General features: G+C 62.5%; 47 protein-coding genes and 5 pseudogenes (1 of these 52 running past the window's edge). 28 read left to right on the top strand and 24 right to left on the bottom strand.

Features of this window, described 5'->3' with window-relative positions; genetic code table 11:
- The 3 genes from PMI02_RS22360 to PMI02_RS22350 form a co-directional block, all read left to right on the top strand.
- On the top strand, positions 1–172 hold the 3' portion of the coding sequence (locus tag PMI02_RS22360) for a MerR family DNA-binding protein (RefSeq protein ID WP_007687257.1). The gene continues 149 nt to the left of window position 1, outside the view; the window shows 172 of its 321 coding nt (coding positions 150–321); its start codon lies beyond the left edge, outside the window; the stop codon is at positions 170–172.
- Between the two features lie 293 nt (positions 173–465).
- Positions 466–1,665, top strand: coding sequence for an MFS transporter (locus tag PMI02_RS22355; RefSeq protein ID WP_007687256.1), 1,200 nt, complete (start codon positions 466–468; stop codon positions 1,663–1,665).
- A 765-nt stretch (positions 1,666–2,430) separates the two neighbouring features.
- Positions 2,431–3,750 (top strand): reverse transcriptase domain-containing protein, encoded by a 1,320-nt coding sequence (locus PMI02_RS22350; protein WP_007687255.1) that lies wholly within the window; start codon positions 2,431–2,433, stop codon positions 3,748–3,750.
- Between the two features lie 145 nt (positions 3,751–3,895).
- Here the strand turns inward: PMI02_RS22350 and PMI02_RS22345 are convergent, their stop codons facing one another.
- Positions 3,896–4,999: a Fic family protein gene (locus PMI02_RS22345; protein WP_007687253.1), complete on the bottom strand. Its 1,104-nt coding sequence runs from the start codon at positions 4,997–4,999 to the stop codon at positions 3,896–3,898.
- Between the two features lie 223 nt (positions 5,000–5,222).
- On the opposite strand from PMI02_RS22345, the pseudogene PMI02_RS22340 reads away from it, so the two are divergent.
- From PMI02_RS22340 to PMI02_RS22325, 4 genes and pseudogenes are all read left to right on the top strand, one after another.
- Positions 5,223–5,790 (top strand): annotated as a pseudogene (locus PMI02_RS22340) (tyrosine-type recombinase/integrase).
- A gap of 425 nt (positions 5,791–6,215) precedes the next feature.
- Positions 6,216–7,061 (top strand): annotated as a pseudogene (locus tag PMI02_RS22335) (23S rRNA (adenine(2030)-N(6))-methyltransferase RlmJ).
- 56 nt (positions 7,062–7,117) lie between these two features.
- The gene (locus tag PMI02_RS22330; RefSeq protein WP_007687250.1) at positions 7,118–7,438 is read left to right on the top strand and encodes a hypothetical protein; all 321 of its coding nucleotides are present in this window, start codon (positions 7,118–7,120) and stop codon (positions 7,436–7,438) included.
- A gap of 296 nt (positions 7,439–7,734) precedes the next feature.
- Positions 7,735–9,582, top strand: coding sequence for a DUF885 family protein (locus PMI02_RS22325; protein WP_007687247.1), 1,848 nt, complete (start codon positions 7,735–7,737; stop codon positions 9,580–9,582).
- Between the two features lie 263 nt (positions 9,583–9,845).
- Here PMI02_RS22325 and PMI02_RS22320 read toward each other — a convergent pair whose 3' ends face one another.
- The 5 genes from PMI02_RS22320 to PMI02_RS22300 all read right to left on the bottom strand — a co-directional run bounded on the left by PMI02_RS22320 (position 9,846) and on the right by PMI02_RS22300 (position 19,152).
- On the bottom strand, positions 9,846–10,508 hold the full coding sequence (locus tag PMI02_RS22320; RefSeq protein ID WP_007687245.1) for a LamG domain-containing protein: 663 nt from the start codon (positions 10,506–10,508) through the stop codon (positions 9,846–9,848).
- Positions 10,508–14,338 carry a LamG-like jellyroll fold domain-containing protein gene (locus PMI02_RS22315; protein ID WP_036505039.1) on the bottom strand — a complete coding sequence of 1,277 codons (3,831 nt, stop codon included), beginning with the start codon at positions 14,336–14,338 and terminating at the stop codon, positions 10,508–10,510. Before PMI02_RS22315 ends, PMI02_RS22320 begins: the two co-directional genes overlap by 1 nt.
- A 435-nt stretch (positions 14,339–14,773) precedes the next feature.
- Entirely contained in the window at positions 14,774–16,558 is a 1,785-nt protein-coding gene (locus tag PMI02_RS22310; protein WP_007687243.1) for an IlvD/Edd family dehydratase, read from the bottom strand.
- 21 nt (positions 16,559–16,579) lie between these two features.
- Positions 16,580–18,151, bottom strand: a complete 1,572-nt coding sequence (locus PMI02_RS22305) for an aldehyde dehydrogenase (NADP(+)) (protein ID WP_007687242.1) — start codon at positions 18,149–18,151, stop codon at positions 16,580–16,582.
- 185 nt (positions 18,152–18,336) lie between these two features.
- Entirely contained in the window at positions 18,337–19,152 is an 816-nt protein-coding gene (locus PMI02_RS22300) for a rhamnogalacturonan acetylesterase (RefSeq protein ID WP_007687241.1), read from the bottom strand.
- 315 nt (positions 19,153–19,467) lie between these two features.
- On the opposite strand from PMI02_RS22300, the gene PMI02_RS22295 reads away from it, so the two are divergent.
- The 3 genes and pseudogenes from PMI02_RS22295 (at position 19,468) to PMI02_RS22285 (ending at position 24,210) form a co-directional block, all read left to right on the top strand.
- Complete coding sequence (locus tag PMI02_RS22295; protein ID WP_238539140.1) at positions 19,468–20,706, top strand: TonB-dependent receptor plug domain-containing protein; 1,239 nt, start codon at positions 19,468–19,470, stop codon at positions 20,704–20,706.
- A gap of 675 nt (positions 20,707–21,381) precedes the next feature.
- Positions 21,382–23,268 carry a molecular chaperone HtpG gene (gene htpG / locus PMI02_RS22290; protein WP_007687239.1) on the top strand — a complete coding sequence of 629 codons (1,887 nt, stop codon included), beginning with the start codon at positions 21,382–21,384 and terminating at the stop codon, positions 23,266–23,268.
- Between the two features lie 51 nt (positions 23,269–23,319).
- A pseudogene (locus tag PMI02_RS22285) lies at positions 23,320–24,210 on the top strand (histone deacetylase).
- A gap of 321 nt (positions 24,211–24,531) precedes the next feature.
- Here PMI02_RS22285 and PMI02_RS28450 read toward each other — a convergent pair.
- Both PMI02_RS28450 and PMI02_RS28235 read right to left on the bottom strand, forming a co-directional pair.
- Positions 24,532–24,822 (bottom strand): hypothetical protein, encoded by a 291-nt coding sequence (locus tag PMI02_RS28450; protein WP_007687236.1) that lies wholly within the window; start codon positions 24,820–24,822, stop codon positions 24,532–24,534.
- Positions 24,823–24,859: 37 nt separating this feature from the next.
- Positions 24,860–25,144, bottom strand: a pseudogene (locus PMI02_RS28235) (DNA polymerase IV); the annotation flags it as partial.
- 278 nt (positions 25,145–25,422) lie between these two features.
- Between PMI02_RS28235 and PMI02_RS26085 the strand changes: the two are divergent.
- The 3 genes from PMI02_RS26085 to PMI02_RS28445 all read left to right on the top strand — a co-directional run bounded on the left by PMI02_RS26085 (position 25,423) and on the right by PMI02_RS28445 (position 27,735).
- On the top strand, positions 25,423–26,904 hold the full coding sequence (locus PMI02_RS26085; RefSeq protein WP_007687235.1) for a tetratricopeptide repeat protein: 1,482 nt from the start codon (positions 25,423–25,425) through the stop codon (positions 26,902–26,904).
- 65 nt (positions 26,905–26,969) lie between these two features.
- Positions 26,970–27,527 carry a hypothetical protein gene (locus PMI02_RS26080; RefSeq protein WP_157222653.1) on the top strand — a complete coding sequence of 186 codons (558 nt, stop codon included), beginning with the start codon at positions 26,970–26,972 and terminating at the stop codon, positions 27,525–27,527.
- Positions 27,508–27,735, top strand: coding sequence for a DUF4424 family protein (locus tag PMI02_RS28445; RefSeq protein ID WP_157222652.1), 228 nt, complete (start codon positions 27,508–27,510; stop codon positions 27,733–27,735). Before PMI02_RS26080 ends, PMI02_RS28445 begins: the two co-directional genes overlap by 20 nt.
- Here the strand turns inward: PMI02_RS28445 and PMI02_RS22265 are convergent.
- From PMI02_RS22265 to PMI02_RS22255, 3 genes are all read right to left on the bottom strand, one after another.
- Positions 27,707–28,195 carry a hypothetical protein gene (locus PMI02_RS22265; protein WP_007687228.1) on the bottom strand — a complete coding sequence of 163 codons (489 nt, stop codon included), beginning with the start codon at positions 28,193–28,195 and terminating at the stop codon, positions 27,707–27,709. The genes PMI02_RS28445 and PMI02_RS22265 overlap by 29 nt on opposite strands.
- 316 nt (positions 28,196–28,511) lie before the next feature.
- Entirely contained in the window at positions 28,512–29,120 is a 609-nt protein-coding gene (locus PMI02_RS22260; RefSeq protein ID WP_007687226.1) for a TetR/AcrR family transcriptional regulator, read from the bottom strand.
- Position 29,121: 1 nt separating this feature from the next.
- Entirely contained in the window at positions 29,122–30,261 is a 1,140-nt protein-coding gene (locus tag PMI02_RS22255) for a sterol desaturase family protein (RefSeq protein WP_007687225.1), read from the bottom strand.
- Positions 30,262–30,386: 125 nt separating this feature from the next.
- Here PMI02_RS22255 and PMI02_RS22250 point away from each other — a divergent pair, with 125 nt between their 5' ends.
- The 4 genes from PMI02_RS22250 to PMI02_RS22235 all read left to right on the top strand — a co-directional run bounded on the left by PMI02_RS22250 (position 30,387) and on the right by PMI02_RS22235 (position 34,801).
- Complete coding sequence (locus PMI02_RS22250; protein ID WP_007687223.1) at positions 30,387–33,317, top strand: DUF2339 domain-containing protein; 2,931 nt, start codon at positions 30,387–30,389, stop codon at positions 33,315–33,317.
- 110 nt (positions 33,318–33,427) lie between these two features.
- The gene (locus tag PMI02_RS22245; RefSeq protein ID WP_007687221.1) at positions 33,428–33,775 is read left to right on the top strand and encodes a hypothetical protein; all 348 of its coding nucleotides are present in this window, start codon (positions 33,428–33,430) and stop codon (positions 33,773–33,775) included.
- A 48-nt stretch (positions 33,776–33,823) separates the two neighbouring features.
- Positions 33,824–34,243, top strand: coding sequence for a lysozyme inhibitor LprI family protein (locus PMI02_RS22240; protein ID WP_036505037.1), 420 nt, complete (start codon positions 33,824–33,826; stop codon positions 34,241–34,243).
- A gap of 36 nt (positions 34,244–34,279) precedes the next feature.
- Positions 34,280–34,801 (top strand): hypothetical protein, encoded by a 522-nt coding sequence (locus PMI02_RS22235; RefSeq protein WP_157222651.1) that lies wholly within the window; start codon positions 34,280–34,282, stop codon positions 34,799–34,801.
- 23 nt (positions 34,802–34,824) lie between these two features.
- Here PMI02_RS22235 and PMI02_RS22230 read toward each other — a convergent pair whose 3' ends face one another.
- The 3 genes from PMI02_RS22230 to PMI02_RS26070 are packed head-to-tail and all read right to left on the bottom strand — an operon-like array spanning position 34,825 to position 37,980.
- Positions 34,825–36,066, bottom strand: coding sequence for a sel1 repeat family protein (locus PMI02_RS22230; RefSeq protein WP_007687218.1), 1,242 nt, complete (start codon positions 36,064–36,066; stop codon positions 34,825–34,827).
- A gap of 4 nt (positions 36,067–36,070) precedes the next feature.
- Positions 36,071–37,063, bottom strand: a complete 993-nt coding sequence (locus PMI02_RS26075) for a tetratricopeptide repeat protein (RefSeq protein WP_007687216.1) — start codon at positions 37,061–37,063, stop codon at positions 36,071–36,073.
- Complete coding sequence (locus PMI02_RS26070) at positions 37,060–37,980, bottom strand: hypothetical protein (RefSeq protein ID WP_007687213.1); 921 nt, start codon at positions 37,978–37,980, stop codon at positions 37,060–37,062. Before PMI02_RS26070 ends, PMI02_RS26075 begins: the two co-directional genes overlap by 4 nt.
- Before the next feature lie 178 nt (positions 37,981–38,158).
- Here PMI02_RS26070 and PMI02_RS26630 point away from each other — a divergent pair, with 178 nt between their 5' ends.
- Positions 38,159–38,581, top strand: a complete 423-nt coding sequence (locus PMI02_RS26630) for a response regulator (protein ID WP_007687210.1) — start codon at positions 38,159–38,161, stop codon at positions 38,579–38,581.
- A gap of 220 nt (positions 38,582–38,801) precedes the next feature.
- Positions 38,802–38,993: a hypothetical protein gene (locus tag PMI02_RS22210; protein ID WP_007687208.1), complete on the top strand. Its 192-nt coding sequence runs from the start codon at positions 38,802–38,804 to the stop codon at positions 38,991–38,993.
- Positions 38,994–39,380: 387 nt separating this feature from the next.
- Here PMI02_RS22210 and PMI02_RS26625 read toward each other — a convergent pair whose 3' ends face one another.
- The gene (locus PMI02_RS26625; RefSeq protein ID WP_007687205.1) at positions 39,381–39,590 is read right to left on the bottom strand and encodes a hypothetical protein; all 210 of its coding nucleotides are present in this window, start codon (positions 39,588–39,590) and stop codon (positions 39,381–39,383) included.
- A gap of 374 nt (positions 39,591–39,964) precedes the next feature.
- On the opposite strand from PMI02_RS26625, the gene PMI02_RS22205 reads away from it, so the two are divergent.
- On the top strand, positions 39,965–41,389 hold the full coding sequence (locus PMI02_RS22205; protein ID WP_007687204.1) for a carbohydrate porin: 1,425 nt from the start codon (positions 39,965–39,967) through the stop codon (positions 41,387–41,389).
- A 335-nt stretch (positions 41,390–41,724) separates the two neighbouring features.
- On the opposite strand, the gene PMI02_RS22200 is transcribed toward PMI02_RS22205, so the two are convergent.
- From PMI02_RS22200 to PMI02_RS22195, 3 genes are all read right to left on the bottom strand, one after another.
- Complete coding sequence (locus PMI02_RS22200; protein WP_007687203.1) at positions 41,725–42,582, bottom strand: EAL domain-containing protein; 858 nt, start codon at positions 42,580–42,582, stop codon at positions 41,725–41,727.
- A gap of 106 nt (positions 42,583–42,688) precedes the next feature.
- The gene (locus PMI02_RS27430) at positions 42,689–42,859 is read right to left on the bottom strand and encodes a hypothetical protein (RefSeq protein WP_157222650.1); all 171 of its coding nucleotides are present in this window, start codon (positions 42,857–42,859) and stop codon (positions 42,689–42,691) included.
- Between the two features lie 425 nt (positions 42,860–43,284).
- Entirely contained in the window at positions 43,285–43,806 is a 522-nt protein-coding gene (locus PMI02_RS22195; RefSeq protein WP_036505032.1) for a lipocalin family protein, read from the bottom strand.
- Positions 43,807–44,544: 738 nt separating this feature from the next.
- On the opposite strand from PMI02_RS22195, the gene PMI02_RS22190 reads away from it, so the two are divergent.
- Together PMI02_RS22190 and PMI02_RS22185 are read left to right on the top strand one after the other, a co-directional pair.
- Positions 44,545–45,150, top strand: a complete 606-nt coding sequence (locus PMI02_RS22190; protein ID WP_007687201.1) for an outer membrane protein — start codon at positions 44,545–44,547, stop codon at positions 45,148–45,150.
- Between the two features lie 297 nt (positions 45,151–45,447).
- Positions 45,448–46,008 carry a hypothetical protein gene (locus tag PMI02_RS22185; RefSeq protein ID WP_007687200.1) on the top strand — a complete coding sequence of 187 codons (561 nt, stop codon included), beginning with the start codon at positions 45,448–45,450 and terminating at the stop codon, positions 46,006–46,008.
- Between the two features lie 396 nt (positions 46,009–46,404).
- Here the strand turns inward: PMI02_RS22185 and PMI02_RS26620 are convergent, their stop codons facing one another.
- From PMI02_RS26620 to PMI02_RS22175, 3 genes are all read right to left on the bottom strand, one after another.
- Entirely contained in the window at positions 46,405–46,656 is a 252-nt protein-coding gene (locus tag PMI02_RS26620) for a hypothetical protein (RefSeq protein WP_007687199.1), read from the bottom strand.
- Between the two features lie 115 nt (positions 46,657–46,771).
- Positions 46,772–47,131: a hypothetical protein gene (locus PMI02_RS26615; RefSeq protein ID WP_007687198.1), complete on the bottom strand. Its 360-nt coding sequence runs from the start codon at positions 47,129–47,131 to the stop codon at positions 46,772–46,774.
- 306 nt (positions 47,132–47,437) lie between these two features.
- Positions 47,438–48,718, bottom strand: a complete 1,281-nt coding sequence (locus PMI02_RS22175) for a sodium:proton antiporter (RefSeq protein WP_007687196.1) — start codon at positions 48,716–48,718, stop codon at positions 47,438–47,440.
- 213 nt (positions 48,719–48,931) lie between these two features.
- Between PMI02_RS22175 and PMI02_RS22170 the strand changes: the two genes are divergently transcribed.
- Both PMI02_RS22170 and PMI02_RS22165 read left to right on the top strand, forming a co-directional pair.
- The gene (locus tag PMI02_RS22170; protein ID WP_007687194.1) at positions 48,932–49,114 is read left to right on the top strand and encodes a CsbD family protein; all 183 of its coding nucleotides are present in this window, start codon (positions 48,932–48,934) and stop codon (positions 49,112–49,114) included.
- A gap of 145 nt (positions 49,115–49,259) precedes the next feature.
- A complete protein-coding gene (locus tag PMI02_RS22165; protein ID WP_007687192.1) occupies positions 49,260–50,771 on the top strand; it encodes a sensor histidine kinase in 1,512 nt (503 codons plus the stop codon).
- Here the strand turns inward: PMI02_RS22165 and PMI02_RS26610 are convergent.
- Complete coding sequence (locus PMI02_RS26610; protein ID WP_369751250.1) at positions 50,766–51,152, bottom strand: response regulator; 387 nt, start codon at positions 51,150–51,152, stop codon at positions 50,766–50,768. The two genes, PMI02_RS22165 and PMI02_RS26610, sit on opposite strands and share 6 nt — an antisense overlap.
- 287 nt (positions 51,153–51,439) lie before the next feature.
- The gene (locus PMI02_RS22160) at positions 51,440–52,066 is read right to left on the bottom strand and encodes a carbonic anhydrase (RefSeq protein WP_007687190.1); all 627 of its coding nucleotides are present in this window, start codon (positions 52,064–52,066) and stop codon (positions 51,440–51,442) included.
- 411 nt (positions 52,067–52,477) lie between these two features.
- Between PMI02_RS22160 and PMI02_RS22155 the strand changes: the two genes are divergently transcribed.
- The 4 genes and pseudogenes from PMI02_RS22155 to PMI02_RS22140 all read left to right on the top strand — a co-directional run bounded on the left by PMI02_RS22155 (position 52,478) and on the right by PMI02_RS22140 (position 56,532).
- Entirely contained in the window at positions 52,478–53,986 is a 1,509-nt protein-coding gene (locus tag PMI02_RS22155; RefSeq protein WP_157222649.1) for a PAS domain-containing protein, read from the top strand.
- A 299-nt stretch (positions 53,987–54,285) separates the two neighbouring features.
- On the top strand, positions 54,286–55,503 hold the full coding sequence (locus tag PMI02_RS22150) for an IS110 family transposase (RefSeq protein ID WP_007687186.1): 1,218 nt from the start codon (positions 54,286–54,288) through the stop codon (positions 55,501–55,503).
- 319 nt (positions 55,504–55,822) lie between these two features.
- A pseudogene (locus tag PMI02_RS22145) lies at positions 55,823–56,184 on the top strand (IS5 family transposase); the annotation flags it as partial.
- Positions 56,185–56,262: 78 nt separating this feature from the next.
- A complete protein-coding gene (locus tag PMI02_RS22140; RefSeq protein WP_007687184.1) occupies positions 56,263–56,532 on the top strand; it encodes a DUF6429 family protein in 270 nt (89 codons plus the stop codon).
- 4 nt (positions 56,533–56,536) lie between these two features.
- On the opposite strand, the gene PMI02_RS22135 is transcribed toward PMI02_RS22140, so the two are convergent.
- The coding region (locus tag PMI02_RS22135; RefSeq protein ID WP_238539139.1) for an IS66 family transposase at positions 56,537–57,671 on the bottom strand (1,135 nt) is incomplete at its 5' end.

The raw sequence follows: 57,671 nt of genomic DNA, 5'->3' as shown, positions 1-57,671 counted from the left end.
AGCACCCTGTGCCGAGGTCGATGCGATAATTGCAGCGAATATCGTCGAAATCGACCGCAAGCTGGCCGACCTGGCCAAACTGCGCGCCGAACTGGTTCGCAAGCTCGATTGCTGTTCAGGCACCACCATTGGCGATTGCAGGATTATTGAGGCGCTGGCGCCCGAGAAATGATCTGTCTGCCTAATACAGAAACTGAAGACATCCTTAGCCTCGTCACTGCCTCCAATCACCCTCGGATTTCGCCCATAACGAGCGTTCCTGCACCAAGCGGTCTATGATCGAACCTGGTCGACTGCCTTGGGATAGCGGAACGTCCGCGCCTGGGGATCGAGATTCGGGCTTTGAGCGTCGTATAAGGGTCGGTTTCCCGCGGCTGGCGCCATCAAGAGCGTGCCGATATCCGGCTTGCGAATGTTCTTATCTTGCCGGGTGCTCATGGCGAATGACAGTGGCAGCGTTCAAGGATGGCCGAAGTTACAACCACACCATTTTCCGCTCGCTCTGAATTTGGGGGTGGATGGCTGACCGTCCTGGCCGCGGCGCTGGCGATCGGCGTAGGCATGATGGGCGTCGGCTTCTATTCACTGGGCCTGTTTGTGGCCCCGCTTCAGGCCGAGTTCGGCTGGACCCGAGCGCAGGTTTCCGGCGCGGCCACGTTTCAACAGTTGGGGATATTCCTGTCTGCGCCGCTCGTGGGAAGGTTGGCGGACCGCGTCGGCAGCCGCACGATCGCCATTGCCAGTTATATCGCAACCCCGCTGGCTTTTCTGGCGCTGGCGCAGACCGGCCCTTCGCTGACCGCATGGTATGCCTTGTGGCTGCTGGTGTCATTGGCAGGGTGCGGCACGACGCCCGCGATCTGGGCTCGCGTTGTTTCCTTACGGTTCGATCACCATCGCGGGCTTGCTCTGGGACTGATGCTGATGGGTACTGGTATGGCAGCGATGCTCGCCCCCGCGCTGCTCGGCCCGTTCATAGCCGCCCATGGTTGGCGCGCAGGGCTCACGGCGCTGGCCGCGATCGTGGCGGCCATTGGCATCCCCGTAAGCGTGCTGACCGGTCGCGGGGAGCCCGCTTCCGGTCTCACAGGACAAGCCCGCGATCGCGGGAGGATAGAGATCAACTTGGCCACTGGCCGCATCGCGCTGATCGGGTTTCTGCTGGGTGTGATCGTAGCTGCGTTGATCGTCCATCTGGTGCCAATGTTGATCGACCGCGGCGTTGCCCCCGCACAGGCCGCGCGCATGGCGGCCCTGGTCGGCATGGCGGTGCTGGTTGCACGGCTGGCGGTCGGCTGGCTTTTCGATCGTTTTCACGCTCCGAGAGTGGCCTGCCTGTTGTTGACGTCCCCCATCATTGCATGCGCTATCCTGTGGATGCAGGGCCCTGCTATCCCCGCCGCACTTATGCTGGGCCTTGCCGCAGGCGCGGAAGTGGACATGCTGGCCTATTTCACCAGCCGCTATGCCGCGCTGGAGAATTACGGCGCGACATACGGGTTGGTGCTGGGTCTGTTCAGCCTGGGCGCGGCATTCGGGCCGCCGCTGTTCGGAGCGGCGGTTGACGCCACCGGCAATGCCGATCTGGGGCTGGTGGTTTGTGGATTTGGATTAGTCGGCGTTCTGGCGCTGATCGCTTCATTGGGCCGGTATAGGGTCAGGTGAACCACCACAGATTTCCGATCAAGCCGACCAATCTTCCCCGTCGTAACTTCCCTCCATTCACTGTTCAGAGAGGTTTGTCCTTTGCGCTCTTTGGTTTCGTGAACTCCCTGTGGAGGGAGGCAAAGTAAGCCCCTCTCTCGACGGATTTCTAAATTGGCATTCCGGCCGAAAGCTGCCGTTTCGGAAGTCAATGCCGCCTGTGCCTGATTGCGATTTGTCAGGACCGGACCGTCCGCACCTGGGCGTCGAAAATTGACGGCTGAAAGTCCGCAAAGGGTGTGCGCCGTGCAAAGGCGGCACTTTCTAGGGGGTGAGAGGCCCACCCGGCGATGCTCCAGCCGGAAGCAACCGGGGCAGGCATGGAGGTGACGAAATGTCTGAAGCCCCCGGATAACGGTCCCGTAGGTGATAGTGCGAGCGTACAGGCCGTAACGTGAGTGAACGCTGAGCAATCCTCGAAAAGGATGATGTGCAGGCCGACCCGTTAACCCATACGGGGAAGGTTGATATGGACGGGCAAGTTTGAGCGACGTTGAACTCGTCTGCTGCACCCGGGTAGTGGCGACAGCATATACGCAAGGAAAGTGCACGCAACACGGGAAGCCCCATGGCGTGCCGAGTGATCGGCAACCGGACGCCCGCGAGGGAGGGAAGGGCGCGATGGGGTGGCGGAGAGGCCCGTAGTACCGAGGAAGCCGAGTAATGTCGGTGGAGGGAAGGAGCCTCAGTTCAAGATGAACGCAACAAGTGGTGAGGGGCAGGAGATTGGGTAACCTATCAACTCCGATAAGCGTCCAGAAACTGCAGAAGGCGTCGCACGCGAAAGCGAAGGCAGAAGCCGGCTATCGGTTTTACGCACTGTACGACAAGATCAGCCGCGATGACATTCTGGCTCATGCCTATGCCCAGTGCCGCTCGAACAAGGGCGCGCCGGGTGTGGATGGACAGGACTTTGCGGATATTGAGTACTACGGCGTCGAGCGATGGCTGACGGAACTGGCGCTTGCGCTCAAAGAGGAGACGTACCGACCGGAACCGATCAGACGGGTCTACATACCAAAAGCCAACGGCAAACTCAGGCCGCTGCGCATTTCCACCGTGCGGGATCGGGTCTGCATGACGGAAGCGATGCGGTGCTTGAACCGATCTTTGAAGCCGACCTCCCACGAGATCTACGCCTACCGGGCCGGGCGCAACGCCCAGCAGGCCGTGGTCGAGGTGGAAGAGCAGCTGTTCTATGGCCGACCGGATGTCGTGGACGCCGACCTTGCCGAATACTTCGGCAGCATCCCCCACCTTGAGCTGATGAAATCGGTATCGCGCCGGATCGTTGATCCGCGCGTTCTGCATCTGATCAAATCCTGGCTGGAATGCGCTGTCGAAGAAACGGATGACAAGGCAGGAAGACACGAACGATGCAGGCCCGCGATCAGCGGCGCGGCATCCCGCAAGGATCACACATCTCACCACTGCTGGCAAATCTCTACATGCGCCGGTTCGTTTTTGGGGTGGCGGAAGCTCGGTCTTAGGCAAAGTCTAGGCGCGCGGCTCGTCACCTATGCTGATGATCTCGTGATCCTGTGTGCGAAGGGCAATGCGGAAGCTGCGCTAGATCACATGCGCAGGATCATGGAAAAGCTGAAGCTGACAGTGAATGAGGAAAAGACACGTATCTGTGAGGTGCCGGACGAGACGTTCGACTTTTTGGGATACACGTTTGGTCGGATGTACTCCGCGAAAACCGGCAAAGCCTACATGGGCCACCGGCCATCAAAGAAAAGCATCCAGCGCGTGATCGCTACGATCCACGAGCTGACAGATCGAGCGCGTACATGGCAGGATACCGCATACCTTGTGCCCAAGATGAACCGGGTGCTGCGCGGATGGGCCAACTACTTCTCGGTTGGAACCACGAGCAGGGCCTATCGGGCTATCGACAGTTACGCAGTGGTGCGGTTGCGCCGGTGGCTGCGGGCCAAGCACAAGACCAGACGAAAGCGCGAGGGAGCCTATCACGACCCTGAGCTGTACGAGCGCTTCGGCCTCGTACGTCTGGCGAACTTGGCCGCAGCCCACCGTGGGTGAAGGCGTGATATCTTGTCCGAGAGCCGGATGCGGGAGATCTGCACGTCCGGTTCGATGAGCAGGGAGTGGAAACGGATCGTCTGGCAAGCCCCACAGGCGCGCCGCACAACACCGCGCCACTTCCTGACTCTACCGTAGCCCGCTACTAGCCCAAGTCGAGATAGTAGCGGGTGGATTTCAGCGTGCCGGTCTGCCTTAGTGCGCCGATATCAACCAACTCGTGCAAATCGCGGGTTGCAGTCGCACGAGAGGTACCGGTGATGGTGATGTAATTGGCCGCGCTCAGCCCCCCGATGAAGCCGCCCAACCCTTCGCGAAACATCCGGGCAATGGTGCGCGCTTGCCGCTCGTTGAGCCGGTCCCGGAAGCGGTCGTAGAATTGCGTCTTGGTGATGAGAAAGTCGATCAGGGCAAGACTGTGCGTCTGTGCGTCCAGCACGGTTTCGGCAAAATAGGTCAGCCAGGCGGTGATTTCGTTTTTCTTGTTAGCCGCTTCCAGCGCATCGTAATAGGCGGCCCTCTTGCGCTGGATGACATGTGAAAGGGCTATCAGGCTGGGCTGGCCGATTGCCTGTGACAGCACTTTCTCGGCTAGCGCACGAGCCACGCGTCCGTTGCCATCCTCAAAGGGATGGATCGACACGAAGTAAAGGTGACCGATCCCGGCCCGGGTCAAGCCCGGCAGCGGTCTTGTCCCCTCGGGAGATGTGGCGGCGAACCACGCCAGGAAACTCTGCATTTCCAATGGCACGTCCTGCGAGGGCGGGGCCTCGAAATGCACCTTCGGCTTGTGGCTGAAACCTGAGACGACCTGCATAGCGTCTGCGTGTTTGCGGTAACTGCCGACAGCTTCGATGTCGTGTCGCCCACTGACGACCATGCGGTGCCAGGCGAACAAGGTCTCATCCGTGAGCGGTTCGGCAAAGTCGCGATAGAGGGCGATCATCATTTCAGCGATGCCGCGCTCGGCCGGCGGGATGCGACGGTCTCCGACTTCAAGACCGAACTGGCGGCGCAGCGAGCTTTGCACGCTGTCGCGGTTGAGCAACTCGCCTTCGATCTCGGACGTCTTGAGCGCTTCGCCGGTCATGATATCGATGGTGACGGCGGCTCGATCATCGTCGGAAAGGTGCTTGACCGAACCGATGAGTATCCCGGACTGCTGCAGGAATCTGGCCTCAGTCGCCGCCAAAGAGGCGCTATCCCAACAAAATTCAGGCCAGTCTAGCTGCTGCCAGTTCCACTTCATGAGCTATAAATAGCTCTTTTATAACTCATTGAACATCATTTTTTGAGGTAAAAGCCGGTGATTTTTGCCTCATTCAGCCATCACTCGCTGAGTGACCATAGCCGGATAACCCGTTCTGACGCGTTCTACCTATTGCCATCATGGCCATCGGAGACGTGTCATGGGATTATCAGAATTCGATCCCGCCGCGCATGTGCGGGTTTGATGGAACGCCGGGCGAAAAGTGGGCGCGAAGCGCGCGCTCGAGCCGCGTCAGATCTGGGCCGTCCGCTTCTTTCTCGACCACATCGACGCATCCGGGATCGGGCCCTCTTCGATCTTGCGATCGACAGCAAACTGCGCGGCTGCGACCTGGTGAAGATGAGGATCAGCGACATCGTTTGTGACCGAACATTCGGACCCGGGCAACGGTGGTTCAGCAAAAGACCGGAAAGCCAGTCCAGTTCGAGTTGATGGACGATGCTCGTGGCAGCCTTCTGAAATGGCTTGAGCTGCGAGGTGGATCGCTCGAAGATTTCGTCTTCCCGCGTCGCACAGACCACTCGACCCACATCAGCACGCGGCAATATGCCCGCCTGGCTGACGGATGGGTCACTGGGATCGGCTTACCGAGCGAGGATTATGGTACGCATTCCCTACGGCGAACCAAGGCGTCCATCATCTACAAGACCACCGGAAATTTCCGCGCGGTCCAGAGACTGCTGGGGCGCACAAAGATTGAACGCACGGTCAGATATCTCGGCGTAGATATGGAAGACGCCTTGAGTTTGGCAGAAGGAACGGAAATCTGAAGCTATCTGGCTCCCTTCTGCAACGAGGAGCCAGAACCGATTAGTAGCGGCTAGGCACGTCCCTTTTTGCGAATGAAAGATGGAAAGGACCGTCGCCCGACATCTGGGACGTCGAGATCAGCGGCTTAGCTACCGTCCTCCCGGTGGGGACAATGGGAGAGCTGCCAGTCCGCTCCTGGGGAGCGAAATTCAAGCGCTGAGTGACCGGCAAAGGTCGGCCTCTCCACCTCCAATGGCGATCGCTGACGCAGTCTTGGAGCCTTGCGCCGAAATGCGATGTAGGACTCTATGCGGGTGCCGGTTGGTTACGTCAATAGCATCGCGCTCGGCTTCCGCGCCTGACAAGAAAGGCACGATCATAACTTCGCTTTGCAGAAGATCTGGCACCTCGTTTAGAGGCTGATCGTCAGGATTTTTGAACCGCAATGAACTATCGCCATTCCTTCCACGCCGGCAACAGCGCCGATGTCGTAAAGCACAGCCTCCTGATCGCGCTGGTGCGCGCGGTGCAGCACAAGCCGGGCGCACTGACCTTGCTCGACACTCATGCCGGCTGCGGGCTGTACGACCTTGGCGGCGACGACGCGCGGCGCACCGGCGAGGCCACGCAGGGCGTGCTGCGGGCCTTTGTCGACACGAACCCCTTGCTGGACGACTACCGGGTCGCCGTGCAGGCGGTGAATACGTAGTCGGTGGATACGGGAGACGAACCCCGCCTGTACGCCGGCTCGCCGCAGTTTCTGGCGCAGCTTCTGCGCCCGATGGATGCGCTGATCCTCAACGAAAAGCACCCGGAGGATGCCAGCGCCCTGCGCGGGCGCGATGCGGGGCACCGGCGCGGCCATCCATGAACGCGACGCCTATGAGCTGTGGCTGGCGATGGTGCCGCCCCGGACGCCTCGCGGCGTGGTCGTGGTCGATCCGCCTTATGAGCAGACGGACGAACGCCGGCGCATCACCGCCACCCTCGCCGCCGCTCCCCGCAAATGGGCGCATGGCGTGACGGTGATCTGGTATCCGCTGAAAGACGGCACCACGCACCAGCGGTGGAAGGCGAAGTTGCGCAAGCTTGGCATCCCGAAATTTCTGCTGGTGGAGCATTGGCTGTACGACAGCGAGCAGCCCGGCATTTATAACGGCGCAGGCTTTTCCTCGTCAATCCGCCCTACGCTTTCATGCAGGCGCTGCCGCCACTGCTGGAAGCGTCGCGCGCGGCGCTGGCGCCCCAAGGGCACAAGGGCGAGATACTGTGCGCCTGGCTGGACGACTAGGGCGACGCGCAGGAATGTGGAGTGGAGTGCTGCCGCCGGCATGCTAAAGGCGGGTCATGCTTCATAAACATGGCCGTGGCGGCACCGTCGAAATCGATGGGTTCAAATATGACTGGGAGCTCCTTACCGATCCCCAACTGTCCTCTTCCGATGGCTGGAAGGGGATGACGATTTCCCTGCGCCAGCACGGCATGGCGCGTGAAGCGGTGCTGGAATTTCCGGCTCCAAAGCGCCTGCTGAAAGGGTTGCCGAAAGGGCGTTTGCATATCAACGACACCATCGCTTCGCGCGGCGTAAGGGCGGCCCTGTCGGCCGGATGGGATCCCGCATCGCGCGGCAAGCCCGTCGTGTTCATGGTCGATGCCGACGGAAATTGAACGGGCGCAAATCGTGGACTCCCACACCGCAGATATAGCCTTAGTCAGACAACATCGTACCATTCCTACTTGGTGACCGACAAAGCTGACGGGCTGCACCTGGGGAATTGAAATCGGCGATTGTGTGACCGAAAAGGGTCGACTTCATAAGCCGTCTCCAGCCAAATTCTGTCGAAAAGAACGACTTTGGAATATAGAGATCATGCCAACCAGGTGCCGGAGCGGCATTGTCGCGCAAACTGGATTTCTGCGGACGCATGGCATAGTCTAACTCCACGATACATTCTGGAGCTCCCATGATCGACCGTCGCCGGTTCCTTACTTCCGCATCAGCGGGAGCCGCCATACTTGCAGCAGGCCAAGTGTTCGCCCGCGCGCCTGCGCAGCCAATCACCGCAGGATCGGGAAACCCAGCGCTTGCTGCATTTATGGACAAGTATTTCGAAGGCGAGATCGACGCCTCGCCCGAGACTGCGACCGGTTTTGGGCTCGACATCGGCGTACGCGCCGCGCTGAAGTCACACCTCAAAATCCCGACGCTTGAGCATGAAGAGGAAGACCGAGCCCGCACCCGCAACGCACGTACTGAGCTTGGCAAACTCGACCGTGCGTCGATGGGCGCGCAAGACGGTATTGACTACGACACGATCGAGGCTAACCTTGATGCGGTCATTCGCACTTACGCCATTCCATATGGCCAGGGCGGGTGGCCCCAGGTCTACCGCGTCAGCCAGGGTGGCGGCGCTTATCTCACCACCGGGGATTTTCTCGACAACCAGCACACTATCAAGAATGCGGCCGATGCCCAGGCTTATGTGTCACGCGTCAACGAGTTCGCGGACGTGCTCGCCGCCGAGACCGATCGGATGCTTGAGGACTTTGGTATTGGCGTCATCCCGCCGGATTTCATACTCAAGAAAACGATCGGCTTGCAGGCTGGGATGCTCGGCACGAAGGCAGCTGATTCCACGCTCGTAGGCTCGATTGTGCGGCGTACGGGCGAGCAATCGATCGCGGGCGATTGGGGCTTGCGCGTCGAGAAGCTGGTGGCCGAGCGGGTCTATCCTGCGCTGCAGCGCCAGAACGATGCACTGAAGGCAGCATTGCCCAAGGCCGGACACGATGCCTCCGTCGCGCGCCTGCCGAAAGGTGAGCAGTACTATTCCAACAGCCTGAACTACATTACCACGACGCGAATGACGGCGGACGAGATTCATCGCGTCGGTCTTGAGCAGGTCGCAGAGCTGACCGGGCGGTCGGACGAGATGTTGAAGAAGCTGGGGCTCAGCACAGGCACTGTGGGCGAGCGCATCACCGCGATGAACGCCGACCCGGCCAACGTCTATCCAAACACCGATGCGGGCAAGGTTGAACTCGTCGCGCACCTCAATAAGCAGATGGCGGCGATGCAGGAGCTTTTACCCAAGGCCTTTGGCCGGCTGCCAAAGTCCAAGGTCGAGATCAAGCGCGTCCCGCCCGAAATTCAGGAAGGGGCAGCGCAGGGCTATTATAACTCGCCCAGTCTCGATGGCAGCCGTCCGGGCATTTACTGGATCAACCTTACCGACACGGCTAACTGGCCCAAATACGGCCTACCCACGCTGACCTATCATGAGGCAATCCCCGGCCATCACTTGCAGATCGCGCTCCAGCAGGAAAGTGCCGCAGCGCCCAAGCTAATGAACCTGCTGGGATTCTCCAGCTATACCGAAGGCTGGGGGCTTTATGCCGAGCAGCTGGCCGATGAGCTTGGCGCTTATGATGACTTCCCGATGGGTCAAATCGGCTTCTATCAGAGCCTCCTGTTTCGCGCCGTGCGTCTTGTCGTCGATACAGGCCTCCACTCGAAGGGCTGGAGCCGGGAAAAGGCGATCGGCTACTTGATCGACAACACGGGCCATGCCGAGGGCGCTGCGACTTCCGAGGTGGAGCGCTACTGCTCGTGGCCGGGGCAGGCCTGCGCCTACAAGGTCGGGCACAATGAATGGCTGCGTCTGCGAGAGAAGGCACGTTCAGCCTTGGGCGCACGCTACGACATCCGCAACTTCCACGATACCGCGTTGGCCGGTGGCGGTATGCCGCTGACGGTGTTGGAGCGTGTCGTAGACAACTGGATCCTCGCGCGCAGGTCCGGCGCGGGCTAATTGCCGTCGATTGCTCCGACACCGACATTCGCTTTTCGGCCAGTCTTGGGTGTCCAGAATGGGTAAGCGGACGGACTGCAGCTGGGAACGGACAAGCTGTGGCTGAAGGTCACAAAGGGTCGGTAGACGGCACTCGCGTGTGTCGGGGGAGGGGTGGCCGGCCCAGCAGAGTTGCCGATTCTAAGGGCCATAGGAACGAGGCCGGCGGTGCTGCGCATAATCTGCAGACCCTGATCCGCTTGTCGACACAACGCCGATGAGCGTCAAGGCAATAGGTCGAAGCGTGAGGGCGCCAGTGCATGGTTGGTGAAACGGGCCATTCGCACTGCGCCATGGAAAAAGTTCACGCGGTTGTAGCGGACCCCCACCGAGCTATTGCCCGGCCCCTGCGGAGTGAAGCCATCCACTTTTGCCTCACCCTCCAGGACACCGTTGACGTAGCTGCGATAGGTCGTGCCGTCGAAGGTCTGGGCGACGTGGTACCACTGGCCGATGGGGTGCAGCTTCGCGGGGTCGATCAGGACCTGCGAGTAGCCCTTCCCCTTGATGAAGCTGTCGAGATACCAGGAATTGCCGACCACCCGGATTTCGAACAGCAGCCGCGTCTGGTTCGCCGGATTGTCCGAGGCCAGGTGCAGCCAGCGCTGCTCGAAAGCGCCGCCATCGGGGCGGAACACGGCTTCAACCGTGAACTGGCCTGCTCCGGCAAGCGGGTGGCGGGGAAGGTAGATCGCATCGTCCACCCCGTCGAAGATCACCACCTTGCCCCCCGGCCCCTTCTCCACCTTCGGATCGCCGACGACCTGCGTCTGCAGCCCCCCGATGCGGTCGAGGCGGTCGAACTTCCAGACCTTGCGACCATCCTTCGCCTGCGCTCCGGCTGGGAGCGCGGCCAGCGCGAACAATAATGCCATCCATGGGCGCATCAGTTCGTCTCCCCGAGCACCACGACATTGTTGCGCTGGGTCACTTCAGGCGCGCCCGTCGATACCTTGACGTGGAGCACCTGAGGCGCGCCGCCGGGAACTGTGAGCGTAACCGTCGCGGTCTTGGCCGTTAGGTCGCGCGGCGCCTCCAGAGCGGGCACGGCTATGGACGCCAGTACCTTGCCCTCGACCGTCTCCAGCGTGAGGATGCCCGCGGGCGCGGCGACCGAGCCGAGGCTGTGGACCGTAACGGCAAGCCGGTTGCCTTTGAGCGTCACGTCGTCGGCACCGATACCGAGGTCCGGCCGGTGCTCGGGCTGCGTCGCGGCCTTCTGCTTGAGCCGGAAGGTCATGACGGTCGTGGTGCCCGGCGCGAAGGTGACCGGCAGCGAACCGCTGCGCTCCAGCTCGACGTCGCGGGTGGTCACGCCCCCCTGCGCCGTATCGCCGCCGTCGGCCGCAAGGCCCTGCGTCAATTCCCAGTTGCCGGCGACGACGTTCCATGTCCCCATGTCCGCGCGCTGTTCGGCCGCGCTCGTATTATACGCAACCACGGTGAACGCCTCGGGCGTCGCATCGCGCACCAGGATCGCGACCTTCACCGCCGCTTCCGGGTTGGCGAAGCGCCAACTCACCGCGTTGCCCGGGTAAGTCTGGTTGCGCTTGAGGGCGATGCCGCCGAGGCGCTCGCGCTGCAGATGCTCGTTAGGCGCGTCCACGCGGTCGCTCCACCAGTGCCCCTCGGTGTACATGTACATGTGCTGGCTCTTGTCGGAGATGCCGTGGGCGTTGAGCGCCTCTAGCCACGCCCGGTCGCCCGTGGTGTTCCAAGCCTCGAAGCGCGCAAAATCGTCGCCGCCCTTGGCCTTGCGCTGTACCGTGTCCTTCCAGTCCGCGCGCTTGCCGAGCAGGGTGATCGCGTTCTCGTTGATCTCGGTGAGCGCACTGAAATTGTCCTTGCCGACCCGGCCGAGGATAGGGCGCAGGTACTTCTCGTCGCCCGTGAAGCGCCAGGCCGCCCAGGCCGACTGCATGGGAAGCGAGGCGCCGCCGCCATCGCCTGCCCGCTCGCTATCGTGGTCGAAGCTGATGTCGTTGGGGAAAGTCCAGAGCCCGTCTGCACCCTGCTTGCCATGCGCCAGCAGGCCGTCGATCAGCCCCGTCACCAGCCCGCGCGCGGTCGGATCGGCGTTGAAGGTGCCCAGCAGGACCGGCGTGTGCATGATGACGAAGCCATAGGGCTTCTGCCATGCCCATGGTTCGTCGGTGTAGATCTTGCGGGCGCCGTACCAGCTGGAGGAGATGTGCATGTGGCCGGCGGGGTTAGCGCGGATCACTCGGCCCAGCGCCTTGACGGTGGCCATCATGCGCTCGACCGCTTTGGGCTCGCCCCAGTTGAGATATAGCCGTTCGGCGTCGGAATTGATGCCTTCCTCGTAGACGTGCAGTTCGTCAGTGGAAATGTAACTCAGTCCGTCGACGATCATGCCGTTCTTGTAGACCGCGTCCGACAGCGCCAGCAGCGAGCCGTTGATCTTGTCGGGATCGACGCCCATCAGCGCAAGCCCTGGCCACTGCTGCGTCAGGTCGGTATCGTCCGAAATGCCGCCGCCGAAGTCGCCATAAGACACCTGCCGGTGATCGATCCACCAGTTCACGAACTGGCGCGTGAGCTTCAGATCCTCCAGCTGGCGGAAAGCCCAGAGCGGCATTCCAGCTGGCGCCTCGGGCTGGACGAAGGGCGGTAACTGGTCTTCGGAATAGCCGATGTCGGCCCAGTAGCGGCGCGCCTCAAGGTTATCCGGATCGACGCGCAGCAGGTCGGCTATGTCGCCGTATAGACGCCGGTAGAGACCGGCCCGCTTGGAGGCGGTATGCTCCTCCACCAGGAAGGCCCAGTTGTCCTTCACCTGGTTGAAGCGGTCGGCGACGTGCTCGGCCTTAGCCTCTGCACGGTTCTTGAAAACCATGCGTACGGTCATCCCGTCTAGCGACTTCGCCCCGAAGTCCAGCGCGGCGGACGCGACTGTAAGGTAAAGGCTGTCTGCCGTCAGGATGCGGTCGCGCAGGTCAAGCCAGAGCGTGCGCGGCTGGCCCGGGCGGACTGAAACCTGCAGGTCAATCATGTCACGGTCCGGCCAGATCGGGTCTTTCACGCGGATGTCGAGCGGGATCACGCCCTGTGCGTTCGGCGCGGCGTTCATCGCGGGCAGGTCGATGGCGATGCCGTCCAGACCGTCGTGGACGTTCTCCCAGCCATAGTTCCAGGCCCGCGCCAGCGGACGGTCGGACGGCGCATCGCCGAAGTTCGAAGGGATTAGAACGTGGACCAACGGAAGGTCCTCCCCGCTCCGCCGCGCGGTCCCGGAGGCGCCGGCGCTGCCCGCACCGACCGCGGCCTTCACGCCGCTCGTGGGCAGGGCCACAACCGTCGAGCGCTCGTTCGCGGGATAGCGGCCGGCGATATGTGCATTGAGCCGCTCCAGAGCGCCGAGGTCCGATGCCGCGTCGGCGCGCACGGTGTAGCTCAGCTGGAACGTCCCTTTGGGCACCTCGCCCGCGTGGATGTCGTAGGCCCAGATTTCCTGGATCGGCTGTTCCTGCATCACGTTGGTGAAACGAAGGGTCCCGCCGGTTTTCGTGGGCATGTCGGTGAGCGAGCGCACCACACCCTTTGGCCGCGCCGCCACCTTGCCCCACGAGGACTTGCCGTCACCCGACCATTCAAGCGCACCATAGGCCGCACCGCGGATTTCGACGCGGTTGAAGGCGGCGTCTCGCGGCAGGGTCAGTTCATAGGTCTTGCCGCCTTCGACATAGACGTTCCAGTCCGGCAGTTGGAAATAATCGTCACGCCCCGGCAGGCGCGAGCGGTTGTAGACGCCGGGCCACGTCGTTTCCGCGATGCCATCGACGCCTTTCCACATCCATTCCTTGAGGTCCTTGGCATCGGCAAACTCGACTTTACGGACGACGGTGACCTTGTCCTCGAGCGCGGCCGGGCTCTGCGTGTCCCATCCGAAGCGGTGGAGCCAAGCTTTGCGGATATCGGCCGACGCTGGAGCGGGGCCGCCCGTCGGCTCCTGCTTTGCCGCCAGCGCCGCCACTTGTTCGCCGCCCAGCATGTGGTCGTAGATGCAAATGTCGTCGAGGTCAGAGCCGCGCATGAAGTTGTAGCGGCTCTGCACCTGGTGCGGCGCGATGACGCGGCCCGCGAGGCCGAACTGGTCAAGCGCCATGTCGAGGTCCGCCGCCTGCCGGTTGGAGGCGACCTCCTGCCCGTCCCAGAACAGGCGCACGCCCTGCGTCTCATCCCAGGTGAAGGCGACGTGGTGCCAGGCGTCCGGGCGCGGCGGGGTCGGCATGGCCCAGCTGACGCGCACACGCGACAGGTTGGCGTCAGTGACGAAGGCGTCGAAGCCGTGGCCGTTCCAGTCGATGCGCAGGAAGGCCATGTCCCAGCTCGAATGATCGCCCGCACTGGCGCGGAAGATGACGAAAGGCGCCTCACCGACCGGGGTGTGACTGCGCCAGAAGAACGACAGCGTGCCGCGCTGGGCCTGAATGTTTCCGGGTGCCTCCCAGGCGACGTAGCCTCCATCGGTCCAGCGCCCCGCTCCGCCGACCGCTCCGTCCGATACAATCGACACATCGCTCTTGAAATTAGGCGCGGCCGTCCCGCCGGAAACGGTCGCATCGAACCCGGTATCGAGTGGCGCGCGGAAAAGCAGCCCGTCAGATTGCTCCGCATGCGCCGACGACGCGACGGTCGCGGCGATGCATACGCCAGCAATTGCCAGCGCCAATCGGGAACAGGTCAGGGTTTTCATGGTTTGCTTTGGGGGCTGCGACACTTGTTCTTCTCCCTCACAGGACCGGCCCTCCAGCCTATCCCTGTCGTTTCGACGTTCGGAAACCGCTCATATGACACCGGTATCATTGGCTTCAACCCCTAATAGTCGCTCTTTAACCAGTGGTGACGATCGTTCAAAATCAATCTGATAGAAGCGTTACCTTGGGTCCGTCAGACCTCGCGGCAAGGTGGCTATCATAGACAGTACATCACGCCGGATTATCGGCCGTCGCGCCCGAAAAATGGTCTCGATTCTTTGGGAGAGCGTAGCCGGCGCGTATTCGTACGGCCGCCGAATGCCGTTCATGCGGCTCAGCACGACATAAGCGGCCTTGCATTTCGGCAGTGCGCGTGGGGGGAGGCTGCACGGCGGGATGCGGCGGGCCGCGCGACCTTGCCTCCCCGCCGCGCCTTAGTGGTTGTGGCGCGGGGTTTTGACCGATATCCGCCGGTATTTGAGAGCCATTTCCATTACCGCGCCGTCCGCCATCTGGCCGGTCTTCTCGCGGAAAAGCTCCTCCCAGGGCGTGTGGCTCGCGGGGACGGGCGGGGGCTCTTCTTCCTTGCGGCGGGCGATCTCGGCTTCGTCAATCAGGGCGTCGCAGCGGCCGGTGTTGATGTCGATGCGGACCATGTCGCCGGTGCGCAGCCACGACAGGCCCCCGCCCGCCGCGCTCTCCGGCGAGCAGTTGAGGATCGATGGACTGTCAGAGGTGCCCGACTGGCGGCCGTCGCCCAGCGTCGGCAGCCACTGGATGCCCCGCTGGATGAGCGCGTCGGGCGGTTGCATATTGACGACCTCGGCCGAGCCTGGCCATCCCTGCGGCCCGGCGCCGCGCATGACGAGGATGCAGTTCGCGTCGATCTCCAGCGCCGGGTCGTTGATGCGGTGGTGGTAGTCCTCGCCGCCCTCGAACACGATCGCGCGGGCCTCGAACCGGCCTTCCTCGCCGGGACGGGAGAGGTAGCGGGCGTGGAAGTCGGCGCTGATGACCGAGGTCTTCATGATGCCGAAGTCGAACAGGTTTCCCGACAGGACGAGGAAGCCCGCCTTTTCGCGCAAAGGCTCCGCGAAGGGGCGGATGACCTCGCGGTCGCGCGCTTCGCGGCCGATCAGGTTGTCGGCGATGGTCCTGCCGGTGACGGTGAGGCAGCCGCCCGCAAGCACGCCTTCGCCCAGCAGTTCCCACATCACCGAAGGCACGCCGCCGGCGCGGTGGAAGCGCTCGCCGAGGAATCGGCCGGCGGGCTGCATGTCGACGATCAGCGGCAGGTCGTAGCCGTGCTCGGTCCAGTCCGAGGTGTGGATTTCGACGCCTGCATGGCGCGCCATCGCCATGACGTGTGGCTGCGCGTTGCTCGACCCGCCGATGGCGCTGACGACGCGGATGGCGTTGAGGAAGCTGTCGCGTGTGAGGATGGTCGAGGGGCGCACGTCCTCGTGCGCCATCTCGACGATGCGGCGTCCGGTCTCGTAGGCCATCTGCCCGCGCTCGCGGTAAGGCGCCGGGATCGCCGCGCAACCGGGGAGGGAGAGGCCGAGCGCTTCGGCCACCGCGTTCATGGTGGAGGCGGTACCCATCGTGTTGCAGTGCCCGGCCGACGGGGCGCTGTCGCAGGCGCGCTGGAGGAACTCCTCCTCGTCGATCTCGCCGGCCGCCAGCTTGCGCCGGCTGCGCCAGATGACCGTGCCCGATCCAACCAGCTCGCCCTCGTGCCAGCCGTCGAGCATCGGCCCGCCGGACAGCACGATCGCCGGGATATCGACCGTGGAGGCGGCCATGACCTGCGAGGGCGTGGTTTTGTCGCACCCGGTGGTCAGCACGACGCCGTCGATCGGGTAGCCGTAGAGGATCTCGACCAGCCCCATGTAGGCGAGGTTGCGGTCGAGCGCGGCGGTGGGCCGGCGGCAGTTCTCGAAGATGGGGTGGACCGGGAATTCCATCGCGATCCCGCCTGCGTCCCTGATCCCGTCGCGCACTCGTTTGGCAAGGTCGAGATGGATCCGGTTGCATGGAGAGAGGTCGCTGCCGGACTGGGCGATGCCGATGATGGGACGCCCCGACCGCAGCTCGGCCGGAGTGATGCCGTAGTTCATGAAGCGCTCGAGATAGAGTGCCACCATGTCCGACCGTTCGGGATCAGCGAACCAGTCCTGTGAACGGAAGCGGCGCGGTGCCTTCGGCTCGTCCATCATCGTCTCTCCAGTGTGTGCCCGTCAGGCGAGCTTGAGCACGCCGTCGATGCGGCGCGGGGCGTTCCAGGCGTTGGCGTCGCCCAGGCCCTCCGGCAGCAGCGCCGAGGGCATGTTCTGGTAGCAGACGGGGCGCAGGAAACGCTCGATCGCCATGGCGCCTACCGAGGTTGTGCGCCCGTCCGAGGTGGAGGGGAATGGGCCGCCGTGGACCATCGCGTGGCACACCTCGACGCCGGTGGGCCAGCCGTTGACGAGGATGCGGCCGACCTTGCGCTCCAGCGTCGGCAGCAGCTTCGCCACCAGCGGCTCGTCCTCGGCGTCGAGGATCAGCGTGGCGGTGAGCTGACCTTCCAGCGTGGCGATCACCCGGGTCGCCTCGTCCATGTCGGCGACGGTGATGACGAGCGAGGAGGAGCCGAACACTTCGGCGCCAAGTGCCGGGTCGGCGAGGAAGTCGGCAGAGGTCGTCTTGAACAGCGCGCCCTGCGCCTGATGCGGCCCCCTGGGTTCGAGCCCGCGCGCGAGGGTGGTGACGGCGCCGTGGCGCGCCAGCGCCTCGACGCCCTGCGCAAAGGCGGAGTGGATGCCCGGCGTCAGCATGTCTTGCGCGGCGCTTGCGCCCATCGTCTCGGCGGCGGAGGCGAGGAAGGTGTGGAGGTCGGGGCCGTCGACGGCGATCACCAGGCCGGGGTTGGTGCAGAACTGGCCCGCGCCCAGCGTCAGCGATTGGACGAAGGCGGCGCCCAGCGCCTCGGCGCGGGCTGCAAGCGCCGCCGGGAACAGGACCACTGGGTTGATCGAACTCATCTCGGCATGGACCGGGATCGGTTCCGCGCGGGCGGCGGCGGCGCGCATCAGCGCCGTGCCGCCGGGACGCGAGCCGGTGAAGCCGACCGCCTTGACCCGGTGGTCGGCGACGAGCGCAGTCCCTGCCTCACGTGTGGCGGGGAGGTAGGAGAAGGTGCCTTCGGGCAGGTGGCACAGGGCCACCGCGCGCTGGACGGCGCGGGCGACGAGTTCGCCGGTACCGGGATGCGCGGAGTGGCCCTTGACGATGACCGGGCAACCGGCTGCGAAGGCCGAGGCGGTGTCGCCGCCCGCCACCGAGAAGGCGAGCGGGAAATTGCTGGCGCCGAACACGACGACCGGACCCAGCGCGACCTTGCGGACGCGCAGGTCCGGGCGGGGCAGCGGTGCGCGCTCGGGCAGGGCGGGGTCGATCGTCAGCCCGGCCCAGCTACCTTCCCGCAGGACCTGCGCGAAGAGACGGAGCTGGCTGGTGGTGCGGCCGCGCTCGCCTTCTAGGCGGGCGCGGGGGAGACCGGTCTCGGCCATGGCGCGCTCGATCAGTTGGTCGCCGACGCCTACGATCTGGTCGGCGATGGTCTCGAGGAAGACCGCGCGAGTTTCCGGGTTAAGTTCAGCGAAGGAGATCGCGGCCTCGTCGGCTAGTGCGCAGGCACGCTCGACTTCGGGCAGGCCGGCAGTAGTGAACGCTGGTTCAATCGCCTCGCCCGTCGCGGGATTGATGGCGGTGTAACTGGATCCGGTATGCAGTTCGCTTCGGCCGAGGAGGATGGCGCCGTTGATCATCTGGATCTCCTTGTGAACATGGGAATGGTGGGAGGTGTCAAAGCGCAAAGTGCGCGCGGTGCAAAATGCGCAGGACGGCTAGGATTTCGCCCGGATCGCAATAATCGCCCATTGCCCAGTCCTTCTGTCGTGAAAGGGCTAACACTAGGTGGGGCGCGCACGTTAAGAGGGCGGTAGTCAAGGGCTCAGGGCAGCAGCAGGGGCCGCATGGCCGGCACCGCCTCGGACAATTCTTGCGTCACCACGGCGGCAAAGACGTTGGCGCCTTCGGTGCCCAGGTGGGTGTAGTCGAACGACAGCTTGGGCGCGGCCATGGGCTGGACCTGCACTTCGGTGGCGGCAAGTGCCGCTGGCGCAGGCATAGCCGCTGCGGTTCCCTTGGGCACCTGCGCGAAGCGGTCGGCGTAGTCGCTGCCTAGCGCTTCGACGAGGCGGCTGCTGTCGCGGTTGAGGTCGAGAACGGGCACATTCATTTCGGCAGCCACCGCGCGGGTCGCCTCGGCCCAGGGTTCGAGGTCGCGGACCAGCTTTCCGTCCTTGAAGATGCGGCGGGTGAGGGGAGTGACGAGCACTGGGATCGCGCCTGCGGCGCGGGTTTCTCGCACGTAGCTACATAGGTTTTCGAAGTAGCCAGTTTTCAGGTCGGTCGAGCGGCCGGGTTTACCGGGCTGGTCGTTGTGGCCGAACTGGATCAGCACCCAGACGTTCTGGTAGCCCTTGGCCTGCATCTCCGAAAGCGCGACCGCCCATGAGCCTTCCCATCGGTAATTGCCCGAGCTGCGCCCGCCGCGTGCGAGGTTGAGGCACGCCGCGAACGAGGTGACGTGATAGGCGCAGAAACTGGGCCCCCAACCGCCCATCACGGCAGTCGTCGAATCGCCGACGAGTATGACCTTCGACGGCTTGATCGGCACGACCGGCGGCGAGCCAGGCGGCGGCACCATCTGCGCCTGCGCGGGCGCGGAAAGCAGCATGGCTGCGGCAAAAATCACTGGTTTCATGGATTTCTCTCCCCCGGGTGAGACTTGTGGCGACGACGTTCCGGCCGTTCTGCTGCGCCGCAAGATAGCGCTATCTTTTTTCTTGTCCAGTCGCGTCGCTCGAAGTACCTGAGACATAGTCCAGACAAATACTGGCTTGAGGAGGAGTAGGAATGCGCAGGGGTAGACAGCTCAGCTGAAGGGCGAGCGCAAGCACTCCGGCAGGCAAGCAGACATGCAGAACTGCTGGATCGTCTGAAATTCAATGATCGCCAAGCATGCCGCCTCGCACTTCATGCGATGTAGGCGCCGGAAAGCAACGTCCTGCCACCGCGATTGACACCGGTATCATCAAAATATTCCGAAGATGTCAATCTTCGGTGCCGGGACGTCGCGCGCTCATGCCGCGCGGCCGGCTATTTGGACCGTGTTCCGCTGGGGCAGTGCGGTCAAAAAAGGGAGAGTAAAACGATGTCGAAGTCCGTCAACACCGCCTCTGGTCGCGGCCGCCTTGCGCTCAGCAGCGCCGCGCTTGCCATCGCCGTGTCCTGCGCCTTCCCCGCGCAGGCACAGGAAACCGGGGAAATCGTCGGGCAGGCCGTGCCGCCAGCCGACGCGCCGATGGAGGATGCGAACGCACCGGAGATCATCGTCACCGGCCTGCGCGCCAGCCTCGAGAGCGCGATCAACACCAAACGCGCCGCCACCGTCATCGTCGATGCCATCAATGCCGAGGACATCGCCGACTTCCCCGACGCCAACCTTGCGGAATCGCTGCAGCGCCTAACCGGGGTCTCGATCGACCGCGACAACGGCGAGGGCCGCACCATCACCGTGCGCGGCCTCGGCGGCGACTTCAACATAACGCGCCTCAACGGGCTGATGGCGCTTTCTACCTCGGGCTCGAACGATTCCGGCACTAGCCCGAACCGCAGCCGCTCGTTCGATTACAATACTTTCGCGTCGGAACTGTTCAACTCGCTCAAGGTCCAGAAGACCGCCTCCGCCGCCACCGACGAAGGCGCGCTGGGTGCCAACATCGACCTCCAGACCGCGCGCCCGTTCGACTTCAAGGGCGACCGTTTCGCGATCTCGTCCGAAGGCAGCTATCAGAAAAACAGCAGAGCCTGGAGTCCGCGCCTCGCCGGCCTCGTCTCTAAGAAGTTCTTCGACGACAGCATGGGCCTGCTGGTCTCCTTCGCCTACAACAAAACGCGCAACGAGCTGGATTCGTACCAGCGCTCGGCCGGTTCGTCCGACTACCTCTACGCTGCCCACAACGTGCATGCCGCGCTCGCTTTCGAAGAGACTGAGCGCGTGGTCTATTTCCGCAGAGTGCTGGATGATGCCCATTCTGCTGAAGCTCAGCGACGGCGAGCCACGGCACGGACAGACAAGAAATCATCCGCAACTTATGACCTGCGAACCCACAGGTTTATCAACAGCTGCGAGGGTCTTGGTCTGAATGGGGCAGGCTTTTGCGTGTGTTTGCGGCGTTCGCTTGCTTTTAGTTTTGCTCGCGATGTGCGGCGTACCACTCGGCATAAGGCGTCGTCCTCGCCATGTGTCGCTTAAGGTCTGGTGCCCATCGTCCCACCAGGCAGGCCGCCGTTCGCCGAGCGCGCGTTTTGCCTCGGCTACAGCGGCATGCGCCTGTTCTTCTGCCTGCTCATCGCCCGCACGCCCGGCAGTACTGACGGCGCGGCGAGCCGTCATCAATTCCTTGACAAGTTTCTCCCGCGCCTGATCAGAAAGCTTGGGATCAGACATCCGCCATAGCCGACCGCGCAACACGAAATACCGCCCGTCGGGGATAACCGGATGTTCGCCGGCTCCGGATCCCACTCTTCATTCTTCCCTGGTTTATCGATGAGGTCCGTCATCTTTGAGAAACTGGCCACGGCGCGGGATGGTTTCCGCGCCACGGCCGTGCGCACCGGATGGTAAGCTAGGGCTTGCGGGCGAGCTGGGCTTGCATGTCACCCATTCCACGATTTTTGCCGATAGCGAGGCGTTCTGCCGATTCCGGTAGAGTTAGTCGTCTCCAGCGAAGTGCGCCGGCCACATGCCAAGCGCCACGCGCAACAGGTTTTGGAGCACGTAAATAGGAAAGGCCGACCTCCGATAAGCTGGCTAGTGCTGGGTGCTCCCGGTCAACAGCCGCTTATCCGAGGGTCGGCCCTCTTGAACGTGGAAGCGATTCAATCCATCTGGCTGGCTTAAATCTGAAACATGTGAGCCAAAGAGACGATGACGACTGAGACGGTTAACGCCCCTGAGACCCGCGCCTTTGAGGCGGATGTTTCCAAGCTCCTGCACATGATGGTCCACTCAGTCTATTCGTACCGGGACGTTTTCCTGCGCGAGCTTATCTCCAACGCCGCCGATGCCTGTGAGAAACTGCGCTACGAAGCGATTTCCCGGCCCGAACTGCTCGGCGATGATGCCCAACCGCGGATTACCGTGACGCTCGACAGGGATGCCGGAACGCTCACCGTCACGGACAATGGCATCGGCATGACCGCCGCAGACATGGCCGAGACCCTGGGCACCATCGCCCGTTCGGGGACAAAGGCGTTCATGGAGAGGCTCTCTGCCGACAAGAATGGTGAAGGACAGCAGCTCATCGGCCAGTTCGGCGTAGGCTTCTATTCAGCCTTCATGGTCGCCGGGAAAGTCGAGGTCGTCTCTCGCCGCGCGGGTGAGGAGGAGGCGGCCAGCTGGGCATCCGATGGTTCGGGCACGTATACCATAGCTCCGGTCGATCCCGCAGCCGCTCCCCTGCGCGGAACGCGGGTTACGCTGAGGCTGCTCGATGAAGCGAGAAGCTATGCCGAGCTTCACACCGTCGAACGGATCGTCAAGGCTCAGTCCGGCCATGTGCCGGTGCCGATTTTCCTGGAGGAAACCGGCAGCGAGGAAGAAGCACGGCAGCTTGCCGACGGCGCGGCGCTTTGGGCCAGGTCGAAGTCGGACATCAGCGAGGATGAATATGCAGACTTCTATCGCAGCGTGGCGGGGCAGTTCGACAAGCCGGCAGTGACACTGCACTACCGGGCCGAAGGGCGGCACGAGTATTCGGTGCTGACCTTCATCCCGGAGAGCAAGCCCTTCGACCTGTTCGATCCCGACCGCCATGGCCGTATCAAGCTCTATGTCCGAAGGGTTTTCATCACGGATGAAGCAGAGATTCTCCCGCGCTATTTGCGCTTCGTGCGCGGCCTCGTCGATTCTGCGGACCTCCCGCTCAACATGTCGCGCGAGATGATCCAGGAAAGCCCCGTGCTGTCGGCCATCCAGAAAGGCGTGAGCAACCGCATCCTTTCGGAACTCGACAAGCTCGCGGTGAGCGATGCTGATCGCTATTCGGCGATCTGGGACAATTTCGGGGCCGTGCTCAAGGAGGGGCTTTACGAGGACTACGAGCGGCGTGCGCAGTTGCTCGGGCTCGCCCGGTTCAAGACTACGGCATCGAACGGCGAATGGCGCTCGCTCAAGGATTATGTCGCGGCGCTGAAGGAAAACCAGACCGCCATCTTCTACGCCACCGGTGATGACCTCGATCGGATCGCGACGTCTCCCCAGCTCGAAGGGTTCAAGGCGCGGGGCATCGAAGTCTTGCTGCTGCCCGACCAGGTCGACAATTTCTGGACGACGATGGGCGTCGATTACGAGGGCAAACCCTTCAAGTCGGTGACGCAGGGCGCTAGCGACCTCAGCCTGATCCCTCTGGCGGAGGGGAGCGCAGACGCATCGACCTCGGCAGAGGATGTCAGCGGGTTCGTCGCCTTTGCCAAGGAGGTACTGGCGGATCAGGTTTCCGACGTCCGCATCTCCGACCGGTTGACCACCAGCGCCGTGTGCATCGTGGCGCCGGACAACGCCATGGATCTTCAGCTTGAGAAGATGCTGGCCGCCGCCGGCCGTGCGCCCGAACGCGAAAAGCCCGTGCTGGAAGTGAATGCGCGCCATGCGCTCATCGCCAGACTGGAGCAGTCCACGGCGAGCGAGGATGAGCGGCGGGATATCACATTCCTGCTGCTCGACGAGGCGCGTATTGCGGAGGGAGAAGCTCCGGCCGATCCGCGAGCCTTTGCCCAGCGGCTGGAGCGCTTGATGGCCAAGAACCTGGGATGATGCAGGGGAAGGGGAGCCTATCGGCTCCCCTTTGTATTTCGGGGCTCCACTATGCTGCATGTTGTCCACCATCCCGACTATGTCGTCCCGGCGAGAGGCGATGGCACCTTCCGCCACGACAAGTACGCGCGGGTGATGGATGCGCTTCGCGAGAGCGGCGTGCCGATGACTGCGCACGTCCCGGACATCATGCCGAGAGCCTGGCTCGAAGCGCTCCATGATCCCGGCTATGTCGAGGAAGTCTTCGCCTGCAGGGTGGCTGCGGGCAAAGAGCGGAGGATAGGTTTCGCGATCGACGAAGGCATTTCGCGAAGATTGCAACTTTCGCCAGGCGGGACGTGGCTGGCTGCCGAGCTGGCGCTACGCCATCGCTACGCCGCCAACAGCGCCGGCGGCAGCCACCACGCTCTTGCGCATACCGGAGCCGGGTAATGCGTTTTCAATGACCTCGCGGTCGCCGCGAACAGACTGATCGAGGAAGGCGATGCAAAGCGCATCCTGATCCTCGACCTGGACGTCCGCCAAGGCGACGGTACCGCCGCGTTGACGGCGGGGCGCGGCGATATATTTACCCTCTCTCTGCACGCGGAAAAGAACTTCCCCACCCGAAAGGCGCGCTCCATTCTGGATATTGCGTTGCCCGACCTGACGGATGACACGGTCTATCTGGACATCCTAAAGCGCACGCTGACCGGGGCGCTGGACGATTTCCGGCCGGACCTTATCCTGCTGCAGGCGAGCGTGGATGCGCATGTGGATGACCGCTTGGGGCGGTTGGCGCTGACCGATGCCGGATTGGTGGAGCGTGACGAGATAGTGTCACACGCAGCCCGGCAGCGGTCTATCCCGTTGGCCAGCACGCTCGGCGGAGGGTATGGGGCGGATCGTGACGTGGTCGCACGCAGGCATGCCCGCTCGATCCTGACATTGGGATCGTCATAGGATCAGGCCATTCGTTAGGCTGCGCTACCGAATTGCTCCGCTTCGTGTGGCGATGCTGCGCATCGGGGGGCAGGTCTATATTCGGGGAAATCCGTGGCAGGCAAAGCTTCGGAAGGTAATCGACCTACGCGGCCGTTCCATCTCGGCGATGCCATGCTCCCAGTCGTGCCGAGCAGGCCCGCTCAGGTGTTAGGCCGCTTGCGGTTCGAACGGCACTGATACCCGCGCGAAGCCATCGGCCCGCCTGCGCCGAAATCGCATCGCCGCGGGCTCGCCCAGCGAAATTCCAATCACACCTTGGGAGACCGGGCGATCGCGGTGCTACCTGATACCGGCGCTAGAATCGTAGCGGATCAACAGTGCCTGGATAAGGACAGCGGGCTCGAGATTGGCGAAGCGCGCCGCACGATCGCGGAAGGGGCGCAGCCAGTCCGGGATCGGCTGAGCCTCCAACGGTCGCCCGACTTCAAAATGATAACTCCATCCGAACGACGCCGTAAGCCGCTTTCCGGTCCACCCCTGAAAGCGAAATGGCGTAAGGTCGCTGGAATCGATGCGGCTGATCAGCACGCGTTCTTCGGCAGCGTCGATAATGTCGACCTCTGTGCTCATCCCCGACAGCACTGGTAGGCGGGAGGACCGACCGAATGAGATCGCGCGCGAGGTTTTGAAAGTTGCCGAGCGTCGTGCCGACCTCCGCCTGACTGCTGCGCCTCGTGATCTGTTTGAAGTCGCCGTACTTGATCTTCACCGTCACAGTACGACCAAACCTTGAACGGGTCTCACACCAACGCCAGACGTCGTCGACCATGTGATGAACGCCAACCTCGATCTCGGCAGGGTCGGTCAGGTCACCTTCGAAATTCGTTTCCGAGCCCGGGGATTCGCAAACCCGGTTGGGGTTGGCCGGCTGATAGTCCTCGCCGCGCGCGATGATATCGCTGGGGCATTCCAGTGCGCGACAGGCAACCCCGGCTATATTTCGTCATGTTGATATGCGCCAAGAGGACAAGGGTTCACTCCGACTGCGCGCGCTAAATGACTCGTTCTTCGTATCGAAGTGGCACAGTCAAGGCGACTGCTCGATCATTGATATTTTTACGATTTTCTTCGTGACGCAATCGGTTGGGTCCATACACGTTAGGTGATCATGGACACTCCCATGAGCCTCGACGCGCCCGCAATGGCGATTTTATCGGCGATATGAAACGAATGAGGCAACATGTCTGGCTCACCAAGGCCCTATGGGCAGCCGTCACGTTGGCGTCCGTCCCTGCGGGCGCATCGGAGTGGTGGTACGTCAACAGCGGGCCCGGCCGGGTCGTCTTCATCGATGCGCAGTCGATCGGGCGGCACAAGGATGTCGCCAGCTATTGGGCGATGTACGTCATCCGTCCCGGCGAACCCGAAGTCATGACCAAGTCGCACCGCCGGGTCCGATGCGACAAGCGCAGCGTCGAAACCCTGGAAGTCTTGCGGTTCGACGAGCAGGGCCGGGAAATCGGCGATGGCACTGCGCGGTCCATGCCCATGCAGGTGGTTCCCCCCGATGCCCTGGGTGATGCGGAACTGCGCTTTGCCTGCGGCGATGAAGGGCACCGGGTCGCCAACGACCTCTTTCCGCTCGCGATCGACGAAGTCGCCTTCGCCGAGGCGCTGATCGCGCAGGGCAACAAGCCGGACGACGCCCACGATCTGCACGAGGCGATGTCGGTTCGGGAGGTGCAGACCGTATCGTCAGCCCCGTCGGAGGAACGCCCCGCATCTGCCACGCAGACCGCAATGCCCGACATCGCGTCGTCGGAGGTGGCCCTGACTTCACCGCCTCAAGGCCCGGATGACGATGCGGCCGAGATCAAGCAGCTCGAAGACGCCTGCCTCGGCGAAACCGTCGGTTCCTGCGCCGAACTTGGCACCCGCTACGCCGGGGGTAATGGCGTGGACCAGGATCCGGTGCGCGCCGCCGTCTTCTACGACAAGGCATGTACAGGTGGGGACGGCGATAGCTGTACCTACCTTGGCATCGCTTACCATACTGGCAGGGGCGTGCCCTCGAACGCGGAGCGGGCGACAGCCTTGTTTGGCAGGGCCTGTGAACTGGGCGGACCCTCCGATTGCGCCAACTTAGGCTTGGCGCTGGTGAAAGGCGAGGGCGTCCCCAAAGACGTCCTGCGGGCCTTCCGCTATTTCGATGCCGCCTGTGATGCGGGCAACTTCGCGAGCTGCTCCAGCCTCGGCGCCGCCTACTCGCTGGGCGTCGGCGTCCCCGCGAACAAGCAGCGCGCCAGGCGGCTGTTCGAAAAGGCATGCTCCGGCGAGGATGCGGGCGGTTGCTACAACCTCGGCGTGGTCTACGACCAGGGCCTGGGCGTCCGCAAAGACCCCAAGCGGGCCGCCACGCTCTACACCGCAGCGTGCGAGCAAGACGATGGCTCGGCATGCGGCAACCTGGGCACGCTGGTCCAGAATGGCAGAGGCGTAGTCAAGGATGCGGTCCGGGCCGCGGACCTGTTCCGCAAGTCCTGCGAGCTGGAGGATGCCGATGGCTGTCTCAATCTCGGCCGTGCCTACAACACGGGAGCCGGCGTCGGACGCGACCGGGAACAGGCCGCGGCCGCTTTTCGCCGAGCGCTGGAAATCGAGCCGGACAAGGCGGGCGCCCGTCGGGCGCTCAGCGACCTGATGCCCGATTGAACGCGCGTAAGCCGGGGAGGGAAGTGATGAGAAGATCGGGTATGAAGCGGACAGGATTGTTCGCTGTGATCGTGGCGGGCTGCGTCGCCGCATTGCCGGTGGTCGCCGCGCCCGTTCGCCGCGCCTTGCCGCCGCCAGAGATGCCCGACATGCCGATATTCTGTGCGGCACGCGATATCTCCCCCAGCTTTGGTGCCTTCGATGGAGTGCACACCGCTCGGCGCGGGGACCTGATCATTCCGCCGCGTGACTATGGGAGCGGCCTGCACTCGCCCCAGGCACCGGGCCTGGATGACGCGGGCATCTACGACATCGCGTTCCTGGGCATCGACGGCGAAGGCATGATTGTTGAACTGCGTGGCTATCCCGGCCTGGAGGCGCGGGAGCCGGTCGCAACGCGCATATTCTCGTATCCTGTCACCGCCACGTCGATCCAGCTTCGGCACATCGTTCTTTCGATCAAGAGCGTCTCCGATCTCAGCGTGGTCTACAAGTCGGGGATCGCGCCCGCCTTGGCCGACGACGCTTCAAACACGGACAAAGACGGTCCGACAGAACAGGTGGTCAACGACTATTGCCGGCTCAACGGCATGCCAGCCATCGATGTGGCGGAGCCGCTGTGACAAAGGCACAGCGCAGACGCTGGTCGGCTTTTGCGGCGAAGGCGTCAGGACAATCGGCCCGACCACTTTCGAAATGCGCAAGCGGCACTGGCGTCCGCAAAAGGATTTCTCGATCCTCTTTCTCCATCCGTTCGGGGCGAATGACGATCACGGATATGCCGCATGCCGATGGTCCGGGCTCAGAAGTGGACGTCGATGTAGTCGGTGAGGCCGTCACACCATTCGAACTCGCGCAGGCGGTAGTAGGAGCGCTTCTGCGTGATCGCGAAGTGCCAGGTCTTGTCCTTGTTGCACACGCGGCCGACGTCGGGGGTGTCGCTGATCCGGATGCGGCCGACGAAGGTGAAGTAATCGGCGCCGACCTCGGTGATCGTGCCGTCGAGCAGCAGGCGGCCGGGGCCGCCCGCCTCGGCCTGCGCACCGCGCAGTTTCCACACCCTGCCGTCGGTCCGCACGTAGGCGCTGCCGCGTGCCTTGCCCCAGTCGATCCACTGCAACGTCAGGCCCTTGTTCGCATGCAGGCGCTGCGCGGCCTTGCGATCGAGGATGCGGGTGGGGTCGGGAGACTGGACCGCCGGGCTTTCGTCCGCCCTCGCCGCGGGCGCGATCGGTGCCAGCACTCCCGCGGTGATGGCGAGCAGGGCGGCCAGGGTCGATTTGCAGGTCATATCCTCAATACCTCATGGGTTCGTGGCAAGGCGACACAGGTTTACACGGTTTACACGGTCCAGAGGGAAAAGGTGTCGTCTTGCATGTCACCTTGCCGGCAAAGTGTCGCCTTGCGCGCCAAAACTGTCGCCTTGCGCCGTGAAAGTGTCGCCTTGTGCGTGCGCACCTGACGCCTTGTGCGGATCGGATGTCGCCTTGCGATCGGCCCGCGGCCGGGGGCAGGGTGAGATCGCAACAGGAGCATGGCCAAAACGTACCCTGGCCCAACCTCTGTAGGAAAATGGAACGTGGGAACCCGCCGGCACGCCGCCCCGCTCACGCGTCGAGTGCCGCGCAGTTGGCCTGCAGCACTTCCATCACCCGCGCGACCGCCAGTTCGAGCGGCGCGACTTCGCCCATCAGCGCGAAGCTGCCGCCCAGCGCGAAGGCGCAGTGGCCGTGGACCGTGGCGATCAGCGAACTGGTGAGCCGGGCGACCCGGTCGGAGCCGCCGTCGGGCAAGAGTGAGCCGACCTCGCGCCGGATGATGTCGGTCAGGCGCACGCGTTCGGCGACCAGTCTTTCGGCCATGTCCAGTCCCTCGGGAACGCGGTGTTCGTAGATCGCGGCCCATAGATTGGCATGGCAGGCGGCGAAATCGAAATAGCCCCTGACCAGCACCGCGATCCGCTCGCGGCCCTTCACCCCTTCCAGCCGCGCTTCGATCCACTCGGCCCACAGTGCGAACGTACGGCTGTTGATCGCCATGACCAGCAGGTCGACATTGCCGTAGATGTGCATGATCGTGCCGACCGAATAGCCCACGCGTTTGGCCACTTCGCGTGCGGAAAAGCGGGCATAGCCGCCTTCCGCCATCACTTGCTGCCCGGTCGATAGGATCAGTTCGCGCAGTTCGTCACGGCCGTGGTCGGATCGCCGCCCCACGTCACTGCGCCTGCCGGACGAAAGGATAGCGCAACTGGGCGAAGTAACCCTTGGGGACCGCCTCGGGCACGCCATAGCCCTGCGGCCACTTGCCCTGCGGGAAGTAGTGCGTGCCGAACAGGCGATCGAGCCAGGGGAAATGGATCGCGAAGTTCTTGTCGATCCCCTCGTCCTCCAGCGCGTGGTGCCAGTGGTGGAAACGCGGCACCACGACGAACTGGCCGAGGCGGTCGAAATTACCGCGCACGTTGGCATGGATCAGCGACGAGTAGACGTAGACGAGGCCGATGTAGGCCTGCATCACCGAGGGCAGGAAGCCGAGCGTGAGCAGGGGCAGCGAAGTCACCCCGCGCAGCAGCACGATTTCGACGAAGTGCATCCGTCCGCCAGCCAGCCAGTCCATCGAGCGGGCCGAATGATGCACCGCATGCAAGCCCCAGAGGAACGGGATCCGGTGGAACAGCCGGTGGAACCAGTATTGCGTGAGGTCGGTGAGGAACATCGCCGCGATGAACTGGACGATCCAGGGCAGGCCGCTGACGGCGGCGCGCATGCCGGACAGGGTCTCGCCATGGGCATTGAGATAGCTCGATGGCGCCAGGGCAAGAAAGGTGACGATCTGCACCAGCATCGAGCTGACGAGGAAGTAGAACAGGTCCTCGCTCCATTCGGGCCGGAACAGCCGCTGCTTGCCGCGATGGGGGATGATGCGCTCCAGCGGTGCGAACATCAGGCCCGTGGCGATCAGGTTCACCGCGAAGAAGTCGGCGCCGAAGAAGATGCCCCAGTCGTGCATCTCGCGCGGCTGGACTGACGCGCCGCCCAGCACGGTGCCGCCCAGTGCGACCAGCAATGCGGTCATGCCCAGCGCCTTGCGCGGGCGCAGCAGCAGGCTGAGCAGCGCAAGCGCATAACCGCCGATCAGCGTGGCATGGACGACGATGCGGAATACGGGCGATGCCAGGACCGGCGCCAGTTCGGGGGTGGCCAGCCAGCCGGGCCAACGCAGCGCCGCGACGAAGCTCAGCCCCGCGAAAGCCAGCAGCAAGGCAAAGAAGCCGGAAAACCAGCCGGTACCGAAGCCCCGCGCTTCGATCGGCGCTTCGAGATCGCGCACCAGCCGCTTGAGAATGGGTGTCATGTGTCCTGCTCTCCTGTCGCGACGGAACCTATAGGCGCAAAATCGAACACTGTCGAATTTAAATTGCACGGTGTTCGATTTTTCGATAGGCATGAGGCCTCGCAGCCACAACCGAAGGACGGGGCGTGACCGAAATCCTGCTTTTAGCGACGATCATTCTAGGTGCTTTGCTGCACGATACGCGCCGTCGGCTTGGCCGACTGGAGCAGGCGGCGGGTGGGGGCGCTTATGCGCTCGGGCCTGCGGCTCAACCCGAATCGGCAGTGTCCATTCGCGAGGTTGCGGACCCACGGACCTTTGCCCCGGCGCCGGTCATCCCGCTTGTCGAACCGGAACGGTTGCCGCCAGAGCCCACCGCCGGTGTGGTCGCTGCGGCATTCGAAGCAGGCCCGGATGTTCCGCATGTCGTGATCCACGAAGATGCGCCCTTCACCGAAGAAGCGGTTGATCCGGTCGGCAAGCCGGCAGCCCCGGGCTTTGGCCTCGAGGACCTGTTCGGACGCAAGCTGCCGATCTGGGCGGGCGGGATCACGCTGATCGTCGCCGCCGTGCTGATGGTCAAATATTCGATCGATTCGGGGCTTCTCTCGCCCATCGTTCGGGTGATGCTGGGGCTGCTGTTCGGCACGGGACTGATCGCAGGCGCCGAACTGGCGCGTCGGAGCGAGGACAGGGTGCGCGATCCGCGCGTGGCCCAGTCGCTTGCCGGTGCCGGTATCGGCGGGCTCTACGCAGCCGTGCTTGCCGCCGCCAATCTCTACGGTCTCGTCGGGCCCGGCGCGGCGTTCGCTGGACTCGCCGCCATCACCGGCTTTGCGATGGTTCTGGCGATGCGCTTCGGCGTGCCTTGCGCGGTGCTGGGACTGGTCGGCGGCCTGGCGACGCCGGCGGTGGTGCAGTCGAGCGCGCCGAGCGTTCCGCTGCTCGCCGGTTACCTCGCGATCGTGATCGGCAGCCTGACGCTGCTCTCGCGCCGCCAGCGTTGGGTCTGGCTGGGCATCGGTGCATTGGCAGGCGGGGCGGGCTGGAGCCTGGCCCTGATCGTGCTGGGCGGGCTGGACAATGCCGCCACGCTGTCGCTGGGGCTGCTCATGCTGCTGCTGGGCCTCGGCCTGCCCGCGCTGAGTTTCGACCGGCACGCCGTGCCCGTCCTGCACGTCGGCGCGGCGGTCGTTGCCGCCTTGCAGCTTGCGCTGCTGGTGGCGACAGGTGGGTTTGCGCCGCTGACCTGGGGACTCTACGGATTGCTGTCGCTGGCCTTCGTCTGGCTCGCGGGGCGCACGCCGATGCTGCGCAAGGTCGTCGCGGTGCCCGTGCTGACGGCGCTCGGCCTGGTGGCGCTCTGGCCCTCGCCGGGCATGACGCTCTTGGCGGCCGTGATCGCTGGCATCGTCCTGATCTATGGCGGCCATGCCTTGCGCAACCTCTGGCGTGACAGGGGCGGGCTGATGGAGGTCGGGTTGCTCGGCGCCGTCTCGCTGGGTGGTTATGCACTGTCGTTCGGCCAATTCTACACCGCGGCGCCGGGACAGGGCCTGCGCTTCGCCTTGCTGGCGCTTCTCTTCGCGGGCCTGCCGGCTATCGGCGCGGCTATGGGCTGGCGACGACCGACACGCCGCGACGACGCGCGGTTCGCGCTGTTGGCCTCGGGGTCGGGGCTGCTTGTTGTCCTCGCCGCGCTGGTCGGGCTGTCGGCGTGGGCGGTACCGATCGCGATTGCCTTCGTCGCGGCCGCGCTTCTGGCGCTTGGGATCGGAGCCAGGGACGATCGAGTGTCGGTGGGCGCGCTGGTCTTCCAGACCGGGGCGATCCTTGCGCTTCCCATCACTGACGTCGCCGCGACCGAGTTGAGCCGCTTCTTCGAGACCGCCGCCGTGCCTCACGTGGGACAGGCGGTGCTGCGCTGGGCTGCCGTCGCGCTGACCGGCGTGGCGTTCGCCTGGCACCATGCGGACAGGCGCCTGGCGCTCCTGCTGCAGCCCGTCGCGACCGTGCTAGGTTATGGCCTGGTGGCACAGGTCGTGCCGGCCCCGTGGCTAGCCATCACCGCCGCCGCCGTGTTCGTGGTTCTTGCCGAGGCGACCTGGCGCAGGCCCGCGCTTCGTCTGGCCCCGACGCTGGTGACGCTTGCGGCCTTCATCATTCTTTGGGCGCTTGAGCCCCTGGGCCGCTGGATGGTTTCCGGGCTGATGTCGCTGTCCGGCGATCCGGTCTTCGCCATGAACCTCCCCGCACCCGGGATGACGGCGCAGCGCCTGCTGGTGCCGGCGCTCGCCTGCGCGTGCGTGCTGTGGCGGACGGGCGGGGACTTGCCCAACGTCGTGCGCAAGGGCGCGCTGGCGCTGATCGGTGCGCTGCTGCTGGTGGGCGTCCACATCTTGTACAAGCACCTGTTGCTGATCGGCGACCCGGCGAGCTTCGTGCGGATCGGGCTTGCCGAGCGGACGCTGTGGGAAGTCGCCCTCATCGGCGCGGGTGTCGGGGTCTGGCGGGTCCTGCGCGTCCGCGACGTCGCCTTGGCCCTTGTCGGCGCGGGCGCGGCTCACAACCTGCTTTACACGGTGCTTCTCCACGATCCGCTCTGGGACGCGCAGGCGGTCGGGCCATGGCCACTGGTGAACCTGCTGCTTCCCGCCTTCGGCATCGCTTTTGCGGCGCTGTCGCTGTTTGGCTGGATCGCGCCTGAGGCCGCCGCGCGGGTGAAGCGCCCTACGGACCTGCTACGGATGGGGCTGATCCTGCTGTTCGCCTTCGCCACGCTGCGGCAGCTGTTCTGTGGCAATCTGCTGACCGTCACCGAAATCGACGAGGTCGAGAATATCTGCCGGTCCGTCCTCGGCATTGCGCTCGCGCTCGGGTTCCTGCTGTGGGGCATCCGCAGCGGCCTGCGCGATTGGCGGATTGCCTCTCTGGTGCTGATCCTCCTGGCGGTGGTGAAGGTGTTCCTGTTCGATGCGTCCGGCCTGGAGGGCCTGCTGCGCATCGGCTCCTTCCTCGCCCTGGGCTTCAGCCTGATCGGCATCGGCTGGCTCTACAGCCGTAGCCTAAAGGGGTAATGGGGTCCCTCGGCGCGGGGCACCGCGTCGAGGCGATGTCAGCACCAGCCTCATGGAACACCCCGGTCGAGCCGCACGTTGCGGCAGCATGAACCTGGAGAGTACCGCCGATGAGACAGAACCTGCGCCTCCTCCTGCTTATCGGCATCGTTTTGCTTGGCCTGGGAGTGTTCATGAGCCTTGCGGGCGGGCCGCCCAAAGCGGATCCCGGCCAGACCGTACTGTGCCAGGAACGCATGAGGGGGCAGGGCAACGAGATGCTGGGCCGCTGCGATGAAGCTGCCTTTGCGGCAGCGATGACGGCGACCGACGCCAACCAGGCTGCAGCGTCGATCAGCGCCAGCAACAACCAGGAGATCGGCGGGAATGCCCTGGCTATGTTCCTCCTTGGTATTGGCCTCGTAGTGACCCTAGGCGGCGTTCTGGGCTGGCGTAAACAGGTCCGGAATGGCGGGTGACATGATGGGCGGCGCTACCGGCTGCTGTCGCTCGAAGCGACTTTTGCAGTGATACGGTCTTTCTGCATCCTCTCGCTGGCGATCTCGACGGCGGCCACGGCGTCGCCCGCCAGCGAGGATCGCACCGAAGCCGCGTCGCAGCGCTGTCTCGATGCTCCCGCAGCCGCAAGCACCGCCGGGCAGACCGAGTGCGAGGTGGCGGCGGCCCGTGACTACGACCGGAGAATGAACACCGCTTACGGCCAACTGCTGCAGAGACTGGCTCCGCCTGAAGCCGCCCGGCTGCGATCGGCGCAGCGGGCATGGCTTGCCTTTCGTAGCGCCGACGAGTCGGCGCGAACGGCTTTGTATGAGACGCGGCAAGGGACGATGTACGTACCGATGCAAGCGGCGGCCTCCGCTGCGGTCATCCGGGATCGGGCGCTCCAGCTCGAGACATCTCTTCGTGTCATGATGATCGATGAGTGAAGCTCCCGGCGACGCGGGGCCTGGCGCTGGCCGATGATGCCAAGCACCCTGACAACCGTGCTTGGCACCGCGGCCATTCTGCTGTTTCAGGCGATCGTCGTCGGCGGATCGATCTACATCATCTGCCGCTTCGCCAAACGGCGTTCGGCGGGCGGTACGCAGGAGCCGATCCGCACCGACGCGGAAGGCGGCAAGGTGATCCCGGTTCTCGCCGCGTTCGCGGGCGTCAGGGGGCTGCCTTGGTGGTTCGCGCTCGCGTCCAACAATGCCAATCCATCGCTGGTCATTTTCGCGTCAGGCATCAGGTATCGGATGATCCGACGACACGAACGCCGTTTCGATGACATCGCGCGGATCGAGGTCAGGACCGTCTGGAAAACGGTGAACATCGAAATGCAGTTTCGCGGCGAACTGCTGACATTCGCCGTCAACGTCGGCACAACGGCGGCAGCGGGAGCGGCCCTGGCCCTGTTCCCACCGGCGGTTGACATGTCCGAGCGCGCTAAGGCCATCCTGTCCGGCTCCAACGCAGAGAATCCCGATCGCAGCGTCACCTGACGCCGTGACCCGGACGCATTCACTCAGCTTAGATTGTTGAGCGCAGCCAGAAACATGGCCTTGAGATTTCGGCGTGTGGCCATGGCGGTTTCGTAGTCTCCCCGGAAGCGCGCCATCTCCTCGCACGAAGAGAATGTCCGGTTGGCCCGGACCGCCGCGTCACAGGACTTTATCCAGGGCGCGTGCTGTCCGGCGCCGGCCCGGTACAGCGCCCGCGCTTCGTCGCAGACCGTCCTGGCGTCGTCGGTACAGGCCTGCGAAAGCGCCACATAGGCCAGGAAGTCCGCCCTCGCGTAGCGGCTCGGCGCAGCTGCGCGCACGGCGGCGACCGTCTTGGCAAAAAAGTGACACCCTTCGGGATCGATCATGTCGGCGTCGTTGTGCAGGAAGCAGGCGAGCGCCAGCCTGGACCATGCCTTGTCGAGATCGCGGCTGACCCCGGTCGCGGTCAGGTGCATCCAGCCCAGATACTTGCAGGCATAGGGCCCACGCCCCGGGTCGTTGCCGTCGCACACGCGCGTGAACCGCTCCTGGGCCTTGGCATAATCGCGCAGCTGGCGGTTCTGCAGATAGAGTTTTCCCGCCTCGTAGCAGCCAAAGTCGTTGAACCCCGCCTCGCAGGACATGTCGTAGTGACCGAGCGCACCGGGCAGATCGCCGCCGCGCGCGGCCTCGACGCCCCGGCTCCAGCAGGTATCGACGTTGAAGTCTTCCTTGCAGGGCGGGGACCGGTTGGCGGGCGCCGGATACTGGATCTCGTAGTTCGGAAACGATTCGCCATCGGAAGACCGTTCCCGGCCGATGTCGCGCATGCGCGCCAGGAAGCGGTCGTGGACCCGCCTGATGCTGTCCGGCCGGCAGTTCAGCGCGGTCAAGGTTTTACCGGCGCGGGTGACCGTCAGCGTTGCGAAGGGCTGGAGAGCGGTCGGGTCTGGCGCGGCTCCGTTCCTGAAACCTGCCGCCATGCGATAAGCGGTGTCGCCGTTGGTGAAGGTCACGATCTCGTCGATCGTGTCGCCCGGGCCGTTCTTCCGGCGATAGTCGAGATCCGCCAAGGGGCTGATCAGCGTCAGTTCGGGCTTTCGCAGGGCCGAGCCGTAACGATAAGTGGCGAGCGTGCCCGTGATCGAGATCGAAATCTCGCGATCCTGCCCCTCGATCCGGCAGGTCACCACGGGGTCCTCCGAGCGGGGATCGGACGCGGCCGCCGCAGCCGTCCACAAAACGGCCAGGATCGTGATGAGGGCATGGGCAATATATCGCATCGATCTATTCCTCATGGGCTTCACGATTTGACGGCCCGTCTTCCTTCTTAGTGTTGCCCGGCCTGCCGGCAATTGCTGCCCTTGCGATAGCGATGGCGTTCGCGGCATGGCCGGCGGATGGGGTCTTTGGGTCCAGCGCCAGGCTACGCTCCAACAAGGCAAGGGCCCTGACGTCGTCACGCTTGCGGCCGTTTCCGGTTTGGTATGCTCGGCCTAGAGCAAAGCAGCTTTCCGCTTCGCCCAGCGTGCATGCCGCATCATGCAGAGCGAGGGCGCGTTGACGGTCTTTGGGCGCGCCCCGGCCATCGTCGACCATATTGGCGAGATTGCCGCAGGCGCTGGGGTCCTTCGCCTCGCACGAGGGTTCGAACAGCGCGAGGGCGCGCTCGTAATTACGTCTCATGCCCAGGCCATCGCGGTAAAGCACGCCCAGGTTGTAGCAGGCGTGCTGATCGTCGGCGTCGCAGGCTTGCCTCAACAACCGCGCCGCTCTGCGATGATCGCGCGGCACGCCTCTTCCCAGCGAGTACGACGCCCCCAGATTCGCACAGCCTGCGGTCGAGTTGTTCGTGCAGGCCTGCTGGAAAAGCGCGGCGGCGCGGGCATCATCCTTGGGGACGCCGTCTCCGTTGATATAGGCAAGGCCGAGGTTGGAACATCCGGTCGCCTCGCCGCCATGGCAGGCGTAAGCGTAATAGGCGCGCGCGGTATCGGCTGATTGTGCGACGCCTTGCCCCTTGCCGTAGGCGAAGCCGGTCATCGTGCAGCCCGGCATGTCGCCGAGTTGACAGGCTTTGCCCAAGATCGCAACGCCTCGCGCATCGTCGCGCGCAACCCCGTTTCCTTCGAGAAGCCGGTCGCCAAGGCGGGTACAGGCGCTGCCATCCTTGTCCTCGCACAGCGTTTGCAGTTCGATGACAGGGTCGATCTTGGCGACGTCCTGAGCTTGCGCCGGCCCGGTGAGCAAGGCAACCAACAATGCGATGGCGCGGATCATAGCGTCGCACACGCCGGATCGGCGCATACGAAGGGCGCATCGTCACCTTCCATCGGAGCAAGGCTTGCGCGGAAGCGCAGCTCCTGCGGCGTGGCAGCGAGAACCTCGATCTCGATGTCGCGGACACGGATTGTCTTTTGGGAAGCCGGAAAGCGCATCGTCTGGGCGCTGCTCGGATGCGTGAGATCATCGATGCTGTAGCCGCGCAAGTCGAAGGTCAGCTCTCCGCTCTCGATCCCGCGATAGGCGATGTCGTAGATCGTGCCGCTTTCGATCGTATCGTAATTCCTGGCGTCGGGGATCTGCATGCCTTTGGCATAGTCGCGCGGCGGGACGACGGCGTGACCCGCAGTGGTCGCCTGCGCCGTTCCGAAGGTATCAGGCGCGGGTGCCGTCGAGCGGATGACGGGAACCCTGGGATCCCCGCGCATCCGTTCGTGCAGGTCTTCCGGACTGACCGAAGCCTCGGTGTCGGCGATCAGCGCTTCGGCGAAAGCGACCTGGTCGATCGCCAGAGGGAAGCCGCCGGTCCGGGTTCGATCGGCAGCGCAGACGAACTGCAACTGGGCTGCCCCCACCGATCCGGCCTTTACAGAGTTGGGGCCGGCGTAGCTCAGCGCCGTCTTATCGAGCCTTTCGTCATCGGCGCCGTAGCGCAGGACCAGGTCCCACGTTTCGGTGTCGTCGTGGCAGTCGCCGATCATGGAGGCGCGCAGCGAAGCAGCGGGGTTGTCTGGCTCGCGCAGGATCTGGCTCGCCTCATACCGCACCGTGTCGCCATCGTGCACGATGGATTCGACGTCGACGAACAGCACCTTGTCAGCGCCCTGCGTAACATACCACCACTGCGAGGCCCGCGCCTGCGCCGCCGAGGGCGACAGCATGGCCAACCCGCAGGCGAGAATTCCAAGTTTCATCCAAACTCCCCGGCCATTACGAAGACTTTAGACGGCAAAAGCCGCAGCTTACAACTGCAGCTGTTTGTTTCCGGGCGGCAATGCGATCACTGTAGGGATCACAAAATTGAAAAAATCGTCGGGCCGGGCTCCGTCAATTCGTGCCTTTCAGGCAGCCGCCGTTCAGGAGGGGCCTGCCATGGCGCGGAACCGGAGAGCCTTGGCGGCCTTCATGCCAAATGATTGCAAGCAGAGTTTTTTGATGACCATTGAAGTCCTGATCGTCGATGATGCCCCGTTCGTTGCCCTCGACCTCGAGGACACGGTTTTCGAAGCGGGATTTATGGCGCTGCGTCCATGTGGCTCGGTCAGCGGCGCGCTTGCGCTTCTGGATCGACGATTGCCCGATTGTGCAATTTTGGACATAAGCTTGGCTGACGGCGATGTTTTTCCTGTCGCGGATCGCCTGCGCGACGCGGGTGTGCCGATCATATTTCACTCAGGAATTTCGGATACCTCTGGGGTAAGGACGCGATATCCCGGCGCATATTTCTGCCTTAAGCCTTGCCCACAGGCGGAGCTCGCTGAGACACTGCGCCGCGCAGTATCCGATAGGGCCTAGATTGGATCTTGGAACGGGGAAGAACCGGCGAATACCGAACATTTATCATGAGCCAAACGCAATCTGACCCGGGCCAAGTCCCGCGGAATTCTGTATCTTCCGACAGCAGGATATTGTGATTGTCGCTTGGCCGTAGATATATTCCGACGACGTTGGGCTCCTCGAGGCGGTTTCCTGATAATCCTTGGGCAACGTTGCAGGAAACGAAGCACCATCCCACATGGCGACAGTGAGCCGCTCGTTGACCCGCACCGCCAACCTGCATCGTTGGCTGACCTTGATCGCAGGCGACCTGCATTGGGAAACGCCGCGCCTTTGCGATGCGCTGCTGGAAACGTACTATTGGGTGGTGGGGCCTATGCTGGCGATCGATCCGGAAAAGCTTAAACCCGGCAACGATCAGGCCGGATAATAGCCGGCTGATATAAGGCGGCCCTATTCGCCATAGTAAGCGCTCAGATGTGCTTGTCGGGCCGCTCGGTCGCGGACGGGACATCGAATCGCGGCCCGGCTCAGCCATCGCTGTTTTCTTAGCCGGGCTCAGGGTCAGGGCGCCTCACGCAGATACGCACGTGGTGCCACTAGGTGAGCGAAAGACAGCATGGTCGTGCCGGACGCTGTGCCTATAGGCGCGAGCGGATGGCCAACTTTCGCGCGGCTGCTCCCGGATTTTGCAAGATGCCGCAGGCTTCGCGACGTTAGTGGTCTTAATCGGCTCTGTTACAAGGTTAAGCTGCCCGCGCCCGCAGGATTCGAGAGCGCTGCGGGTAACAGTTGTAGATCCCGGAATTCGCTGAGGCTAGATGCCGATTGTCTGGTCCTCAACGAATGGGGAGTGGTCGGGGAAGTGGGTGCGCAGCGGTTCCAGCACCTGGTCGGCCAGCTCATCATGCGAGGCGAAGGCGGCCGCAGACCGCATGACGGGGGCAGAGGCTTCGCCTTTGTACACTTCCGCAAACACATGCCCGCTGGCAGGGTCCGACAGTGTTTCAATCCTGTTCGGTGTCATCGCGCTGCATCCTTTCTCTCACAAGCGCCGTCCTTATTACAAAGTTCCAAAGCGCTCGCGCCATGCTGCGGGGCTTATCGGGTCGGTTTCAGAAGCTCTCCCCGGGTACGGACGCCACCGACCCGCCGGAAACGGCGCGATACCAGTGATCTTGCCTGCCTGAGACGAAGTCGTGCCGCGCTAGTTTGACGCGATCGCAACTAAATAAGCAGCTTCATGATCGCATCGACGATGCCCAATTTGGGTCAGCACGCCCCGCCAGCGGATCGTGGACGCGATCAAAGATGGATCCTGGCACACCGGCGCGCTGGGACAGGAACATGCGACGGACTACATGATTGAAATGGTTTCATTTTTAGGAACCTTTCTGCTTCATGATCGTCTCGATGCCACGCAACCCGCGCTCGCTTTCCTGGATTTTCGCTCTCGCAGTTTCGGCACCCGGCCTCGCTCAGGAGCAGAGTTCTGCGGCCGGTGCTCATAGCAACGAGGCGGATCCGCCCAAAGCTTCGCCGGCGTCCGCGGACACGCTGGCGACCATACCGACAGAAGGTGACACTCAAGAAACGGTGGCGCGCCGCAAGGCAGCCAGGTTCATGGAATTCGACAAGCTCAGGACACAGGGCCAGACCACCGATTTTCCCGGAGTGGGCCAGACCCTGACGAAGGATGCCGGCGGAGCGCGCTCCTGGCTCTTCGACCACGATCTGTATTTTCGCGGTGTGAGTTCGAACACCTTGACCAGGGATGTCTCGGGAAATGGCCTTGAGGGCGGCGCGCAAAGCTATACCGGCCAGAAGCTGACATTCACTCAAAGCAACGAGCTGCGCCTGAGCTGGAAAGTCGCCGGCTCGGGAGAGGACATCACCCAGATCAATGTCGGCGGCCTCTTCAGCGTCGCCAATTGGCGGCAACTTGGGCCCTCCGGCGCGCGGTTTTCCAACCTGACCGTGTTCAGCAGTTTTCTCGATCGGACGATCGAGGTGAAAGCCGGCTACAACCAGAACCTTTCCGATTTTGTGGGGATCTTCGCTGGCGGAAACCCCATCCTCGCCAGCGGCGTGGCTGGCTCGATCCCGCTGTCGACCGGCATGAGCGGAGGCACCGCCCTGGCGCCCAGCTTCAATGTGCAGTTCAACGCCAAGAACGGCTTCTATTCAAAGTCGGCCATTCAGCGCAGCATCCTGCCCGAGGGCATGTCCGCTGATGCGGCGAGCGCTGGCGCTGGCCTCAAGTTCACCCGCCCCTGGGCGAAGGCGCTGTTCATCCAGGAAGTCGGTGTGCGCCGAGTGAGTTCGCCCAATAGCCGGCAGATATGGCTACGAGGAGGCGGAAGCTACAACACCACACTGTATGATCGTCTTGATGGCGCTGGGCGCGAGCGCAACTGGTCGGCCTATGCCCTGGCGGACTACCAGGTTTATCAACCGGACGGGGGCGCCGCATACAAAGGCGTCTACATCGGCGCGTCGGCGCTTTTCGCGAAAGACGCAGTCAACGTCTACAAGCGTAGCCTCGAAGGGCGGGTCTATGCCCTGGGTCTGATCCCGGGACGGCCCGCCGACCAGGTCACCATTACGGTCGGACTGAACAGCTTCAGCCGCACAGGCGCCCGGGCTATCGAAAAGGCGGGCGGAGTGGCGCACAAGAGCCAATTCTCGCTCGGCGCTCTCTACGCGTTCCACGCGCTCGATGGCCTGTTCATCTCGCCCTCCGTCAACTACATCCGCAACCCGAGTTTCGTTGGGGAATTCAAGCCTGCCGTCAATCTTGGAGCCTCGGCCACAGTCCTGTTTTGAATACGGGCGAGGTATGCCCCGCCAGCCGTCGTGGCTTCGGCGCCAGTACCCAATGGGCTGGCCCCCGCGGCTCAAACCGGTCTTCGTTTGATCCGTGCGAGCGCTAGTTATCGCTTCTGCAAGAAGCCAGGCTGCTCGCGCTGCCGTTAACAGCGGCTGCTTTGAAGGACGCTCCAGAGCTCCAGATAGGCGGGCAAAGTTCGACCGCTCTGCGCGCCTGCTGTATCAGCAGGCGATCCACGGGCAGCCCTTGGCTGTTGAGAATGCCTATGCAGCGGCAGGACCGCCCACGGGATGGCTAGGGCGATTCGTTGCCCGTCAGCGCCGCAACGACGCTAACACGAAGCCGGCATATGCGAGAGGCTCGAGCCGCAAGATGGCGGGGCGATGCGATGCACCCCGATTGCTGCTTCGCCATCTTGTCGTGCCCCTTTGAACAAGAAGACATCGGACGACAGCAAGGGGATCGGCAAGATCTTGAACCCCGGGCGGGCCAGCAGATAGCCTTGCATGTAGCGGATGCCGATCTCGCGCAGAGCGTCGTACTCGCCCACCGTCTCGACGCCCTCTGCAATGACGGCAATGCCGAGCGCCCTGGCTATCGCCACCACGCCCGAGACGATGATCCGTCGCGGCTCGCTCTGATCGACGTTGCGGATCAGGTCCATGTCGAGCTTGATGAGATCGGTCTGAAACTTCGCCAGCAGCCCCAGCCCGGCATGGCCCGCCCCGAAGTCGTCGATCGCTGTCGTGAAGCCCATTTTGCGGTAGCTCGCGACAATATTGCGGACATGGTCCGTATCGATCATCTGCTCGTTCTCGGTGAACTCGAAGATCAGGCGATCGGTCGGAAAGCCGACCTCGCGGGCCGTCTTGAGCGTGAGCTGGATACACGCTGCCGGCGAATACACGGCATTCGGCAGGAAATTGATCGAAAGCTTGGCGCCGGTAGCGAGGATCCCCGCCTCGACCGCACCTGTGATCGCGACCACCCGGCATTGCTGGTCGAACGCATACCTGTTCTCGGCAGTTACCTTCGAAAGCACTTCGGCGGCGCCTTCGCCGTTGCTGCCGCGGACCAGCGCTTCGAAGGCGAATGGACGACCGGTTTCGCAATCGACTATGGGTTGAAAGGCCATCGCAAGATCGAAGGCTGCGCCTTCGGATCTGCAGCCCTGACATCCTGCTTGCATATCGCCGTCTCCTGCCCTCCCCGGTCACTGGTAGAGGATGAAGAATAACATCGCCTTAAGACAGGGGGGGAAACTGTCGTCGAACAGAAACTGCAGGCTTGCCCACTTACTGTTTGTCGCGCGTCTCGTCAGCCGGAAGAAGCTGTTCACTATCGGCCTGCGGCGCGGTATCGCAAGAACGGACTGCGGCCCAGATCAGGACAATCGACATGGCGAAGATCAGCCCGTAGATCGCCTTGGCCCGTGGACCGGCGCGATGCTTCCTGGGTGATGTCACGCTCGATCTCCATGTGCGCCGGTCTGGCGGTAGGGACGCGGCGGTCCCCTGCAAGTCGCCGCGCCCCAGGGGGTCGTTAGAATGATTGTCGTGCACCCAACAACGCACAAGAGCACACAGTTTCGGCGATAAGCGGCCAATCGATGAAAATATTGCCATGGGCGCGACGCACCGCACGCACGCGGTGCGAGGGCAGGACTACTCCATCAGGATTTCAAAGCGTACTGCGCAGCTGCGCCGGATGGGCTGTCCGGTCCTCATCCGGAAAGGGCGCTTGGTGCGATGCATAGGCGCCTTATCCCACGAAGTGTACTTGTAGACTTTTGTCTGCGATAGGGATGAGGGCCGATCGCGGCGAGCGGCAGGGACTGTTGCGGCCGAGCTGATTTCGCGCGTCCAAACGAAAATAGACAAGTAATCCCGGCCTATGCCCGCGTGAGCGCGGCGTCGGAAACGACGTTTCCGCTCTGAAGCGGAGTGATCAGCGTCGCCAGGTTAAACCCCTGGGCCGCCGCGCTCGACAGGTAGTCGCCTCGCACTTCGTCGGACAGATTCGGCGTGCGTGAAAGCAGCCACAGATTGGCCCGATCGGGCGTGCCCACCAAGGCGACCGTGTAGTCGGGCGCGACCTGCATGACCCAGTAGTCGCCCTTGGTGAAGGGAAGCCAGCGCAAATACTGCGGCAGAAAGCTGACTTTCAGCCTGGCCTTGCTTGCACCGGTGGGAACCGCCTGTCCGATAGCCTGGTCGGGCTTGCCATCCTCGTCGATGCAGCGGTTATCGACCTTGATCGACCCGTCGGCTTCGAGCGAATAGGTCGCGGTGATATCGCGCGCCTGGGCGTCTTCCCACTTGAGCGGCAGCCGGCAGATTTCGAACCAGGCTCCGAGGTATCGGTCCAGGTCCAGTTGGGCGACGGTGGCAATCACCTGCGGGGGGGTGCTCATGTGGGTCTCCATGCACAGGAGAATTAAGGCGATGGGCTCCGGTTCCTGTCCCCGCCGGGTCGGTCCTTCGGTCATCTGATGGTAAAGAGTGCTTTCATCAACGATGCTTACCAATCCGAAAGGCCCGAGGTGCAAGATCCCTTTACCTGACGAAGTCGGGTACCCGAAGACAAGGCCCGACCCCGACCTACCCCCTGTCTCCGGGGCCGGGCCTTGTATCGCTCAATGGCGATGGCTCGTGGACCGGCCCACAATCGTGGGCGGTGGAGAGGCGAAAGTGTTGCGCCCGCTGCTCCGGCGGTCCTTTTGCCTGATGGGATGGCATGTCCCTGACAGTAGCACCTTGGCGACCGACGACGTGCATCAGCTCGCGAAATGCAAGGGCTGCCGCGTGCTGCTTTACCGGAGCAAGAACCGCCGGTGGGGCAAGGTATGAGAGGCCATCGCGAGGTAACGTCTTGGAGTCGAATCCAGGGACTCGACGGGTTCGCATGAACGATGCGCTACTTATAGTCCGTGCGAGCGCTGCCATAGTTCACTAGATAGTCGAGCGGCGGCGATCAACCCACGTGGTGCCTTGAGCGAATGCGATATTCATTACCCGTCCGCACTGGTGCCAAACTGTCACAAAACATTCATGAATTTCGACGGATGGCCCGGAGACGGTTCTTAGGAGGCACCAGCTCGCTAGGAGCGGCCTTGCTTCGGCCAACGTTATTGAATGCAGGAATTACCACAATGAAAAATATCATCGCCGTCTCGGCTGTTACCCTGGCAGCTTCGTTCGCCGCTCCTGCAATGGCGCAGGACGCTGGCGTTGCCTTTGACGGTCCCTACGTCGCTGCGACGGCAGGCTACGACAATATCAACATTGAAACTCCGATCGGCTCGGGTAGCGATGATGGTATTCTCTTCGGCGGCGTCGTCGGTTTTGACAAGAACATCAACGGCGTCGTTCTGGGTGTCGAGGGCGAATATGCCGATTCCAACGTCAAGGAGAGCGTCGAGAACGTACTTACGCTTGGCGACCGCGCTTCGTTGAAGACCGGCCGCGACCTTTACGCAGGCATCCGACTCGGCGGCGAGATCGTCCCCGGCTTCCTGATCTATGCCAAGGGCGGCTACACCAATGCCAAGGTCAAGGCGAGTTACGAAGATGCCAACGTCCTTGTGACTGGCAATGACAAGCTCGAAGGCTACCGTCTGGGCGCGGGCGTCGAAACGAACGTATCCGGTGTTCTGGCCCGCCTCGAGTATCGCTATTCGGACTACGGCTACTACGAGAACACTGGGCTGCAGCCCGACCGCCATCAGGTGGCGGCACTTATCGGCTACCGCTTCTAAAATAGTCCGTCCGCTCCTTGGCATCCCAGGGGGCGGATGGTTCTTTTAATGTCATCATTATATGCGGTTTGAGGCGGATTACCTAGCGGGGTCACTGCACGTTCATGCAGGAAGCCCGGCGGGCCCAATGGCGTAGCGCCATCTCGACTGTCATCAGCCCGGTCTCCTGACGAGCGGCATTTCGATGATGCCATAAAGCAACACTATGGCAGAATAGACATGGCCTTGAAACTCTCGGGCGCGGTTGATGTTCTGACATCGAGCCGCAGATGCGGACGCCTATTTTCGGAGTTTGTTATGAAGAAGTTACTGCTTGCAGCGGCGCTTGTCGCGGTAATGCCGGCGACGGCACAGGCGCAGGATGGCACTGAGGCAACCGCACCCGACGGCACCCCTGCGTTCGGCATCGAGCCTTATGTTGGCGTGCTGGGCGGCTACCATGAATTCGATCGCAACAGCGAGTTCGGCTCGCCGCGCGGCGGGAAGATGAACGGCGGCCTAGTCAGCGGCGTGGCCGGCGTGAACATTCCCCTCGGGCCCGTCTTCGTCGGCGCCGAGGGCAACGCCACCAAGGGATTTGGCGATATCGACTGGGAATATGGCGTGCGCGGCCGCGTCGGCGGCCGGGCTGGTGACAGCGGCATGGTATACGCCTCCGCCGGCTATCAGTGGGTGAACGGCAAGCGCGCATACGGTGATAAGAAAGACTGGATTTACGGCGTCGGCGTCGAAGTAGGCCCCAGCGACATCGGTCTGGGCGGCCTCACGACCAACAGCGGGGTTCGCCTGCGACTTCAGGCTGAAACCTACGACTTCGATAGCATTCGGCCAATGGCCGGTATTATCGTACACTTCTGACTTCGGGGAGAGGAGGCTGGGATCATTCAAGATCCGGCTTCCCCAAACCACGAATAGGGTTGATGGTGCGCATCCGCCACCGAGGCGCACCAGCATCGAAACGACCTCGTCACTTGTCGTGGCGGGGTCGTTTTCATTTCCTTGAATAGACGAGCGAGCGCTGCTGCGGGACCGCGCCTTGTACATATCGGGCGAAATCAGGATCGTGGTGGCCGAGGAGAGGGGCTGGGCGCACCGCTGTGCTGGGCGGGAAGTGTCAGCAAATGTGCCGGGACTGGCGCATAGCTGGCGATCATGACGCTGCGGAACGTTCATGAAAAGATTGGTTGAATGGTATTGCCGGGAGAAGGGGCGCCGTGTGCTCGCTGCGAGACACACGGTGCCGGTGAATGGTGGTCAAGCTTGAGTGCGGGTGGGCTCGCCCACGCCCGTTAGTGTCGGCGCCTTGAGCTTGTTGGCCTCGCGGCGCTCGTCGTACTTCTTGTAGGCATAACCACCCACAGCAACAGCAATAAGTCCAAACGGACCCATCCGACGTAGCAACGTGGGTGCCGCAACGCCAAGCAGCACGCCTCCCGTGCCATTCAAACCAGGAATATGCTTCGCGGCTTGGTTACCTGCGATAGCTCCGAAAATTTTACCAATCATCTGCTTTCTCCTTCGATCATTTAAAGGTGGCGCAGTTCATTGGTTCCGACCACCGGTGCCGTCCGTTGCCTCGCGCTTGGCAAACATTGCGCCCGCACCACGAGCGACGTCTGCGTCATTCGACGTCGGCTTTTGCCGCGGCCGCTTGGCGCTTGAGATCTTCGGCCCGATTGTCTGCTGCGTCGCGCACTGCTTCGGCGTCAGCTTCAAGTTTCTCAGCGGCGACATCAGCCTTCTTTTTGATATTTCTGGCCTGTGCCTCAATAGCCTTCGCCTTTGCTTCTTTCGCATCGCGGGCGGCGTCATCTGTATTGTCTTGCACCTCACCGGCACGTTCCCCAGGACCGGAGCCAGCATATTCGGTGCCTGCAGCGGTCGCTGCGGCTTGGTCCTGCTGCTTTCCGGCCTTTTCATTAGGGCCGTCGCACGCTGCAAGACTGAGAAGGGCTGGGAAAACGAGATATCGCGGGTTCATCGTCAAGACTCCTGATTTATCTGGCCTCAACGCTAGCGACAGATTTTCGTGCCCAGCTAAGAGGAACGCCGCCATCCAACACCAGCGGTCCGACAATCGCTGGCACTGGAAAGCCACTCTCCATGCGGCACAAAAAAAGGGCCGGTCCAGAGACCAGCCCATAAAAGTTGTGGGAGAGGATGCCTAAAAGGCACCTTGAGTTGGCGAGTTGCGGGGCTTATGCCTGCTTTGTCGTATCCGGACTGCTAGCTTTTCGATGCAAGTAAGCGCTGGGATTTGCTCTATGATGGGTCTTCGTCGGCGGCGCTACCTGTCGGACGGCAGATGCCCCGCTTCCGGATCCACGCCTCGGCGGCGGTCCAGTGATCGCATTATTGGCGTCACTGTCAGACCATGAAGAAGGATTGAGAACAGTACGACGAGCCCGACGATGCCCCACAGCCGTTCGGCTTCTGGCACCGGCATATGATTAATACCGAATGCCAGGTAGTAGATCGAACCGACACCGCGGATGCCGAAGAACGCCAGCGTCATTTTCTCCTGAGCATCGGCGGGATAGCCAAGGAGCCCGAGCCCGCCGGTGAGTGGGCGAATGACAAGCAGGATAGTCGCCGCAATGGCGACCTCGATCCAGCCCACACTGGCGAGAAGACCGCTGACTAGCGCGCCGCCAAAAAGAATGAGCAGCACCATCATTGCGATCCGCTCGATCTGCTCGGTAATGGCATGCATGTCGTTCTGGAAGTCGTGGTCGCGGTGGGCGTGGCGAAACGTCAGCGCGGTCACGAACACAGACAGGAAGCCGTAGACATGGACCATTTCGGTAAGTCCATACGAGACGAACGTCGCTGACAGGGCGATCAGGCCGTCCCCCGTTTTCGCGAGCTTCGTCTCGGCAGGAACGCGGAACGTGAGCCATCCGAAAATGCGGCCTACCACCCAACCTCCAAGGACTCCGCCTCCGATTTCCCACAATACGCGATAGGAGAGCCATTCGCCGAGCCACGGCTTGCCAGTTGGTAGCGCGACCGCGAGGAGGACAGCGAGATGGACGAAGGGAAACGCTGCGCCGTCGTTCAGGCCTGCTTCGGATGTAAGACCAAAGCGGACCTCGTCCTCATCGCCGGTTTTGGGCGGGCCGACTTGGACGTCGGATGCCAGAACCGGATCGGTAGGGGCGAGACTAGCCGCCAGCAGCAGTGCGACAGCCCAGGACAAATCCAGCGTAAACCGGGCGAGGACGGTAATCAGCAGAATGCCCAGCGGCATCGTTACTGCCAATAATCGCCATGTTACAGCCCAACGACGTAAACCGAAAACACGGTCAATCTTGAGGCCGGCGCCCATCAGAGCGACGATTACAACGAATTCGGCAAAACGTTCCGTTATGTGGGGATGCAACATCGGAAGAGGGCGAAGCGAAACCTGCGGGAGCAGAAACAGTCCGGCTCCAAGGCCAATGCAGACGATCGGCAATGATAGCGGCAAGCGCTTTAACGCTAGCGGCAGCCAGGCGACCAGTGCAATGAGTAGGCCGGCGCCGGTCATGATCATGATGTAGGGTTCAGGCGGCGTGAATGATGGCATCTGTGGCGAACGCACCAACCGAGTTAAAGACGCAGAAGGCAGGATAGGCGCCGAACACGGCCAGCGGCGATCTGCAGTGTGGCTCGGCTCGCAGGGCACAGCCCCACTGCGACGAGCTGCCTGTGCCTAGCTCTGCAGATGAGCGGAACCTATCTCATTTCGCCGGGTTTTGCTCGAGAGGTCACGAGCCTCGCCACAGAGTAGGATAGCGTTATGGGCGAATTTACGGATAAGGTCAGCGCCGCCGGGAACAAGCTTGCCGGCAATGTCAAGGAAGCGGTCGGCAAGGCAACCGACAATGACCGGCTCGAGGCGGAGGGCAAGGCTCAGCAGTTGAAAGGCACAGGTCAGGACGTGAAGGGCAGCGTAAAGGGCGCGCTCGGCGACAAGATCTGAAAGTCAAATTACCTAGCATGCCGCGCCGTACGTCGGGGCGGCATGCACGAATTCCATCCACTCGGTTTTCTCTGCCCGCCGACAATTGCGCGACTGTCGGTGAGCCCACGACGGAACTTCCGTCGCTGCGGGAAGCAATCTCGGAATGTCAGACTCACTCCGCTCCCCGGCCGAAACGCGGCAGGAGTTGAAACGCCTCGATGATCTCGAGGCATTCAAGCTTTGCGAGCTGGAAGGCAGTCCGGGCCTGAGGGCGCTTACGGACTTCGCCGCGAACCTTTGCGCCACTCCTATTGCTCTGGTGAGTTTCGTAGAGCGGGACCGGCAATGGTTTCCGGCCAGGACAGGTCTGGACGCTCAGGAGACTCCGCGCGAAACATCGTTCTGCGCGCATACCATGCGCGGCGACGGGCTCATGGTCGTCCCGGATGCTTCATGCGATCCCCGTTTTCGTGAGAACGCGCTGGTAGTCGGTGAACCAGGCATTCGCTTTTATGCAGGCGCGCCGTTGGTATCCGACGATGGTGTCCAACTTGGCGCTTTGTGTGTCATCGATCGCATTCCACGCAGTGACCTGACTCCTCTCCAACGCGAGGGCCTTCAGGTTCTGGCGACGACGATCATGGCTCAGTTAGCCCAGCGCCGCTCTCACCTCTACCAGACGGATGAGCTTGGCGAGCAGGAATCCAAGTTCCGTATATTGGCGGACACTATGCCGCAAATGGTGTGGTCGACCCTTCCGGACGGCTTTCACGATTATTACAACGCGCGTTGGTACGAATTCACTGGCGCGCCTGCCGGCTCGACCGATGGGGTCGGATGGAACGGGATGTTTCATCCCGAAGACCAGGAGCGGGCATGGAGCGTTTGGCGTCAATCCCTTCAGACCGGGGAGCCTTACGAGATCGAGTACCGCTTGCGCAGTGCAAACGGTGAGTACCGCTGGACGCTGGGGCGGGCACTGCCGATGCGCGACCGGAATGGTTCGATCACTCGGTGGTTCGGGACGTGCACGGACATTCATGATCACAAGATGATGCTGGCTCAGCGCGAGATTATTGCGCAGGAATTGAGCCATCGGATCAAGAACATTTTCTCCGTCGTAATTGGCCTCATCAGTTTTTCGACGAGGCACCGTCCTGAACTGACCGATGTTGCCGCCGACCTGCGTAATCGCATTCTCGCATTGGGGCGGGCGCACGATTTCGTCCGGCCTCACAGCGAAGCGTCGCAGCCCGAGAAACGACCGAACAGCCTCTCGGGGATGCTGTCCGACTTATTGGCCGCCTACGTAGAGCGTGTCACCATCGCCGGCGACGAGATCATCATTGATGATCACTCTGCGACGCCGCTGGCCCTGACCTTTCACGAGCTTGCTACCAATGCCGCCAAATATGGTGCCTTGGCGGCACCTGACGGCTGTATAACGATCACGTGTACCAAGGAGGGCAAGAATGCCCACATAGCCTGGATTGAGCGTGGCGGAGCAACGGTGCAGGAACCGAAGGACCTCGGGTTTGGCAGCAAGCTTATCGAACTGAGTGTGGTGAGGCAGATGGGGGGAGAGATGAAGCGTGCCTGGTCGCGGCGAGGACTCGAAGTCCATTTGACTGTCCCATTGTCGGCATTGCTGAGGCGCCCCCGCACAGGCTTATAGGGTGATAATCGAGCCGTGCGATACCACTCCATTTGCTGCGTCTGCGGCGATAGCTGCTGCCGAGAGGATAGCATCGTCCGTAAATGGTTTGCGGATGCAGCCGATTGCCGATGCAGCCGGCTCACCGATTTGTGCAGGGTTTGCGGTCACGTAGACAACGCGAACATCATGCTGTGAGGCTAGTTCACGAGCGATATCTGCTCCAGTAGGGCCATCGCGTAGGTTCAGGTCGATAAAGGCTAGGTCTGCATTGCCGCCAACTCTCAGCGCTTCCTGGCGATCCGCGGCGATGGCTACAACTCGGTAACCGGCTTCCTCAAGGATACGCTCGATTTCCATTGCGATGAAAATCTCGTCTTCGACAATGAGAACCGATTTCAAAATTCTTACCCCTGTAAGGACAGCTTTTACAATGCGGCAGCCGGGGAGGGGTTCCCCACGTGGGCGAAGGTAGCTGGGCTGCGACACGATGCTGGGCGGCGTGTGTCAATCTTGCATCAAGACTGGGTTTCCAGTTCACGTTGCCGGATCCTGCAGGTTGGAACGAGGGTCACCAACTGAACGACCGCAGCAGCAGCATCTTATGGGACCATCGGATAGGCTTTTTGGCGGTGCGGCAAATGTGTCCACACGGCCGAAAAAACATACTTTTGCCTTCGCGGCCTTCCTCAGAGCCAGCGAACCTTCCCCGTCGCGAGTTCGTACACGGCACCCACGACTTTCAAATCACCGCGTTCCTGCGGTTCAAGAAGCATAGGCTCCGAAAAGTTCTGCAGGCGCTCGACCATGCGCCGGACGTTTTCCTCCACAGCCGCGTCGACAAGCTGTTCCTCACAGGCATTGCGCTGGGCTGCCAGGACGGCGGGAACGATAGGCTCGATCATACGCGCTATGCTGCCTGGGAACCGCACGTCTTTAGTCACCACATCAGCAGCCGCGGCAACTGCTCCGCATTTTTCGTGGCCTAGTACCACGATCAGCGGAACCTTCAGCACGGCCACCGAGTACTCGATCGATCCCATGCCAGCGGTATCCACGTTGTTTCCCGCGGTGCGCACGATGAACAGTTCGCCAAGTCCGGCCCCAAAGAGCTGCTCCGGGCCGACGCGCGAATCTGAACACCCAACCAATGTTGCGAATGGCTGCTGACCCTCGGCGAGAGCCAATCGCCGCTCACGCGACAGATCTGGTGGTAGCGGCGCGTCGGCGACAAAGGCGTCGTTGCCGCTTACCAGGCGCTGCAAGGCCTCGTCCGGCGTCGGCTGCCCGGCAAGTGCGCTGACGGATGTTGCCAATGATATTCTCCTCACTAGGTAAAGCGTCCACCGCCAAAATGAGCATCGTTGAACAAGTTCCCGTCGCTCGTTCGTGACGTTTGGTTTCTGACCGGCAGATAATGCGCGCTGCCTTGCAGATAGGTGGCGAACGGGGGCGATCCGAGGCCTGCGTCGCAGCCAACCAAGCGTGGATCCGTAGCGCCCGACATTAAACGCTGGGCGCACCTCGCTGGCACCGCATCGAATCTGCTTTGAACTTGCAATGTCACCAAAGTTCTTTTTTCGAGCAAGAGCGCCGATCATATTTACCGCTAAGCGATGGCGCCATCGCAAGACAAATGAAGAACATAGCCAATGCCATGGCCGGCTGTTATACCATGGTACACCGGCCAAGGCGTTGGACCAGAGCAAACGGTAGAGAGCGCTGAATTGCGAGATTTTGAAGAAGAAGCGCGGATCGTCCGCGAACTGACGCGCGGCGATGACGGTCCGGACCCTTTTTCGTCGGCAGTTCGGGCGACCCGAATGCCGATGGTGATCACCAACCCACTGTTGCCCGATAACCCGATCGTGTTCGTAAACCGTGCATTCATTAGTCTGACTGGGTTCGAGCGTAGCGAAGTTATTGGTCGCAACTGCCGCTTTCTCCAAGGGCCGCGCACTGACAAATCCCAGGTGGCGCGCATGCGCGAGGCGATCACGTCGCGGGTTCCAATTGAATTGGACCTCTTAAACTATCGAAAGAACGGGACCCATTTCTGGAATCGCCTGCTGGTCTCGCCTGTCTTTGCCGACGACGGGAATCTGCTTTATTATTTTGCATCGCAATTTGACGTAACGCTTGAGCGAGAGCGCCTTGCCGCTCTTCAGCGTGATCGTGACGACCTGGAAGCCGAGGTCGTTCGGCGGACCGCAGAACTTCGCGCCGCCGAGCAGCGTCTACAGTTCGCCCTCGAGGCGGGGCGCTTGGGGTCGTGGAGCATTAATCTCGGCACGCAGGAGCTGACCGCTTCAGACGAATGCAAGAAGATTTGCGGCCGCTTGCCGGCCGACTCTCTCACGCTCGAGGAGTTGAGGGATTCAATCCACCCCGACGACCGCATCGTCCAGATCGAGGCCATTGAGCACGCGATAACAAACCGATCCCTGCTCGATGTCGAATACCGAATTCGTACGCCAAAGGGAGAGGAGCGATGGGTTCAGATCAGGGGGCAAGCCACCTATCGGGCAGACGGTGCGCCACTGACGATCCTCGGCACGACGCAAGATGTGACGAATCGCCGAGAAGCGGAAGAGCACCGTACTCTCTTGGCGAATGAGCTCAGCCACCGCGTCAAGAATACGCTCGCTTCGTTGCAGGCGATCGTTGCACAGACGATGCGGCGGGCGCCTTCAGTCGCCGCTGCCGGCGTGACTTTGGAAGCACGCATCCAGGCGATGGCTGCCGCTAACGATCTTCTTATCAGTCAGAAGTTCGAGGGTGCGACCATGCGAGCCCTTCTCGAACGAACCCTATCCCCATTTGGCGTTGAAGATAAGGACCGCTTCACGCTGACAGGGCCCGACGTTAAGCTGCCAGCACGTTTGGTGGTGGCTTTCGCACTGGCCATCCATGAGCTGGCGACGAATGCGACCAAGTACGGGGCGCTTTCGAATGCCGACGGAATGATCGGGTTGAGCTGGGAGGTAGTCCATGACCCGCATCCTCAATCCCTCCAACTGCACTGGGTAGAAAGCGGCGGTCCGCGGGTAATTCCGCCATCAAGGACCAGCTTTGGTACCCAATTGATCCAGCGCATGCTGCCGCGGGAAATTGATGGAAGCGTCGAAGTCGATTACCCCGCCGAAGGGCTCGTGTTCAAAGCAATAGCGCCTCTGATAGATACTGCGGAAAACGACAACAACACAGAATTCGCGACGAACGACAAGCGAATCTGATATGCACGTTTTGCTTTCATCATCGAGAGGTTGTTTTTTCTAAGGCGTGTGGACATTTAGGGATTCCCTTTTCAGCCGGGATGGGATTCAAGACTGGCGAAAGGAATGCCCTCTTGGATCGACACGGATTGAGCGACGAGCAGTGGGAACGGGTTCGCCCTGTGCTTCCCAGTAAAGTCGGAGATAGGGGGCGTTCAGCTGCCGACAATCGAACGTTTCTCGAGATTCCATGAGGAGGTGAACAGCGAGCGGCGCTCTGCCAGACTGCTCTCGCTAAACGACCAATTCTGGAGACCGACATGCTTGTTGAAGCCGACCGATCCAAAGCGCCGTCCGCTGTTCGCACCGAGCTTAGCGCGATTTTCATCTCGCTGGAACTTTCGCAATCAAAATGGCTGATGACGTCTCTGGCGCCGGGGAACGGCGAGAAGATGTCGAAGTTCACCGTAGCCGCAAGGGATGTTGCCGAGCTGCTTGCCCGCTTCGCCGAGGTGCAGCGCAAGGCGGAGGCTCGCACGGATACGCGCTATGGCTTTGTTGTGATCCAGGAGGCTGGCCTCGATGGCTTCTGGCTTCATCGGAGGCTGGAGGCCGAGGGAATCGAGAGCTACGTCGTCGATCCGGCATCGATTGCGGTTTCCCGCCACGCGCGCCGTGTGAAGACCGACCGTATCGACGGCGAGATGCTGCTGCGAACGTTGCTCGCCGACATGCGTGGTGATCCTCGGGTGTGTGCGATGGTGAGGGCGCCAACCCCGCAAGACGAGGACCGCCGCCGCGTTTCCCGAGAACGCAAAGCTCTGACGAGTGAACGAATCCGCCACGTAAACCGCATAAAGGGCCTGCTATTTGGACAGGGGATCACGGGCTACGAGCCACTGCGGCGCGATCGGCGCAAACAGCTGGACGAGCTGGTGACCGGAGATGGACGGCCGCTTCCAGTTTACCTGAAAGCGCAGATCGGTCGTGAGCTCGACCGGATCGAATTGCTGCTGGAGCAGATCAAGGCGGTCGAGGATATCCGGGACGCCTTGCTCATGGCAGCGCGCCCTGAGACCACGACGGCGACACGCGATACGGAGCAGTCGGAATGCGGCTTGGCATTACGGCCTTCTATCCCCGCCATGCTCATCGAGCTGAAGGGGATTGGGCCTGAGATAGCGTCAGTCCTGTGGCTGGAGGGACTGTCGCGCACATTCGACAATCGCCGACAGCTTGCCGCCTATGCGGGGCTCACCGCGTCCCATTGGCAAAGTGGCAATATCAATAACGACCAGGGGGTGTCCAAAGCGGGTAATCCGCGGCTGCGTACCACGCTCGTCCAGCTCGCCTGGCTGTGGGTGCGACATCAACCGGATTCCGCGCTCAGCCGCTGGTTCATCGCGCGGGTGACAGAGCGTGGCCCGAGATCCAAAAAGCCCGCCATCGTCGCGCTAGCGCGCAAGCTGCTGGTCGCCCTGTGGAAGTATGTCACGGCAGGCGTCGTGATCGAGGGCGCTATCGTGCAAGCAGCGTGACCAGATAACGAAGCCGATTTCAGAAATCTTCCGGGGCCAGATCAGCCCTGGTGGATGCTGGGCAGACGGACCGGAGAACCGCATGGCCTAAACGGCCGCTTTTTCGAGAATGGTATCGTCGCCTTGAGCTTACGTCCGCCGCAAGCGGGATTATGGCCCAGTCTCATTATTGAGCTGACCGCATAGAAGGTGGACCGGACTCGGCAACGGGTCGGGTCAAGCAAGCGAGCTCATACCCCGTATCCAAAACAGGCAAGGCAGGAAAACATGTGACGAAATTAGGCCTCGTGGCCCACGTCAACGTTGACACTCCTCATAGAAGGCGGTTCTATGGATCGCTGGAACAGGAGCGCCGTGGCGAGACTTGCCGGAGAGCTTCGGCAACTGGAATTCCATTTTCCGTCGCTTTCGCAGGTGGGCTGTAAAAGGCGTCTTTGACCTTGTGTTCGAGCAATTATCGGGTGCCCCTGATTTTGAATACGCCATGATCGATGGCACGATCGTCCGGGTCCACCAGCAGGGCACCGGCGCAAGGGGGGGGCTCATCGTCAGGCGATCGGCCGATCACGCGGTGGGTTGACCACCAAGATCGTCGCGCTGGTAGATGCACTGGGAAACCTGGTTCGCTTCGTTCTCTTGCCCGGGCAGAGCCACGATCTCGTCGGGGTTAAGCCGCTGATCCGTACGCATCCGATAGCAGACGCAGTGGAGCTGAGGGTCAAGATGTGAGATCATCGGCAGCGCCGCGAGGAGCTGCCTATGGAAGAGCGGGATATAGACACCGACCGGATTGATGAGGCGGTTCTGGCTCTAATGTTTTTGACGCTGCACGACCTGGATCGGATGTCAGGGACCTGTCGAGCCTGGAAGTCCTTTGATTGGGGCGCACTGGGACGCTTGTACGAGCAAGGGTTGATCCACAATCCCGTGGGCAAGGCGAAGTCGGTAGTGTTGACCTCAGCCGGCCGTGAGCGCTGCGAGCAGCTATTTCAGGGACTGTTCTGCGCAAGCCGCGAGCCCTCAGTCTAACAGTTCAGGCGGCGAGTTCCTCGGCGGCCTGCTGAGCAGCTTTCCAATGCCAAGGCAGGAGTTCGTGAAGGTGGTTCTGTGGGATGTCGGCGATCCGGGCAAGGACGTCGGTGAACCAGGCGAGCGGATCGACGTCGTTGAGCCGAGCCGTGCCGAACAGGCTGAGCATCATCGCCGCACGCTGGCCGCCACGGTCTGAGCCCACGAACAGCCATGCTTTCCTTCCTCGAGCAACGCTGCGCAGTTGGCGCTCCGCGGCGTTGTTCGAGAGACATATCCGGCCATCGGCGAGGAAGGTGGTGAAGCCTGCCCAGTCGTTCTGGAGGTAGGCGATGACCTTGGCCACGGCATCGTGACGAGAGAGCTTGCTGCGCGTCTCGTGCATCCAGGCCTCCAGTTCGGCAACGATCGGAGCGGACAGCTCCTGGCGAACGGCCAGGCGCTCCGCGGCAGGCTTGCCGTTGATGCCGCGCTCGATGGCAAAGAGCCGATCGATGATCTCGAGCGCCTCGGTTGCCAGCGGCGAGATGAGCGGCGCAGTGCCTTTTTTCTTGCGCTTGAGCTGCTGTCTGATGTCGACGAGCTTGAAGAATTCCCGGCGTGCATGAACCCAGCAATTTGCGCACGTCATGGGCTTATCGGCCCAGCCTTCCTCGAACAGGGCATTGAAGCCGGCATACCTGTCGACCTGAAGGATACCGGTATAGCCAGCCAGGTGGGCGCGCGGATGCTCGCCCCTGCGGTCGCTGGAGTAGTAGCACAGCGCCACTGGCGGCGCCGGGCCGCCGATATTCACACGCCGCCCGCCAGGCAGATCCACCACGACAGCTGGCGGCGAAGGTACCTGCTTGCTGCCTCCGTCATCAAGCACGACTGCTTCGACGAAGCCGACCTGCGCCGGCGCCGCAGCGGACTGCACTTCAGCCTTGCGGCGCCAGGTGTAAATCAGCGCCGTCGATACATCATGCTGGCGAGCTACACGCGCCACGCAGGCGCCAGGAGAAAAGGCCTCGGATAGAATCTTCGCCCGCTCGTCCTCATGCCAGCGCCGCCGACGCTCAGGCCCGCCGAAAACCGTGATCTGACCCACAAAAACCGCTCCTGCGACCGCGCTCAAGGTAAGCGGTGTCCCGGCTCCA

The organism is Novosphingobium sp. AP12 (assembly GCF_000281975.1).
Lineage (GTDB): Bacteria > Pseudomonadota > Alphaproteobacteria > Sphingomonadales > Sphingomonadaceae > Novosphingobium.
The sequence above is the reverse complement of the archived record's forward strand: the minus strand, read 5'-3'. Positions and strand labels throughout refer to the sequence as shown.

What these genes read in the sequence shown, in the direction of transcription:
- PMI02_RS26620 (WP_007687199.1), bottom strand. Translation starts at nt 46,656, where the DNA reads ATGATTGGTAAAATTTTCGGAGCTATCGCAGGTAACCAAGCCGCGAAG.
- PMI02_RS22185 (WP_007687200.1), top strand. Translation starts at nt 45,448, where the DNA reads ATGAAGAAGTTACTGCTTGCAGCGGCGCTTGTCGCGGTAATGCCGGCG.
- PMI02_RS22235 (WP_157222651.1), top strand. Translation starts at nt 34,280, where the DNA reads ATGCCAAGCACCCTGACAACCGTGCTTGGCACCGCGGCCATTCTGCTG.
- PMI02_RS22355 (WP_007687256.1), top strand. Translation starts at nt 466, where the DNA reads ATGGCCGAAGTTACAACCACACCATTTTCCGCTCGCTCTGAATTTGGG.
- PMI02_RS22205 (WP_007687204.1), top strand. Translation starts at nt 39,965, where the DNA reads ATGATCGTCTCGATGCCACGCAACCCGCGCTCGCTTTCCTGGATTTTC.
- htpG (WP_007687239.1), top strand. Translation starts at nt 21,382, where the DNA reads ATGACGACTGAGACGGTTAACGCCCCTGAGACCCGCGCCTTTGAGGCG.
- PMI02_RS22170 (WP_007687194.1), top strand. Translation starts at nt 48,932, where the DNA reads ATGGGCGAATTTACGGATAAGGTCAGCGCCGCCGGGAACAAGCTTGCC.
- PMI02_RS26070 (WP_007687213.1), bottom strand. Translation starts at nt 37,980, where the DNA reads ATGAAACTTGGAATTCTCGCCTGCGGGTTGGCCATGCTGTCGCCCTCG.
- PMI02_RS28445 (WP_157222652.1), top strand. Translation starts at nt 27,508, where the DNA reads ATGTGGCGGAGCCGCTGTGACAAAGGCACAGCGCAGACGCTGGTCGGC.
- PMI02_RS22230 (WP_007687218.1), bottom strand. Translation starts at nt 36,066, where the DNA reads ATGCGATATATTGCCCATGCCCTCATCACGATCCTGGCCGTTTTGTGG.
- PMI02_RS22305 (WP_007687242.1), bottom strand. Translation starts at nt 18,151, where the DNA reads ATGATCAACGGCGCCATCCTCCTCGGCCGAAGCGAACTGCATACCGGA.
- PMI02_RS26630 (WP_007687210.1), top strand. Translation starts at nt 38,159, where the DNA reads ATGGCGCGGAACCGGAGAGCCTTGGCGGCCTTCATGCCAAATGATTGC.
- PMI02_RS26085 (WP_007687235.1), top strand. Translation starts at nt 25,423, where the DNA reads ATGAGGCAACATGTCTGGCTCACCAAGGCCCTATGGGCAGCCGTCACG.
- PMI02_RS22320 (WP_007687245.1), bottom strand. Translation starts at nt 10,508, where the DNA reads ATGCGCCCATGGATGGCATTATTGTTCGCGCTGGCCGCGCTCCCAGCC.
- PMI02_RS22190 (WP_007687201.1), top strand. Translation starts at nt 44,545, where the DNA reads ATGAAAAATATCATCGCCGTCTCGGCTGTTACCCTGGCAGCTTCGTTC.
- PMI02_RS22200 (WP_007687203.1), bottom strand. Translation starts at nt 42,582, where the DNA reads ATGCAAGCAGGATGTCAGGGCTGCAGATCCGAAGGCGCAGCCTTCGAT.
- PMI02_RS22265 (WP_007687228.1), bottom strand. Translation starts at nt 28,195, where the DNA reads ATGACCTGCAAATCGACCCTGGCCGCCCTGCTCGCCATCACCGCGGGA.
- PMI02_RS22165 (WP_007687192.1), top strand. Translation starts at nt 49,260, where the DNA reads ATGTCAGACTCACTCCGCTCCCCGGCCGAAACGCGGCAGGAGTTGAAA.
- PMI02_RS22325 (WP_007687247.1), top strand. Translation starts at nt 7,735, where the DNA reads ATGATCGACCGTCGCCGGTTCCTTACTTCCGCATCAGCGGGAGCCGCC.
- PMI02_RS26615 (WP_007687198.1), bottom strand. Translation starts at nt 47,131, where the DNA reads ATGAACCCGCGATATCTCGTTTTCCCAGCCCTTCTCAGTCTTGCAGCG.
- PMI02_RS22175 (WP_007687196.1), bottom strand. Translation starts at nt 48,718, where the DNA reads ATGCCATCATTCACGCCGCCTGAACCCTACATCATGATCATGACCGGC.
- PMI02_RS22150 (WP_007687186.1), top strand. Translation starts at nt 54,286, where the DNA reads ATGCTTGTTGAAGCCGACCGATCCAAAGCGCCGTCCGCTGTTCGCACC.
- PMI02_RS22210 (WP_007687208.1), top strand. Translation starts at nt 38,802, where the DNA reads ATGGCGACAGTGAGCCGCTCGTTGACCCGCACCGCCAACCTGCATCGT.
- PMI02_RS22245 (WP_007687221.1), top strand. Translation starts at nt 33,428, where the DNA reads ATGAGACAGAACCTGCGCCTCCTCCTGCTTATCGGCATCGTTTTGCTT.
- PMI02_RS22345 (WP_007687253.1), bottom strand. Translation starts at nt 4,999, where the DNA reads ATGAAGTGGAACTGGCAGCAGCTAGACTGGCCTGAATTTTGTTGGGAT.
- PMI02_RS22140 (WP_007687184.1), top strand. Translation starts at nt 56,263, where the DNA reads ATGGAAGAGCGGGATATAGACACCGACCGGATTGATGAGGCGGTTCTG.
- PMI02_RS22330 (WP_007687250.1), top strand. Translation starts at nt 7,118, where the DNA reads ATGCTTCATAAACATGGCCGTGGCGGCACCGTCGAAATCGATGGGTTC.
- PMI02_RS22310 (WP_007687243.1), bottom strand. Translation starts at nt 16,558, where the DNA reads ATGATGGACGAGCCGAAGGCACCGCGCCGCTTCCGTTCACAGGACTGG.
- PMI02_RS26625 (WP_007687205.1), bottom strand. Translation starts at nt 39,590, where the DNA reads ATGACACCGAACAGGATTGAAACACTGTCGGACCCTGCCAGCGGGCAT.
- PMI02_RS28450 (WP_007687236.1), bottom strand. Translation starts at nt 24,822, where the DNA reads ATGAGCACAGAGGTCGACATTATCGACGCTGCCGAAGAACGCGTGCTG.
- PMI02_RS22315 (WP_036505039.1), bottom strand. Translation starts at nt 14,338, where the DNA reads ATGAAAACCCTGACCTGTTCCCGATTGGCGCTGGCAATTGCTGGCGTA.
- PMI02_RS22300 (WP_007687241.1), bottom strand. Translation starts at nt 19,152, where the DNA reads ATGAAACCAGTGATTTTTGCCGCAGCCATGCTGCTTTCCGCGCCCGCG.
- PMI02_RS26075 (WP_007687216.1), bottom strand. Translation starts at nt 37,063, where the DNA reads ATGATCCGCGCCATCGCATTGTTGGTTGCCTTGCTCACCGGGCCGGCG.
- PMI02_RS22255 (WP_007687225.1), bottom strand. Translation starts at nt 30,261, where the DNA reads ATGACACCCATTCTCAAGCGGCTGGTGCGCGATCTCGAAGCGCCGATC.
- PMI02_RS22195 (WP_036505032.1), bottom strand. Translation starts at nt 43,806, where the DNA reads ATGAGCACCCCCCCGCAGGTGATTGCCACCGTCGCCCAACTGGACCTG.